This is a genomic window from Chitinimonas prasina (genome assembly GCF_030160395.1).
Taxonomy (GTDB): Bacteria; Pseudomonadota; Gammaproteobacteria; order Burkholderiales; family Chitinimonadaceae; genus Chitinimonas; species Chitinimonas prasina.
On record NZ_BSOG01000004.1, the window covers coordinates 286,365 to 341,784 of the forward strand.

General features: G+C 60.4%; 59 protein-coding genes and 1 tRNA gene (2 of these 60 only partly in view). 30 read left to right on the forward strand and 30 right to left on the reverse strand.

Going from position 1 to position 55,420, the window contains the following annotated elements:
• Window positions 1–912 carry the 3' portion of an SPOR domain-containing protein gene (locus tag QQK16_RS16440; RefSeq protein ID WP_284197558.1) on the forward strand. It extends 75 nt beyond the left edge of the window, so 912 of the gene's 987 nt are visible here — the last part of the coding sequence; its start codon lies beyond the left edge, outside the window; the stop codon is at window positions 910–912.
• 50 nt (window positions 913–962) lie between these two features.
• Here the strand turns inward: QQK16_RS16440 and tilS are convergent, their stop codons facing one another.
• From tilS to fliW, 3 genes are all read right to left on the reverse strand, one after another.
• Window positions 963–2,336, reverse strand: a complete 1,374-nt coding sequence (gene tilS / locus QQK16_RS16445) for a tRNA lysidine(34) synthetase TilS (protein ID WP_284197559.1) — start codon at window positions 2,334–2,336, stop codon at window positions 963–965.
• Window positions 2,305–3,273 (reverse strand): acetyl-CoA carboxylase carboxyltransferase subunit alpha, encoded by a 969-nt coding sequence (locus tag QQK16_RS16450; RefSeq protein ID WP_284197560.1) that lies wholly within the window; start codon window positions 3,271–3,273, stop codon window positions 2,305–2,307. Before QQK16_RS16450 ends, tilS begins: the two co-directional genes overlap by 32 nt.
• 192 nt (window positions 3,274–3,465) lie before the next feature.
• Complete coding sequence (gene fliW / locus QQK16_RS16455; RefSeq protein WP_284197561.1) at window positions 3,466–3,894, reverse strand: flagellar assembly protein FliW; 429 nt, start codon at window positions 3,892–3,894, stop codon at window positions 3,466–3,468.
• Window positions 3,895–4,062: 168 nt separating this feature from the next.
• Here fliW and flgM point away from each other — a divergent pair, with 168 nt between their 5' ends.
• From flgM to QQK16_RS16475, 4 genes are all read left to right on the forward strand, one after another.
• The gene (flgM, locus tag QQK16_RS16460) at window positions 4,063–4,368 is read left to right on the forward strand and encodes a flagellar biosynthesis anti-sigma factor FlgM (protein ID WP_284197562.1); all 306 of its coding nucleotides are present in this window, start codon (window positions 4,063–4,065) and stop codon (window positions 4,366–4,368) included.
• Window positions 4,369–4,460: 92 nt separating this feature from the next.
• The gene (locus tag QQK16_RS16465) at window positions 4,461–4,943 is read left to right on the forward strand and encodes a flagella synthesis protein FlgN (protein ID WP_284197563.1); all 483 of its coding nucleotides are present in this window, start codon (window positions 4,461–4,463) and stop codon (window positions 4,941–4,943) included.
• 156 nt (window positions 4,944–5,099) lie between these two features.
• On the forward strand, window positions 5,100–5,420 hold the full coding sequence (gene sugE / locus QQK16_RS16470; protein ID WP_284197564.1) for a quaternary ammonium compound efflux SMR transporter SugE: 321 nt from the start codon (window positions 5,100–5,102) through the stop codon (window positions 5,418–5,420).
• Between the two features lie 106 nt (window positions 5,421–5,526).
• Entirely contained in the window at window positions 5,527–6,270 is a 744-nt protein-coding gene (locus tag QQK16_RS16475) for a substrate-binding periplasmic protein (RefSeq protein ID WP_284197565.1), read from the forward strand.
• A gap of 221 nt (window positions 6,271–6,491) precedes the next feature.
• On the opposite strand, the gene QQK16_RS16480 is transcribed toward QQK16_RS16475, so the two are convergent.
• Window positions 6,492–7,589, reverse strand: a complete 1,098-nt coding sequence (locus tag QQK16_RS16480) for an extracellular solute-binding protein (protein WP_284197566.1) — start codon at window positions 7,587–7,589, stop codon at window positions 6,492–6,494.
• 277 nt (window positions 7,590–7,866) lie between these two features.
• Here QQK16_RS16480 and QQK16_RS16485 point away from each other — a divergent pair, with 277 nt between their 5' ends.
• The 3 genes from QQK16_RS16485 to QQK16_RS16495 all read left to right on the forward strand — a co-directional run bounded on the left by QQK16_RS16485 (window position 7,867) and on the right by QQK16_RS16495 (window position 10,621).
• Window positions 7,867–8,661, forward strand: coding sequence for a thymidylate synthase (locus QQK16_RS16485; RefSeq protein ID WP_284197567.1), 795 nt, complete (start codon window positions 7,867–7,869; stop codon window positions 8,659–8,661).
• 85 nt (window positions 8,662–8,746) lie between these two features.
• Window positions 8,747–9,226, forward strand: coding sequence for a dihydrofolate reductase (locus QQK16_RS16490; RefSeq protein ID WP_284197568.1), 480 nt, complete (start codon window positions 8,747–8,749; stop codon window positions 9,224–9,226).
• Window positions 9,227–9,355: 129 nt separating this feature from the next.
• Entirely contained in the window at window positions 9,356–10,621 is a 1,266-nt protein-coding gene (locus QQK16_RS16495) for a diguanylate cyclase domain-containing protein (protein ID WP_284197569.1), read from the forward strand.
• A gap of 46 nt (window positions 10,622–10,667) precedes the next feature.
• Here the strand turns inward: QQK16_RS16495 and QQK16_RS16500 are convergent, their stop codons facing one another.
• On the reverse strand, window positions 10,668–11,204 hold the full coding sequence (locus QQK16_RS16500) for a dihydrofolate reductase family protein (protein ID WP_284197570.1): 537 nt from the start codon (window positions 11,202–11,204) through the stop codon (window positions 10,668–10,670).
• A gap of 187 nt (window positions 11,205–11,391) precedes the next feature.
• On the opposite strand from QQK16_RS16500, the gene QQK16_RS16505 reads away from it, so the two are divergent.
• The 3 genes from QQK16_RS16505 to QQK16_RS16515 all read left to right on the forward strand — a co-directional run bounded on the left by QQK16_RS16505 (window position 11,392) and on the right by QQK16_RS16515 (window position 13,132).
• On the forward strand, window positions 11,392–12,306 hold the full coding sequence (locus QQK16_RS16505) for a polysaccharide deacetylase family protein (RefSeq protein ID WP_284197571.1): 915 nt from the start codon (window positions 11,392–11,394) through the stop codon (window positions 12,304–12,306).
• Between the two features lie 180 nt (window positions 12,307–12,486).
• Entirely contained in the window at window positions 12,487–12,918 is a 432-nt protein-coding gene (locus tag QQK16_RS16510) for a hypothetical protein (protein ID WP_284197572.1), read from the forward strand.
• 137 nt (window positions 12,919–13,055) lie between these two features.
• Window positions 13,056–13,132, forward strand: a tRNA-Ile gene (locus QQK16_RS16515).
• Window positions 13,133–13,206: 74 nt separating this feature from the next.
• On the opposite strand, the gene QQK16_RS16520 is transcribed toward QQK16_RS16515, so the two are convergent.
• On the reverse strand, window positions 13,207–13,767 hold the full coding sequence (locus QQK16_RS16520) for a GNAT family N-acetyltransferase (RefSeq protein ID WP_284197573.1): 561 nt from the start codon (window positions 13,765–13,767) through the stop codon (window positions 13,207–13,209).
• A gap of 40 nt (window positions 13,768–13,807) precedes the next feature.
• On the opposite strand from QQK16_RS16520, the gene QQK16_RS16525 reads away from it, so the two are divergent.
• Together QQK16_RS16525 and QQK16_RS16530 are read left to right on the forward strand one after the other, a co-directional pair.
• Window positions 13,808–14,425, forward strand: a complete 618-nt coding sequence (locus QQK16_RS16525; RefSeq protein WP_284197574.1) for a hypothetical protein — start codon at window positions 13,808–13,810, stop codon at window positions 14,423–14,425.
• Window positions 14,426–14,574: 149 nt separating this feature from the next.
• A complete protein-coding gene (locus QQK16_RS16530; protein WP_284197575.1) occupies window positions 14,575–14,919 on the forward strand; it encodes a zinc ribbon domain-containing protein YjdM in 345 nt (114 codons plus the stop codon).
• 94 nt (window positions 14,920–15,013) lie between these two features.
• Here the strand turns inward: QQK16_RS16530 and QQK16_RS16535 are convergent, their stop codons facing one another.
• Genes QQK16_RS16535 through QQK16_RS16545 form a run of 3 tightly spaced genes read right to left on the reverse strand, consistent with a single transcriptional unit; the run spans window position 15,014 to window position 18,669 of the window.
• On the reverse strand, window positions 15,014–16,636 hold the full coding sequence (locus tag QQK16_RS16535) for a GMC family oxidoreductase (protein ID WP_284197576.1): 1,623 nt from the start codon (window positions 16,634–16,636) through the stop codon (window positions 15,014–15,016).
• Window positions 16,629–17,183, reverse strand: coding sequence for a hypothetical protein (locus QQK16_RS16540; protein ID WP_284197577.1), 555 nt, complete (start codon window positions 17,181–17,183; stop codon window positions 16,629–16,631). Before QQK16_RS16540 ends, QQK16_RS16535 begins: the two co-directional genes overlap by 8 nt.
• Window positions 17,184–17,241: 58 nt before the next feature.
• Window positions 17,242–18,669, reverse strand: a complete 1,428-nt coding sequence (locus QQK16_RS16545; RefSeq protein ID WP_284197578.1) for a coniferyl aldehyde dehydrogenase — start codon at window positions 18,667–18,669, stop codon at window positions 17,242–17,244.
• Between the two features lie 455 nt (window positions 18,670–19,124).
• On the opposite strand from QQK16_RS16545, the gene QQK16_RS16550 reads away from it, so the two are divergent.
• Window positions 19,125–20,309: a hypothetical protein gene (locus tag QQK16_RS16550; RefSeq protein ID WP_284197579.1), complete on the forward strand. Its 1,185-nt coding sequence runs from the start codon at window positions 19,125–19,127 to the stop codon at window positions 20,307–20,309.
• Here the strand turns inward: QQK16_RS16550 and QQK16_RS16555 are convergent.
• Window positions 20,295–22,190, reverse strand: a complete 1,896-nt coding sequence (locus QQK16_RS16555) for a sensor histidine kinase (RefSeq protein WP_284197580.1) — start codon at window positions 22,188–22,190, stop codon at window positions 20,295–20,297. The genes QQK16_RS16550 and QQK16_RS16555 overlap by 15 nt on opposite strands.
• A 55-nt stretch (window positions 22,191–22,245) precedes the next feature.
• Between QQK16_RS16555 and QQK16_RS16560 the strand changes: the two genes are divergently transcribed.
• Both QQK16_RS16560 and QQK16_RS16565 read left to right on the forward strand, forming a co-directional pair.
• Window positions 22,246–22,845: a response regulator gene (locus QQK16_RS16560; RefSeq protein ID WP_284197581.1), complete on the forward strand. Its 600-nt coding sequence runs from the start codon at window positions 22,246–22,248 to the stop codon at window positions 22,843–22,845.
• 76 nt (window positions 22,846–22,921) lie between these two features.
• The gene (locus QQK16_RS16565) at window positions 22,922–24,103 is read left to right on the forward strand and encodes a vWA domain-containing protein (protein ID WP_284197582.1); all 1,182 of its coding nucleotides are present in this window, start codon (window positions 22,922–22,924) and stop codon (window positions 24,101–24,103) included.
• An 8-nt stretch (window positions 24,104–24,111) separates the two neighbouring features.
• Here the strand turns inward: QQK16_RS16565 and QQK16_RS16570 are convergent, their stop codons facing one another.
• Window positions 24,112–24,891 carry an AraC family transcriptional regulator gene (locus QQK16_RS16570; protein ID WP_284197583.1) on the reverse strand — a complete coding sequence of 260 codons (780 nt, stop codon included), beginning with the start codon at window positions 24,889–24,891 and terminating at the stop codon, window positions 24,112–24,114.
• 145 nt (window positions 24,892–25,036) lie between these two features.
• Window positions 25,037–26,500, reverse strand: a complete 1,464-nt coding sequence (locus QQK16_RS16575; RefSeq protein WP_284197584.1) for a S41 family peptidase — start codon at window positions 26,498–26,500, stop codon at window positions 25,037–25,039.
• A 157-nt stretch (window positions 26,501–26,657) separates the two neighbouring features.
• On the opposite strand from QQK16_RS16575, the gene QQK16_RS16580 reads away from it, so the two are divergent.
• The 14 genes from QQK16_RS16580 (at window position 26,658) to QQK16_RS16645 (ending at window position 38,295) form a co-directional block, all read left to right on the forward strand.
• Window positions 26,658–27,344: a response regulator transcription factor gene (locus QQK16_RS16580; protein WP_284197585.1), complete on the forward strand. Its 687-nt coding sequence runs from the start codon at window positions 26,658–26,660 to the stop codon at window positions 27,342–27,344.
• A complete protein-coding gene (locus tag QQK16_RS16585; RefSeq protein ID WP_284197586.1) occupies window positions 27,344–28,627 on the forward strand; it encodes an ATP-binding protein in 1,284 nt (427 codons plus the stop codon). The genes QQK16_RS16580 and QQK16_RS16585 overlap by 1 nt, the downstream gene beginning before the upstream one ends.
• A gap of 199 nt (window positions 28,628–28,826) precedes the next feature.
• Window positions 28,827–28,994 carry a hemin uptake protein HemP gene (gene hemP, locus QQK16_RS16590; RefSeq protein ID WP_284197587.1) on the forward strand — a complete coding sequence of 56 codons (168 nt, stop codon included), beginning with the start codon at window positions 28,827–28,829 and terminating at the stop codon, window positions 28,992–28,994.
• A 166-nt stretch (window positions 28,995–29,160) separates the two neighbouring features.
• Window positions 29,161–31,374, forward strand: coding sequence for a TonB-dependent hemoglobin/transferrin/lactoferrin family receptor (locus tag QQK16_RS16595; RefSeq protein ID WP_284197588.1), 2,214 nt, complete (start codon window positions 29,161–29,163; stop codon window positions 31,372–31,374).
• Between the two features lie 132 nt (window positions 31,375–31,506).
• Entirely contained in the window at window positions 31,507–32,532 is a 1,026-nt protein-coding gene (locus QQK16_RS16600) for a hemin-degrading factor (protein ID WP_284197589.1), read from the forward strand.
• The gene (locus QQK16_RS16605) at window positions 32,522–33,325 is read left to right on the forward strand and encodes a heme/hemin ABC transporter substrate-binding protein (RefSeq protein ID WP_284197590.1); all 804 of its coding nucleotides are present in this window, start codon (window positions 32,522–32,524) and stop codon (window positions 33,323–33,325) included. Before QQK16_RS16600 ends, QQK16_RS16605 begins: the two co-directional genes overlap by 11 nt.
• 8 nt (window positions 33,326–33,333) lie before the next feature.
• Window positions 33,334–33,699, forward strand: a complete 366-nt coding sequence (locus tag QQK16_RS16610; protein ID WP_284197591.1) for a glyoxalase — start codon at window positions 33,334–33,336, stop codon at window positions 33,697–33,699.
• Between the two features lie 2 nt (window positions 33,700–33,701).
• Entirely contained in the window at window positions 33,702–34,703 is a 1,002-nt protein-coding gene (locus QQK16_RS16615; protein WP_284197592.1) for a FecCD family ABC transporter permease, read from the forward strand.
• The gene (locus QQK16_RS16620; RefSeq protein ID WP_284197593.1) at window positions 34,700–35,515 is read left to right on the forward strand and encodes an ABC transporter ATP-binding protein; all 816 of its coding nucleotides are present in this window, start codon (window positions 34,700–34,702) and stop codon (window positions 35,513–35,515) included. Before QQK16_RS16615 ends, QQK16_RS16620 begins: the two co-directional genes overlap by 4 nt.
• Before the next feature lie 146 nt (window positions 35,516–35,661).
• Window positions 35,662–36,390: a VC0807 family protein gene (locus tag QQK16_RS16625; RefSeq protein ID WP_284197594.1), complete on the forward strand. Its 729-nt coding sequence runs from the start codon at window positions 35,662–35,664 to the stop codon at window positions 36,388–36,390.
• A 51-nt stretch (window positions 36,391–36,441) separates the two neighbouring features.
• Window positions 36,442–36,744, forward strand: a complete 303-nt coding sequence (locus QQK16_RS16630; RefSeq protein WP_284197595.1) for a YciI family protein — start codon at window positions 36,442–36,444, stop codon at window positions 36,742–36,744.
• Complete coding sequence (locus tag QQK16_RS16635; RefSeq protein ID WP_284197596.1) at window positions 36,741–37,010, forward strand: BolA family protein; 270 nt, start codon at window positions 36,741–36,743, stop codon at window positions 37,008–37,010. The genes QQK16_RS16630 and QQK16_RS16635 overlap by 4 nt, the downstream gene beginning before the upstream one ends.
• A gap of 87 nt (window positions 37,011–37,097) precedes the next feature.
• Window positions 37,098–37,883 carry a peptidylprolyl isomerase gene (locus QQK16_RS16640; protein WP_284197597.1) on the forward strand — a complete coding sequence of 262 codons (786 nt, stop codon included), beginning with the start codon at window positions 37,098–37,100 and terminating at the stop codon, window positions 37,881–37,883.
• A gap of 73 nt (window positions 37,884–37,956) precedes the next feature.
• Window positions 37,957–38,295, forward strand: coding sequence for a P-II family nitrogen regulator (locus QQK16_RS16645; protein WP_284197598.1), 339 nt, complete (start codon window positions 37,957–37,959; stop codon window positions 38,293–38,295).
• Window positions 38,296–38,399: 104 nt separating this feature from the next.
• On the opposite strand, the gene QQK16_RS16650 is transcribed toward QQK16_RS16645, so the two are convergent.
• The 18 genes from QQK16_RS16650 to QQK16_RS16735 all read right to left on the reverse strand — a co-directional run.
• A complete protein-coding gene (locus QQK16_RS16650; protein ID WP_284197599.1) occupies window positions 38,400–38,996 on the reverse strand; it encodes a hypothetical protein in 597 nt (198 codons plus the stop codon).
• A gap of 476 nt (window positions 38,997–39,472) precedes the next feature.
• Entirely contained in the window at window positions 39,473–40,261 is a 789-nt protein-coding gene (gene fliR / locus QQK16_RS16655) for a flagellar biosynthetic protein FliR (protein ID WP_284197600.1), read from the reverse strand.
• Between the two features lie 90 nt (window positions 40,262–40,351).
• The gene (fliQ, locus tag QQK16_RS16660) at window positions 40,352–40,621 is read right to left on the reverse strand and encodes a flagellar biosynthesis protein FliQ (protein ID WP_284197601.1); all 270 of its coding nucleotides are present in this window, start codon (window positions 40,619–40,621) and stop codon (window positions 40,352–40,354) included.
• A gap of 64 nt (window positions 40,622–40,685) precedes the next feature.
• A complete protein-coding gene (gene fliP, locus QQK16_RS16665) occupies window positions 40,686–41,423 on the reverse strand; it encodes a flagellar type III secretion system pore protein FliP (RefSeq protein WP_284197602.1) in 738 nt (245 codons plus the stop codon).
• Window positions 41,420–41,878: a flagellar biosynthetic protein FliO gene (fliO, locus tag QQK16_RS16670; protein WP_284197603.1), complete on the reverse strand. Its 459-nt coding sequence runs from the start codon at window positions 41,876–41,878 to the stop codon at window positions 41,420–41,422. Before fliO ends, fliP begins: the two co-directional genes overlap by 4 nt.
• Window positions 41,879–41,888: 10 nt before the next feature.
• Window positions 41,889–42,332, reverse strand: a complete 444-nt coding sequence (fliN, locus tag QQK16_RS16675; protein WP_284197604.1) for a flagellar motor switch protein FliN — start codon at window positions 42,330–42,332, stop codon at window positions 41,889–41,891.
• Window positions 42,325–43,341 (reverse strand): flagellar motor switch protein FliM, encoded by a 1,017-nt coding sequence (fliM, locus tag QQK16_RS16680; protein WP_284197605.1) that lies wholly within the window; start codon window positions 43,339–43,341, stop codon window positions 42,325–42,327. Before fliM ends, fliN begins: the two co-directional genes overlap by 8 nt.
• 30 nt (window positions 43,342–43,371) lie before the next feature.
• Window positions 43,372–43,947, reverse strand: coding sequence for a flagellar basal body-associated FliL family protein (locus QQK16_RS16685; protein WP_284197606.1), 576 nt, complete (start codon window positions 43,945–43,947; stop codon window positions 43,372–43,374).
• Window positions 43,948–44,133: 186 nt separating this feature from the next.
• Window positions 44,134–45,378: a flagellar hook-length control protein FliK gene (locus tag QQK16_RS16690; RefSeq protein WP_284197607.1), complete on the reverse strand. Its 1,245-nt coding sequence runs from the start codon at window positions 45,376–45,378 to the stop codon at window positions 44,134–44,136.
• A gap of 78 nt (window positions 45,379–45,456) precedes the next feature.
• Window positions 45,457–45,909, reverse strand: a complete 453-nt coding sequence (gene fliJ / locus QQK16_RS16695; RefSeq protein ID WP_284197608.1) for a flagellar export protein FliJ — start codon at window positions 45,907–45,909, stop codon at window positions 45,457–45,459.
• A gap of 66 nt (window positions 45,910–45,975) precedes the next feature.
• A complete protein-coding gene (fliI, locus tag QQK16_RS16700; protein ID WP_284197609.1) occupies window positions 45,976–47,412 on the reverse strand; it encodes a flagellar protein export ATPase FliI in 1,437 nt (478 codons plus the stop codon).
• The gene (locus tag QQK16_RS16705) at window positions 47,402–48,217 is read right to left on the reverse strand and encodes a flagellar assembly protein FliH (protein ID WP_284197610.1); all 816 of its coding nucleotides are present in this window, start codon (window positions 48,215–48,217) and stop codon (window positions 47,402–47,404) included. The genes fliI and QQK16_RS16705 overlap by 11 nt, the downstream gene beginning before the upstream one ends.
• A gap of 154 nt (window positions 48,218–48,371) precedes the next feature.
• Complete coding sequence (fliG, locus tag QQK16_RS16710) at window positions 48,372–49,373, reverse strand: flagellar motor switch protein FliG (protein ID WP_284197611.1); 1,002 nt, start codon at window positions 49,371–49,373, stop codon at window positions 48,372–48,374.
• Window positions 49,374–49,479: 106 nt separating this feature from the next.
• Window positions 49,480–51,204 (reverse strand): flagellar basal-body MS-ring/collar protein FliF, encoded by a 1,725-nt coding sequence (gene fliF / locus QQK16_RS16715; RefSeq protein ID WP_284197612.1) that lies wholly within the window; start codon window positions 51,202–51,204, stop codon window positions 49,480–49,482.
• Window positions 51,205–51,217: 13 nt separating this feature from the next.
• Window positions 51,218–51,541 (reverse strand): flagellar hook-basal body complex protein FliE, encoded by a 324-nt coding sequence (fliE, locus tag QQK16_RS16720; protein ID WP_284197613.1) that lies wholly within the window; start codon window positions 51,539–51,541, stop codon window positions 51,218–51,220.
• A gap of 80 nt (window positions 51,542–51,621) precedes the next feature.
• On the reverse strand, window positions 51,622–52,989 hold the full coding sequence (locus QQK16_RS16725) for a sigma-54-dependent transcriptional regulator (RefSeq protein ID WP_284197614.1): 1,368 nt from the start codon (window positions 52,987–52,989) through the stop codon (window positions 51,622–51,624).
• A gap of 38 nt (window positions 52,990–53,027) precedes the next feature.
• A complete protein-coding gene (locus QQK16_RS16730; protein WP_308447063.1) occupies window positions 53,028–53,744 on the reverse strand; it encodes a chemotaxis protein CheB in 717 nt (238 codons plus the stop codon).
• Window positions 53,741–55,420: the 3' portion of a fused response regulator/phosphatase gene (locus tag QQK16_RS16735; protein WP_284197615.1), read on the reverse strand. Its footprint extends 9 nt past the window's final position; the window shows 1,680 of its 1,689 coding nt (coding positions 10–1,689); its start codon lies off the right edge, out of view; it ends in the stop codon at window positions 53,741–53,743. The genes QQK16_RS16730 and QQK16_RS16735 overlap by 4 nt, the downstream gene beginning before the upstream one ends.

Sequence of the window (55,420 nt, forward strand, 5' to 3'; positions counted from 1 at the left end):
ATCCGACAACGCCTGATGCAGCGCCTGGCCATCGCCATCTGCCTCATCATCGGCGTCGCCATTGCCATCACCCTGCTGAATCGCCTGGAAACACCCCCCAATATCGAGGTGGATGGCCCGAGCATCAATCCGCTACAGGCAGAACCCGGCGTGCAGCCAGCCGCGGCCGAACCCGCACCGGCACCGGCACCGGCACCAGCACCAGCACCAGCCCCTGCCGAGGTTACCCCAGCACCCGCCAGCGAACCCCCGACCACCCAGGCGCCGGCAGAGGTCACGCCAGAGGCACCTCCCGCTAATGCCCCTCAGACCCCCTCTCCCAATGCCCCCAACGCCACCGCACCGGTCAGCGGCAGCACGCCCGCAGGCAGCCTGGCCAGCAAACCACAAACACCCCCGCCCGACGCGCAGCCCGATGCCGACATGGTAGCCATCAATCCCACGCGCAAACCCGCTACGCAGCCGCAGGCCGTGCCTGCCACCATCGCGACCGCACCTGCCACTACCCCGACGTCACCCGCCACCACCAGCAAGCCAGCCGCAAGCCACAGCAAACCCAGCGCGCCAGCGCCCACGCCTGTATCTGTCGCCCCCGCTGCCAAGCCTGCAGCCGTTGTATTGGCGCCAGCACCACGCACCCCCGCCCCACCTACGCCAGAACAGACCATAGTCGCCCTGGCGGCCGGCGTCATGCCCGCTGGCAGCCGCGGCTTTACCGTACAGGCAGGGGTATTCCAGAGCGGCGAGAATGCCGACAAGCTGCTGTCTCGGCTTAGCGCAGCAGGCATACCCGCCAGACTGGAGACTCGCATACAAGTCGGCCCATTCAAGAACAAGGATGAGGCCGAACTGATGATGCGCCGGCTGCGTGAACTAGGCGTGACGCCCATACTGCAGACCCCCACACCCTGAGCACCCGCCCGTCGCCCAATAAAAAACCGCTACACGAGGTAGCGGTTTTTTCATTTGTCACCGAGCAGATCAGGCCAATCCAGCGGCCGCCAATCGGGCCAGGCGCCTTCACCGTCACTCTGGCAATCGGCAGCCACCGCAATACCCGCCACCGCCACCAGCTTGTCACCCTGCCACAACATGGGCCAACGCCGCCGCAACCAGGGCGGCACACCTGCCTCCTGCAAAAGCAACTTGACCGGCCGGTTGGGGCCACCACGACGTGGGCGCACCATCTCCCCACCCTGCCTGGGCCGCACTTCTAGGCCCACGCAGCTGGCCTCGCACAGCCCACGCGGCGCCCGCGACCAATGCAGCTCTCCACACCAATCCGGCAGCAGCACCAAGCCCTCAGCCGGCACAGCATGGGGAGTCAACACCTCCACCCAACGCGCGACACATATCTCCGCGCGATAGCGATGCACTTCCAGACCCGCCAGGCGCAGGCAGGGATTGGCATCCTCCTTGGCCGTCAGCATTTGCTCCAGCACCAGAAGCAATTGCCGCTCGTCCGGGCGCAAACCATGGCGCGCCAGAAACCAGCGCAGCAGATTACGCTGCCGCGGCCCACTCAAGGCCAGCAACCGCCCCACCGGCAAACGCTCGGACACACCGCCAGCATCCTCTTCGGCCAGCACATCCAACAGGCTGGCCGCTTCGGCAAAATGCCGCGCCGCCCGCGCCATGGCAGCCGGAGCGCTCGGAAAACGCCCAAGCAATACCGGCATCACCTCCCGCCGCAGATAATTACGGTCGTAATCGCTGACCGCATTGCTCTCGTCTTCCACCCAGGCCAAGCCCACGGCGCGCGCATAGGCCAGCAGCACGCTACGCGGCTCGTCCAGCAGAGGCCGCCAGATACGCCCGGTCTCACCCAGGGGCCGCATGACCGGCATACCAGCCGCCCCATGCACACCCGCCCCCCGCGCCAGACGGTACAGCACCGTCTCCGCCTGATCATCGCGGTGGTGCGCCAACAGCACCATGTCCACACCAAGGCCCGCATAGGCCGCATAACGGGCCGCACGTGCACGCGCCTCCAGGCCGTCGCCGACAGCCTGGTTCAGATCAACACGGATATGGGAAAAATCGACCGCCAGCGCAGCACAGCGCTGATCACAATGGTGCAACCAATCGTCGGCATTGGGGCTAATGCCATGGTGCACATGGAGCGCCTGCAGGGTCAGCGGCGCCTGTAGGCGTGCATCATCACGCAACCGCACCAGCAAGTGCAGCAGCACCGCCGAATCCAGCCCACCCGAATAACCCAGCGCCAAGCGCATGCCCTCAGGCCGCTTCGCCGTCGGTAGCGCCAGATAACGCTGCAGCAGACGCTCGTAGAGCGCCTCCGCCTCAGCCTGCGGCGACTTCCTTGAATTTGCCATAGCTCATCAGCCGCTCGAAACGGTTCTCCAGCAACTTGTCTACCGGCTTGTCCTGCAGCGACTTCAAGGCATCCTGCAGCGACTTGCGCAAGGTCAGCATCATGGCCTGCGGGTCGCGATGGGCACCACCCAGGGGCTCTGCCACCACCTTGTCGATCAGGCCCAGTGTCTTGAGCCGGTTGGCGGTAATACCCAGCGTCTCGGCCGCCTCGCTGGCTTTCTCGGCACTCTTCCACAGGATGGACGCACAACCCTCAGGCGAGATCACCGAGTAAGTGGCGTATTGCAGCATCTGCACCACGTCACCCACAGCAATGGCCAGCGCACCACCCGAGCCCCCCTCGCCGATCACCGTGACAATCACCGGCACACGCAGCTTGCTCATCTCGAACAGATTACGGCCTATGGCCTCGGACTGCCCGCGCTCTTCGGCACCTATGCCCGGATAGGCACCCGGGGTGTCGACGAAGGTAATCACCGGCAGGCCAAACTTCTCAGCCAAGCGCATCAGGCGCAGGGCCTTGCGATACCCCTCGGGCCGGGGCATGCCGAAGTTGCGCAGTATCTTTTCCTTGGTGTCGCGGCCCTTCTGCTGGCCGATCACCATCACCGATTGACCATTCAGCCGCGCCAGGCCACCAACAATGGCGGCATCATCCGCATAGGCACGATCGCCATGCAGCTCTTCGAAATCGGTAAAGATTTCGCGGAGGTAATCCAGCGTATAGGGGCGCTGCGGATGACGGGAAACCTGAGATATCTGCCAGGGCGAGAGCTTGGCGTAGATATTCTTGGTGAGCTCCTGGCTCTTCTTCTGCAGATGGTCAATCTCAACCGAGATATCCACCGCAGAATCATCCTGCACAAAGCGCAGCTCTTCGATCTTGCTTTCGAGTTCGGCGATAGGCTGTTCGAAATCGAGGAAAGTGGTTTTCATGCCTGGGGTCTGTTCACGTCGCGCTGGGCGAGCATGCTCCGCTAGGGCCGACTAAGTTCGGCGAAATCGCGCCATTATGGCGAAACGCGGCAACCCCGCAAGATTGACATGCAATTGATTCGAGCAACCATCCGGCAAACACCACTACCCACAACGGTTGCGAACGTCCGCGAAAACGCCGTAAAAGCCAGTCTACTCGTTGGTAAACACGATCTCAGCGCGTACGCCACTCTTCTGCACAGCCAGCCTGGAGGCCACATTGAGCACGATGGGCGACTGCGTATTGGCTTTTATTTCACCCACCTCACCGTCACGGCTCAGCGTCAGGAGCAACACCAACTCATCGGCCGGCGCCGATTTGCCTGCGTGTTGTATCAGCGTCCGTTCTTCGTCCGTTAGCGTCAACTGGTAGTGAAACCCCAGCAGGCTGGCATCCATCACGCTGAACACCACCTCAGCATCATCCAGGCACTGCAGCCACATCACCTTGGGCTCTGGCACGTCCTCATGCAGCAACTTGAAGCGTTTACACCCCTCAAAGCCAGGCAGGCCCTGTGGAAAGGTGATCAAGGTGTCCTCATCAATTTCGATGGCACCGAAGCGCGGGGTAATTATTTGCATTCGTCGGCTCCCAAGCCTTCAGATTGCTAGGAATCTAGCCGAAATAACACTTAGCCGCCATGTTCTGAAAAATTTGTTCATAATCCCGCTAAAGTTTCTCAAAGACCTGCCGATAAGCGCATTAACCACAGACAGGACTTGGCCAAAGTAGCCAACGAGAGGAATACCATGAAGATCGACAACTCGGGCAAGCCGCTAGGCTCGGTGCTATCGCGCTCCGAAGCGCGTACCAGCACCAAGGCCGAGAGCGGAGAAAGCGCCAGCGCCGAGCCTGGCCGCGATAGCGTTGAGATCAACGCCTTCAGCGCACGCCTGGCCTCGCTGGAGTCCAACCTTGCCACCCAGCCCGTCATCGACGAGAGCAAGGTGGCCGAGATACGCCAGGCCATTGCCGAAGGCCGTTTCACCGTGCACGCCGATGCCATTGCCGACAAGCTGATGGCCAGTGTCAAGGAACTGCTGGGCAAGAACTGACGCAGGCAGCACAACACGGCATACTAGCTAGCGCCAGCTGACCGGCAACCGGTGGCTGGCGCTACTGCTTTTAACGGCCACGGAAACCGCCCATGTCCACATCGCCCCTGTTGAGTGCCATGCAAGCCGAGTTGAGCGAGCTGCAGCAGTTCGTCGCCCTGCTTGAACGCGAACAGCACGCACTCATACACAACACCCTGGCGGACCTCGAAGATATCGCCAAGCAAAAAGCTGGTCACGCCCAGGCACTGGAAGGCCAGGCCAAGGAACGCAAGCGCCTGTTCCAGGTCAACGGAGTCGAGCTATCCCCCGATCCGCCTCACCCGCTGGTGCGTGCGGCCTACCTGCCAGCCGAACACCTGCCCCATCTGGCCGAATGCTGGTTGCAGCTGATACAAGCCGCCCGCCACGCCAGCGCGCTCAACCAGACCAATGGCAAGCTGATTGATACCCGCCAGCAGCAGAACCAGCAGTTGATGGCCCTGCTTCAAAGCAGCCAGGATTCCACCCTGTCTTACGATGCCTATGGTCAGCCCCGGCTGTCCCGGCCTGGCGGCTCGCTGGGCAAGGCCTGATGCCATGCCGGGAAATATAATCCCATTCAGATTCATGCACTTGCGATAATATACGGGCTCGCCAGCATGGCGTCAGCGCTTCATCGCAGCCCCAGGGACGACCCTGGCGGCCTCCAGCCAACCGGGGACGGCCCCAATCCATAGGGAGCCGCCATCATGGCCTGGATTCTTCTTATCATCGCCGGCCTGCTGGAAATCGGCTGGGCCATAGGCCTCAAGTACACCGAAGGCTTTACCCGGCTGTGGCCCAGTGTCGCCACCCTAGGCGCCATGGTCGCAAGTGTCGCCCTGCTGGGGCTTGCCGTCCGTACACTTCCCCTGGGTACCGCTTACGCAGTCTGGACCGGCATCGGGGCCGTCGGCACCGTCTTGCTGGGCATCGTGCTGTTTGGCGAAGCCGCCACCATCGCTCGGCTGGCCTGTGTCGCCATGATCGTGGCCGGCATTGTCGGACTCAAGCTTTTCAGCCCGACCTGAACCACAACCGCATTTGGGGGACTGCCCCTCCGCATATCCAGCGTTTTATATTCTTGCCTGCACAGCGGCTATGCTGAAAAGCGTTCCCGGTAAAACGAGACCTTACATGCCAGACCTCCGCCTGCCATTACTCGCCCTGCTGTCGCTCCCGCTATACGCGGCAGAACCGCTGCTGGTGGTTCGTGGAGAGGGCAACTACCCACCCTATGAGATGGTGGTGAATGGCCAGCTCACTGGGGCACATATCGAGCTGATCGAAGCCGCCGCACACACAGCCGGCTATCAACTCACCATACGGAGCGTTGCCTGGGCGCGGGCGCTGGAAATGACCAAGCGCGGGCTGGCCTCCGCCGTCAGTTTTGCCTCAAGAACACCCGAGCGGGAGAGCTGGCTGCTGTTCGACGAAGGTAATGTGCTCTCTACCTTGCGCTATGGTTTCTTCAGCCTGAAGCAGCCGAACAGCCCGACCTGGAACGGTTCGTTCACATCGCTGCATCCTTACAAGATCGGTGTAGCCAGGGCCTATGCCTATCCCACCGAGTTCAGCAGCCAGCCTGGCCTGCAGAAATACCAACAGGATGGCGGCTACGAGGCGCTGCTGCGGACTTTGCACAACAAGCGTGTCGACCTGATCGTGGGCGGTGTACTGGAAATCAATACCAGCGCCAGGCAGTTAGGCTACGCCGACTCTATCCAGCTATTGAGCCCCACCTTTGGCGCAACGGCCTCCTACCTGGCATTCGGCCGCCAGGGCAGCAACCCCCGGCATGCCGAGCGTATGGCCGCGGCCTTCAGCAAGCTCAAGCTCGATGGCAGCTACCAGCGCATCCTGGCCAAATACGGCTTGTGAGGGCCTGTTTTGGGCTCAAGTCCAGGGTGGGGAGATGGGCTTGAGCAGACGCCAAAACCTGCAGGTGCTCCCTAATTTGCCCCACTCTCGCCGCAGCTCGCCATGATTTTCAATGCGCTTCAATGCGCTTTTGCTTATCTGCGGTTGAAGCACACAACAGCTAATAACAAAACGGCCGGGTTTCCCCGGCCGTTACAGCGACTACCCAGTTTGCGAAAGCCTTACTTGGCGGTCTTGAACTGGTTGAAGGCCTTGGTCAGCGCCATGGTGGTGGGCTGATCCAGCGAGGCCGCAGCCTGCAGAGTCTTCAGCGAAGCATCGGGCAGATAGATCTTGGCATCGCTGGTCAGCTTCTTGTTCACCAGCGCAGTGGCCTTGGTGTTGGGGTTAGCGTAGTTCACGGTATTCGAGATACCTGCCACCACCTTGGGATCCAGCATATTGTTGATCCACTTGTAGGCGTTTTCCACGTTCTTGCTGTCCTTGGGGATAGCCATCACGTCCACCCACAGCACGGTGCCCTTGGCCGGAACCACGTATTCGATAGGCTGCGGCTTCTTGGCCTCAATGGCGCGATCCTTGGCAATGTAGACATCACCGTTGAAGCCCATGGCTACGCAAACGTCGCCATTGGCCAGCAGGTCGATGGGCGAGTCATTGAACACGCGCACATCCTTGCGCACCGCCTTCAGGGTAGTCAGCGCCGTCGCCAAGTTAGCCTTGGAGAAATCATTGGCATTCTTGCCATTGAAGATATTGACCATGCCAAACAGGTACTTGGGCTGGCTCACGAACGAGATACCGCAGCCCTTGAGCTTGCTGGTGTACTTGGGATCGAACACCAGCTGCCACATATCGGCCGGCATAGGTTCGGCACCCAGGGCCTTTTTCACCTTCTCGGCATTGATGCCGAAGGCGATGGTACCCCACATATAAGGCACCACAAACTTGTTGCCGGGGTCAACCGACTCCACCTTCTTCAGGAACTCGGGGTTCAGGTTGCCCAGGTTAGGCAGCTTGCTCTTGTCCAGCGGCAGGTAGACACCAGCCTGTATCTGCTTGGCTGCGAAGTCAGCAGAAGGGTAGACCACGTCATAGCCCGACTTGCCGGTCAGCAGCTTGGCCTGCAGGGTCTCGTTGCTGTCGTACATGTCGTACTTCACCTTCACGCCGGCCGCCTTCTCGAAGTTGGCAACCGTGTCTTCGGCGATATAGTCGTTCCAGTTGTACACGTTCACCGTGCCGGCAGCCTGGGCGGCAATAGCGGTAGCGGCAAAGGCAGCGCCGATCAGGGTCGGCTTGAGGCGGAATTGGGCCATGAGTTTCAGTACTCCAGAGGAGGAATGGTTCAAAACGATCACGAACAGGATCACGCAACGGCGGCACACCCGCCACCCCCGCAAAGCTTGCCACAGCGGGGTTTATCGGCGCGTATTAGACCATGCACAACCGATGCTAAGCGAATAATTTTCGGTGTTTCCACCCCATGCTGCGGCCCCCGCCACAAGCCGGCCAAACCGACCACCGCCCGGCACCCGGGCAGCGCAAACCGGCGATGACTTGGTAAGATGTCGGCCTTGTTTTCAGGAAGCCCCCATGCGCACGTATCTCAACCTGCTCCAGCACGTACTCGACCACGGCACCGTCAAGACCGACCGCACCGGTACCGGCACCCAGTCCGTCTTTGGCCACCAGATGCGTTTCGACCTCAGCCAGGGCTTCCCGCTGGTCACCACCAAGAAGGTCCACCTCAAGTCCATCATTCACGAACTGCTGTGGTTCCTGAAGGGCGATGCCAATATCGCCTACCTCAAGGAGAACGGCGTTTCCATCTGGGATGAGTGGGCCGATGAGAACGGCAACCTGGGTCCGGTGTATGGCGTGCAATGGCGCAGCTGGCCCACAGCAGATGGCGGCCATATCGACCAGATCAGCCAGTTGATACAACAGATCAAGACCACACCTGATTCCCGCCGGCTGATCGTCTCGGCCTGGAATGTGGGCGAAATCCATAATATGGCATTACCACCCTGCCATGCCTTCTTCCAGTTCTATGTCGCCGACGGCAAGCTCAGCTGCCAGCTGTATCAGCGCTCGGCCGACCTGTTCCTGGGCGTACCGTTCAATATCGCCTCCTATGCCTTGCTGGTACTCATGGTGGCGCAGGTCTGCGGGCTGGAACCGGGCGACTTTATCTGGACCGGCGGCGACTGCCATATCTACGCCAACCATATGGAACAGGTAAAGCTGCAACTGAGCCGCGAACCGCTGCCCTTGCCACGCATGAAGCTCAACCCCGAGGTCACCGACCTGTTCGCCTTCAAGTATGAGGATTTCACCCTGGAGGGTTACGAATCCCATGCTGCCATCAAGGCACCGGTGGCCGTCTAAGCCCCCGACGAAGCACCACGACTAGACTGCGGCGACCTGCTGGTTGCCGCTTGGCTTTACTACCACCCGACCAGACGGCCACCCCATGCTCTCGCTTATCGCCGCCCTCGCACAAAACCACACCGTAGGCATCAACAACACCCTGCCCTGGCATCTGCCCGACGACCTCAAGTACTTCAAGGCCACCACCAGCGGCCACCCCATCATCATGGGCCGCAAGACATACGATTCCATCGGCCGGCCGCTGCCCAATCGCCACAATATCGTGGTGACGCGTGATCCGATCTGGCGGGCCGATGGGGTGACGGTGGTACACAGCATGGAGGACGCCATGAAAGCGGCAGGCGAAGCGAACGAGGTGTTCCTGATCGGTGGCGCCACCCTGTATGCGCTGGCCCTACCCTATGCTGACCGGCTGTACCTGACGGAAATTGAAGCCGAGATCGAGGGTGATGCCTTCTTCCCGGAGTGGCCGCGCAACAAGTTCACAGAAATCTCTCGCGAGTCCAAACAAGGGCCGGATTTTGCCTATAGTTTCGTGGTCTACCAGCGCAACGCAACCTGAGCGCCAGCGCCCCGCCAGGGGTACGCCCGCCACGGTCTGCTTGCCTTTACCGACGCAAGGCTAGTTTCAGGCACACCTGCCATCGCGGTGTGACTGTAAACACCCCCAGCGCCGGCCATAGCGGAACCGATGACCAGCGACACGCCCTCTCTGCTTGCCGATATGGCCCGCTACTCGCCCCAGCCCATGCTTGCGGTGGAGGCTGACAGCGGCAATATCGTGGAACTCAATCAACTGGCCCGCGACACCCTGGGCCTGGGTAGCGATGCGCCTGCCCTGCGTGACTTGTTCGACAACCCCAGCCTGGCCCGCCAGTTCCTGCTGATTGCCCGCAACAACGGCTTTATCCGGCAGTTCGAGGCCCGCATGCGGCTGTCGGGCGGGCAGCGTGTCTGGATGATACTGGCCGCCAGGCTGATGGAACTGGCTGGCCGTAACGTCCTGATCGTCAGCCTCACCGATATCCACGAACGCCGGTTGGTTGAAGAAGCCCTGCGCGAAAGCGAAACCCGCCATCGGCGGGTGCTGGAGACCGCCAACGAAGGCTATGCCCTGTTCGACGCCCGCACCGGTGAGCTGCTGGACGTCAACCCAGCCCTGTGCGAGCTGCTGCTCTACCCACGAGACGAGTTGCTGCGCATGCAGCCCGAGGATGTAGTGACCGAAGACAGCATGGCCACCCTGCAGTCTCAGCGCGAGCGCTGGAGCGGCTCGCCCAACCGCAAGATAGAGCTGGGCATGCGCCGTGCCAGCGGCGAACGGATTACGGTAGAAGTCAGCCTCGCCGCCATCTCGGACCAGGATGGCCGGGTAACGTCAGTCTTTGCCATGATTAGTGACATCACCGCCCGCAAGCTCAGCGAAGAGCGGGTGCTCTACCTAGCCTTTTACGACACCCTCACCGCCCTGCCCAACCGCTTCCTGTTTACCGAGCATATGGAACAAGCCCTGCGCCAGCGCGCCCGCAACAAGCGGCAACTGGCACTGATGTTTATCGACCTGGATGATTTCAAGCAGGTCAACGACACCCTGGGCCATGATGCCGGTGATGAAATGCTCAAGATCGTGGCCAAACGACTGCTCAGCTGCGTGCGCAACACCGATACCGTCTCACGCCAGGGCGGCGACGAATTCATGGTACTGCTGGCCAATCTGGTAGAGGCCCACGACGCCGTCACCGTGGCGGAGAAAATGCTGGCCACCCTGGCCGAGCCCATCGAACTGGAAGGCGGCAATCGCCTGATCCGGGCCAGCATAGGCATAGCACTCTGCCCGGAACATGGCGAAACCCTGGCCAAACTGAGACGCCACGCCGACATTGCCATGTACCAGGCAAAATTCGGCGGCAAGCACCGCTATGCCATCTACGACGCTGAATCCGCGTCGGCAAACTAGCCGTGGTGCGAAACTCGGCCCACAAGCCAAGGCATTGCCCGCAGCACTACCCAATATGGGCAGGCGATTTCCGCGCCCGTTCATAGCTCACCTGTACCAGGCCGGTATCAAAGGTCTGCACCGAGGTCAGCGTCAACCGCCGGCTCGATTCCGTGCTGGGGAACAAAGGAATGCCTCCACCCAGTATCAACGGGTGGATGGAGACAATGAACTCATCGATCAGATCCCGTTCCAGGCAGGTTTTGATCAAGGCTGCACCGCCCACCAGCCATAGCTTGCCGCCCGCCTCCAGCTTGAGCCTCGCCACGTAGTCTCCCACCGGCTCGCTTACCGCCTCCACGCCCTCGCCCATCCACGACAAAGGCCTGCTGGAAAACACCCAGGCACGCTTGCCTGGGTAGGGGTAGTCGCCAACGCTCAGCGCCTGGTCATAGGTACGCCTGCCCAGCAGAATGCCATCCACCGAATCATAGAAAGCCTGGTAGCCATAGTCCTGGTCGGTAAACAGCCAATCCACCCCACCATCCGGGCGGGCAATATAGCCATCCAGGCTGGAGGCAATGAACAACACGAGCTTGCGCATGGCAGCCTCCTGTTTTGTCGAAATCTGCATTGATTCTAGTTGTGGCCGCCGCCGCGAGTACGGACAATACGGCCCGCGCCGAAGAACAACGACAGGGTGCTGCCAGCAATCGTAGTCCACGGCCAATGCAGTCGGGAATACCAGATTGCTCGAGCGCACCCGCATAGCAACAGGGAGTTACGCAGCCATGCTGCTCGCGCTAAAGATAGAGGTAGACAGCCTTGCCGCCGCCCGGGACATCACCCCCCGGCTGGTAACGCTATTGCAGAGCCTGGACGCCAATGCCAGTTTCTTCTTCAACCTGGGGCCAGACCGCAGCGGTCAGGCAGATGGCCCACTGTTCCAGGTAGGCGAAACCCGCAAGCAGATACGCCGTAACCGCGCTCTGGGCGGCCCTCGCGGCGCCAGCAGGCTCTATGGTCGCTGGCTACCCGCGCCGCAACTGCATAAGGCCGTGGCCAGCGCCATACAGGCCATACAACAAGCCGGCTATGAAACCGGCCTGCGCGGCTGGGACAGGGTCAACTGGATCAAGCGCATCGCCACGGCCGACGAAGCCTGGGTACGCAATGAACTGACCGCCGCCTTGCACGCCTACGAGCACCTGCTGGGCCAGCCAGCCCAAGCCATCGCCCTGCCAGGCTGGCGCACTGGCCGCCATGCCTTGCGGTTGCAGCAGCAGTTGGGCCTGCATTACGGCAGCGACTGCCGTGGTAGCAGCCCTTTTTTGCCGGTAGTGGATGGCGAACCGATCAGGGTGCCCCAGCTCCCCACCACTCTACCCACCTTGGCCGAGCTGACAGGCGCCAACGAAATGGACGACCTGGCGACGGTAGACCAGTTGCTGGCGCTGACGGCGAGCCCGACACCAGCAGGTCACGTGTTCACCCTCAATGCCGATGCCGATGGTGGCAAACGTTTGCCGCTCTTGCAACGCCTGCTTGCCGCCTGGCGCGAGCAAGGCCAGCAATTTGCCTCGCTGGCACAGCTGCACGCCACGCTGGACATCAACAAACTGCCCTGGCACAGCCTGGAACAACGCAGTTGGCCTGGCTATAGCGGCATGCTGGCCGTGCAGGGGCCGGCTTTCCCACGCGGATAGCGCTTGCGCCAACGAGGTGTGGGGGCACAGGAGAGCCTGCCGGCTCGGCTTGCCCTGGCGCCAGCTAGGCCTGTCACCAGCGATGCATGCCTTGTGTCCAGAACCGCGCCATACCCCATAAGGGTAGCTGGCATCGCACTTGCTTAGTCTCCGATACGCCTCAACGCCGGAGCAGCCAGCATGACTACCGCCCTCGCCTACCACGAGCCCCTCGCCCAACTTCTTACCCATGCTCCCCAGCAGCCGCAGCGCCGCCTGCCCGGCCCCCTGCCGCTCGGCTTCCCCGAGGTGTTCCGGAGGCGACTCCTGCAACTGGCCAGCGACCCCAGCATCTCCGACGCCGTATTCCAGCGCCTCTACTTCGACCTTATCCTCTGCCCCCAACTGCATGCCAGTCTGCGCCGCATGCACCCGCAGGGCGTAGGCGCCAGCGATCAGCCGGCCAGCGCAACCATCTTCCTGGAACCCGATTTCTCCTGGCAGCGCCACATAGACGACCGCCTGAGCCAACGCTGGCGCGAATGCCTGCTGCGCCATAGCGACGGCAGCGGGCTGGACGAATCACTGGCACTGCTGTCGAGCTTCCGGGTACTGGCCGAGCACCTGTACTGATAAGGCATGCCACCCCGGCAGCGCATACACACTCCCACACCCACGAAAGTTTGTGTTAATCTGCGCGCCCGTCTCGCAACGAGGGCGCCCAGGCCATAGGCCAACAGCCGCTCACGTCGCCCAGACACCCGGTTTCCGGGCCTGTAGCTCAGTTGGTTAGAGCAGAGGACTCATAATCCTTTGGTCCACGGTTCAAGTCCGTGCGGGCCCACCAGCAATAAACAAAGGCCTGTGTCGCAAGACACAGGCCTTTGTCATGCCTACTGCACCTCATCCGCAAGCGCTGCATCAAACTGTTGCGGCAGCGCGCTCCTCCCCGATCGCAAGCCTGCCATCCGGCCCATGGCATTCAAAATGCAGCAAGTCATGCCAGACGCCATTCAGCAGCATGCTGCGGCGCGCCCGCCCGAACTCGGTAAACCCGTTGCGTTCCAGTACCTTGACGGAACCCAGATTGTCCGGCCGCACAATCGCCTCTATGCGGTACAGCCCCAGCCGATGGAAGGCCTCCTCCAGCACTAGCGCAACCGCCTGCGAGGCATAGCCCCGGCCGCCGTGATCCTGCCCTATCCGGTAGCCTAGCGAGGCCTTGTTGTAATAGGGACGTGCCACGCCGGTAAGGTTAACCCGGCCAACCAGGGTATCCCCCACACGGATCAGATACTGATAGGCGCGATCCTGGCTGCGCTCCTGCGCCGCAGTCTCTATGGCGCGGCGAACCTGCTCAAGGTCATAGTAAGCTGGGTCGCGTGCATTGATCTGTCCTTCAAAATAGGCGCGGTTGGCCAGCTCGAAGTCCAGCAGCGATTCAGCATCGGCCAATGTGGGTGGGGCTAGGTGTAAGACCATCGTCTCATTCGTTTTCGTTGGATGCCATGCAGATACTACAATGCGCCAGTTGCCGATTAATCACTTTAAGAAATACCAAACATTTAACATGCGCCATCTTCTTATTGCCGTCGCCCTATTCGTCGTAGCCATACCCGCTTCTGCCGAGATTTTTGAAGCCGCTATTGGCGTGCAATTTCCAGACGAAGTGGCAGGATTGCCCTTTGCAGGGCGCAAGACATTTCCCAATACAGCGCTGGGCGTCAATCTGGCCTATCAGCGCCCAGGGCCAGTACGTGGCTCTATCTACATCTACAACGGCGGCCTCACCACCATACCAAGCGGAACAGACTCTCCCCTGGTAAGGAAACATTTCGATCAGGTCATCGCAGAGCTCTCGCTATTGGTCGCACACAAGCAAGTAAGTGCAGTCAACTTTCACCCCAACGGCGCCCAGCTAACCGCCTATGAAGGCTGTGGTCCCCAGTTCTGGCGGCAAGAATATGAATTGGTAATGCCCGATGTAACCACCATGGTTTCGTATACCTATCTGACCGCCATGAAGAATAACTTTGTCAAGCTACGGGTGAGCCACCCCCGTGGCGATGCGGATGGTAAGCGTGACACTGATCGGTTTGTGGCCGAGATACGCAAGGTACTCGGGGTATGCAAGCCTTAGAGCCGGTTGAAAGTCTTAGCGCTTTCACGCTGGCGCGGACGGGCAGACTCGCCACTCAGGGCCATATGCGGGTAGTAGCGGCGCCATGACCTACCTATCTATCGGTTATAATACCGCGCTTGCATATCACCTTCTGTGAAAGTCTCCCCATGTCCAACCTACCCGCCTGTCCGCTCTGCACCCTGGAGAATACCTACCCGGATGGTGACAACTATGTCTGTGCCGATTGCGGTCACGAATGGGCCCAGCAGACAGCGGCCCAGGCAGACGATGGGGACGGCGCAGTCATCAAGGACGCCAATGGCAATGTGCTGCAGGATGGCGATGCTGTGGTGCTGATCAAGGACCTCAAGGTCAAGGGTTCCTCCATCACGCTCAAGCAGGGTAGCAAGGTCAAGAGCATCCGCCTGGTCAGCGGTGGCGATCACGAGGTGGATTGCCGCATGGATGCAGGCAACTTCATGCTCAAGGCCTGCTTCCTCAAGAAGGCCTGAGCCTGACCACCCTACGGCAAAGCCCGGCCCCGCACTGCGGGCCGGGCTTTATCCTGAGTGATGCCCTGTACACGGGCATCGCGCTATAGCGAACTCAAACAGGCCAGGCGATGTCCTTGCCTGTCAGCGTCTTGGCCAGGCTGCTGGCATTGCGCGCCGCAAGGCCATAGATGGAGAGCTGCGGGTTGGCGCCGATGGACGTCGGGAACACCGAGCCATCCATCACATAGAGGTTGTCCAGGTTGAAGAAGCGCCCATAGCCGTCCACCACACCTTGCTCCGCCTTGCTGGCCATGGCGGCCCCACCCATGACATGGGCCGATACCACCTTGGCTCGCAGTACTTCCAGCGGCAGCGACTGAATGGCCGCCTTGGCCTCTGCCCAGCTGGAGTACCCGCCGCCCGGCACATCTTCGTGTATGGGCATGACGCGAGTTGCGCCAGCGGCAAATTGCAGTTCGGCCATAGTCAGGTACGAGTGCCGCATGCCACGCCAGACGTAGTCGCTGATGGGGTAGTCCAGCAACGGTGTGCCATCGGCCTTCAGGCTCACGCTACCGCCACGGCTGTTTTCGTGGAAGCCATCGCGCATCAATGCCAGCACCACCTGCAGCCGGTCGAAATGCTGCATTAGCTGACGATGCTTTTCACCAAAGCCACTCATGGTGATGGCGGTCAGCACCGGGTGCAGCGGCGGAACCTCCAGCTTGTAGCCCATGGGGCCATCGGGCGGGAAAGCATCGATAAAGTGATCGGAATAAATGCTTTGCGGCGCACCCTGCCAGCCTTCTACCTTGAAGGGCATCAAGGCACCCGAGACATTGACCGGATGCAGAAAGGTACGCTTGCCGATAAGGCCATACGGGTCAGACAAATCGGAACGCAGCATCAGCGCCGGCGTATTGATGGCGCCACCGGCCAGCAGCACCGTCTTGGCCTTGATGGTGACCTTGATGCCAACCGGTTCCAGGCCGCTATGGTTCATCGCCATGCCTTCCACGCCTACCGCCTTGCCCCCCTCCTGCAGCACCCGCTCGGCCCGCAGATGGGTCAGCAGGGTAGCGCCACGATCCAGCGCTGTCGGCACGGTGGTAATCAGCATGCTCTGCTTGGCATTGGCCGGGCAGCCCATGCCGCAATAGCCCAGATTGAGGCAAGCCTTCACATTGCGGCGTATCTTGGACCAATGGATGCCGGCACGGTCGGCTCCGCTCATCAGCACCTGGTTGTTGACGTTGGGTTCCACGTTCCAGTCGATCACGCTCAGCCGCTTTTCGGCTTTGCCAAACCAGCCGGCCATGTTCTCCACCGTCATGTCGTCTAGGCCATAATGATCACGCCAGAACGCCAGGGTGGTGGGCGGCGTGCGGAAGCTCGACGTCCAGTTCACCGTGGTAGAGCCACCCACAGTACGCCCTTGCAAGATGGTGATGCCTTTGTCCTTGGTCTGCCTCCCGGCAGATTCCTGGTACAGCGTGGGGTAGGCTTCGGCTTCCTTCAGGTTGAAATGCTTGGAGGCATAGCGCAGCTCTCCTTCTTCCAGCATCACCACCTTAAGCCCGGCCAGGCTCAATATCTCGGCCGCCACCCCGCCGCCCGCCCCGGTTCCGACGATTACCACGTCGGCCTCCAGCGTCTGGTCGCGCATAAAGGTGGCCGCGTCGCGCACATCCCATTTACCGGATGCCAGTCCCTCGGCAATAACGTCTTTAGGCATTCCAGTAACCTTCCATGAATTTCGGGGGGCCGTCGTAACCTATGCCCACCCAGGCCTGCGGGTTGCCATACCACGCAGCAAAAACGATCTGATGCAAGGCTTGGTAGCCACTGCGTAGCAGCAAGAACGAAGAAAAGCGCCAACGGTTGAGGAAATGGGCGATGTCCTCGTCGCTGGCCGTCTCCCACGATGCCCCTACTCCCACCACCCAGCGGCGGGTCACGCGGCTGTTCAGCAAGGCCAGCAGCTCCTTGACCTCGGCCTGTACGCCCATCGGCAAGCCCGCGATGGCGGTATCGCAGCCCAGCACAGCTTGGTAGAGCGCGGTTTCGTATTCGGCCTCATCGCGCGGCAATGCCCCCTTGAGCATGACCCGTGCAATCGCGGCCAGTGCCGTACGGCTTTCTGCATCCAGCACCTTGAACCTGGCCTTCGCCGGTACGGCATAGAGGCTGTCCGGCGTGATCGGCCCGTAAGCCAGCCGGGCAAGGCCCAGCAGGGCTGCACCGGCGACACCGGTTTTCAGCAATTGGCGGCGGCTAAGCATGTTTCCCTCTTTTTGTTCTACCCATGGCCAGGCAGCGCCCGGCCCAGGCACGACTCCATCAACGCAGCATGAACTTCAGCAGGCGTTCCACTCTGGGCCCATAGGGCGGGCGCAAGAGCCAGGCACCGTTGAAACGGCTCTGCGCAAATATCGGCTTCATCTTGGAGAAGGTCTCGAATCCTTCGTGGCCGTGGTAGTGGCCCATGCCAGAGGGGCCGACACCGCCAAACGGTAAATCGTCCTGGCCCACGTGCATCACGGTTTCATTGACACCCACCCCGCCCGAGATGGTGTTGCTGATCACCTGGCTGATACGCTGGTTGTCGTAATCGAAGTAATACAGCGCCAGCGGCCGGGGATGCGTGTTGACATAGTCTATGGCCTCATCCAGCGTCTTGTAGGTCAGCACCGGCAGGATGGGGCCGAATATCTCGTCCTGCAGCAGCGTCATCTGTTCGGTAGTATCGAAAACCAGGGTAGGCGCCAGCTTGCCGGTAGCCGGGTCCACCTCGGCCAGCGGCACCACCCGTGCGCCCTTCTCGGCGGCATCTTTCAGGTAGCCCTGCAAGCGGTTCAGGTGGCGGCCGTTCACCACGGCGGTGTAGTCGGGATTGCGGCCGGCATCGGGATACCACTTGCCCACCACCTCTCTCGCCGCAGCCAGGAATGCCTCCTGCTTGCCCTCGGGCAGCAGCACATAGTCCGGCGCCACGCAGGTCTGGCCGGCATTCAGGCATTTGCCATACATCACGCGCTCGGCAGCAGTCTGGATGGGGAACGACTCATGCACGATGGTCGGCGATTTGCCACCCAGTTCCAGCGTGACCGGCGTCAGGTTGTCGGCAGCGGCACGCATCACATGCTTGCCCACGCTGGTCGATCCGGTAAACAGCATATGGTCCCAGGCATAGCCCGAGAACACCTGCGCCACCTCGGCACCGCCATTGATGACAGCCACCTCGTTCTCGTCGAAGTACTGGCCTATCAAACGGCGGAAGGTCTCGCCCAGGCGAGGTGTGAATTCCGAAATCTTGACCACGGCGCGGTTGCCGGCAGCCAGGGCTGCGGTCAGTGGGCCTACGGCCAGGAACAAGGGGTAGTTCCACGGTACGATGATGCCCACAACGCCCAAGGGCTGGGGCACGACCCGATTGCTGGCCGGCTTGAACCAAATCGACACACCACGGCGTCGGGGCTTCATCCAGCGCCCTAGCTTGGCCAAGGCATGGTCCACCCCCCCTAGACTGGGGAATATCTCCAGCAGACGGGTCTCATGGGCCGAGCGGTGGCCGAAATCAGCCGAAATGGCAGCGGCGATTTCGTCGCCGTGCGCCTGCAGCACATGGCGCAGCCGGTTCAGGCGATCCCGCCGCAGCGCTTCTGGCGGATAAGGCATGGCGGCATAGGCCTCGCGCTGGGCTTGGTAGACCTGGCGCAGGTGGGCCAACTCGGCCTGGGTTTCATGGGGTTCGAATTGAGCTTGCATATTGTTGTCTCCTCATCGGAGGCCCGGAGTAATACGGAGCCCCCACTTCAGCGCTTTGCCCGGCAATACCGGACGCTAATCCTCTGCATCAAGTCCACGCTGTATCGCTGATACCTCCAGCCCTCGTCGCATCAAGCGCGCCGATGGGTGGCAGCTCTACCGTCAATGCCGGCCAGCAGACCAAGCGCCTTTGCTACGCTCGGCAGCAATTTTAGAGCAAACGCTTGATCAGCCGTTCCCCCTTCATCAGCAGGCGGGCGAAAAGCCGACAATAGGCACTGCAGCCCGCGCCAGTGCTCACCAGTGCCGTATCGCTGCTGCAACAGCCACGACCCTCAGCCGGGCAGATTACGCAATTTTGCGTATTCAAGCCGCGCAGCCCGCTCCCTATAGTTCGTCCCATACCGCAGGCGCCATGGGTGCCGTGCACTCAACTCAATCAAGAGGACGAAATCATGCTGAGCGATCTCTGGCGCGTCATGGTGGCTTTATGCGATTACCGCGCCTGGTGGCGCAAACTCACCGGTCGCCCCCTGGTCGACGTGGTGTTCATCACCCATCTACGAGACGAAGCCGAGCGTGAACGGTTCTTCGGCCATCGTGTGCCCGTACTGGGCCACGCCAACGGCCCTCGCATCTACCAGAACGGCGTGGCGGGGCGCGTGCGCGGCATCTACAGCACGGCAGCCGAGATGCTGACCAAGGAAGGCCGCCGGTTAGCACGGGCACAATGTATCTCCGCCTGCGAGTGGGCAGAATACAATGGCGCCAAGGTAGTTTTGCTGGCGGCATCCACCAAACGTCTGTTTGGCCGGGATGGCGCGATACTGAAAGAGCGCTTCCCCAATCTGCTGTTTACCATCGGCGACAACGGCACAGCGCAGATGCTGTGGGTGGATGTGGAGCGGGCCTTACGCAATGCCAAACTGGACCAGCGCAATGCCCGTATTCTGCTGATAGACCCTTACGGCCCCCAAGGCGCCTGCATGGCCCGACGGCTGCTGCAAGCCGGTTACCGCGTGGTGGCCTGGTGCAGCAACGACACCACGCTGGCCGACATTCATGCCGAGACCGGCATGGAAATCACCTCACGTATAGAAGATGCCGGGCAGGTAGACGCCGTGGTCAGCTGCACCCACAGTGTCTCGGCCAGACTGGGTGTCTATGATATTACCCGCCTGCGCCACAGCCACCGCAAGTTGCTGGTCATCGATGCGGCGGAGCCCGCCAGCCTGGATATCGATGCCTATGCCATCTGCCTTGAAGAAGTGGTACGCCAGGATGCCGGCAAGGCCTACTCCAGCCAATTGCACTATGTCCTGGGCGGCTGGTCCCGGCGCCTGCTGATGTTGAGCCGTGGCGTGGTGTTCGGCGGCTACGCCGAAGCCCTGGCCCTGTACCAAGCCATCCATCAACTGGGGCAACACGAGCTGGCACAGATGGATTGGTTTGAGTTGGATTGCCCCCGCATCATCCAGATAGGCACCGTGCTCACCTATGCCGGCTTCGCGCCACCAACACCCGCTTGCTTCGGCAAGCGGGTAGACGATTTCGACCTGGCCTACGCCAACCGGCCCATGACCGCCTTCACACCCATGAGCGGCAACACCCTGCCCATGATGGCATCAGTAAGGAATTAGCACGCCAAATACACTACCCCGACCACGTACCGACCGTATGCTCAGCTGGTATCCCGACTGCTCACACAGGGCCTGCACGATATGCAGGCCCAAGCCGTGCCCCTGGCGTTCGGCCGCCAAGGTACCAGTCTGCTCAAACGGTGCCAGCAATTGCTTCTGCAAGCTGGTATCAAAACCCGGCCCTGTATCGAGCACCTGTATCTCCAGCCCCAGGGGGCGGCGTCGTACCCCAAGCAAGATCTCGCCTCGCTCGGTGTAGCGCACGGCATTGCCGACCAGATTATCCAGTATGCGTGTCAGCACCAGGCCAGAACCGGCAATGGTGGCGCTGCTGGGGAAGTAGCGCAGGTACAGTCCCTTGCGCTCGGCCGCATGCTGGTGGCGGGTGTGCGCCTGCACCAGCAGGTCTTCCAGGTTCAATCCTTGCTGCCGGCTGGCGAAACCCGCCTTGGATTCTGCCATCAGCGACTGCAGCAGCGATTCGGTGTAGTCGAGCGCCTTGTCGATATGCTGGGTAGCAGCCTCATTACCCGCCTGCGCGCGCAATGCTGCCAAGGCAAAGCGGATCGATGACAGCGGTTGCGAGAGATCATGCCCCGCCGCCGCCAGTTGCAGCTGCTGTTGCTGGGCAGCCTGTAGCGCCAGGTGCTTGTCGGCCTCGGCACGGGCCAGTTGCTCCGCCTCCTCCAGCCTGTGCCGCAGCGCAGCCTCATGCCTTTGGCTCAGGCTATGCAACTGCTGCCCCAGCGCCAGGGCAAACAGTACTGCCTCCAGCAGATAGCCCAATTTGGGGTAAACGAAGACGTTTACCCCCGGCCAACTCCATACCCCAGATACACCAAAGCTGAACAGGACGTTCATGAACACGGCCAAGCTGATGGCGCCAGCCAGGAAATGCCCCGCTGCCGGTAGTTGCCTGCGCCATACCTGCACGCCCACCCAGACCGGCAAGGGCATGAACAGCAATGAGACCAGCAGCAGGGGCCACGCCAGGTCTGCCCCCAGGAAGGCGCCCAACCCCAAGAGCAGCAGCACTGCATAGGCCTGATAGCCACGGTACAGTGTGGGGAAGCTCAGGTTGAGCTTGAACAGGCTGGTGGTGAACAGGATATGCGTGAGATGTACCGCCACCACCAGCACGGCAGGTGCGTACTGATTCCATTGCCCAGCCCCTGGCCAGAGCAACGCAAAGTTGTAACCCTCGATCTGTAGCAGGAACAGCACCACAAACAGCAGCATCAGGGCGTAGTAGCGATACGCCTCCCGCCGCAAGGCACGGTACTGCAGCAATGCAAACCCCAGCAATGCGAGCAGCACGCCCACCAGCACACCATTGAAAAGATTGCCCAAGCCCAGAGTCTGGGCGAACTCGGCTGGCTCCTGCAATGCCAGTTGCAAGGGAGTATCGCCATGGATGCGATAATGCAGATACAGCGTTGCCGCTTCACCGGCCGCCAGGCTGACCGGCACCGCCAGCATGCGCGAGGGCACACTGCGATCGCTAAATCGACTATCAGGCCGCAAGCTGACCAGTTGCTCCGTCTGCCCTCGGCTGATCTGATATGCCTCCAACCGCTGGATGTCGGGCACACCCAGGTTCAGCAACCATCGCCTCGGCTGGCTGCTGTTATTGTGCAGTGCCAGCCGAAGCCAGCGTCCACCTGGGCTGAGATCGGGCTTGCGCTCGATCAGCGGGCTAAACCGTGCTCCAGGCGACATGGCTTCCGCCAGCGTCGCCGCCGGTACCTCGCCCACGTAGAATACCGTCTGCCGCCGCAATTGCTCGGCAGTGGGCAGTGGGTGCAAGGGCAAGGGTGTGGCACCCAGCGCCACCTGGCAGGTCATCAACATCAGCAGGCAGCAATAGAGGAGTCGGGGCATGAAGCATCACGTTAGCGGGAACAAGGCCAACCCTGGCCGGCAAGGAGACTGAGCAATGCGGCTTATTCTAGCGGACGACCATGTCATTTTCCGCGATGGCCTCAAGCTCCTGCTGTCACAAACAGCCGATTTTCAGGTGGTGGCCGAAGCCGGCGAGGCCAGCGTACTCAACGAGCTGGTTAGGCAGCATCAGCCCGACCTTCTGGTGATGGACTATCACATGCCCGGCAATGATGCTGGTGCAGTCCTGGCCTATCTGAAACAGCGCTACCCCGCGCTCAGGATAGTCATGCTGACAGCCGCCCAATCAGGCACCTTGTTCAAGCAACTGGTGGACGCCGGTGCCGATGGCGTACTACTGAAGGAAGGCTCCGCCGAGGAACTGCTCACCGCCCTGCGCCGCATCGCCCGGGGTGAGCAGGTGCTGGCTGCCCTGGTGCGCGAGAAAATGCAGGCCGCCGATATCCAGCTGACGGCACGCGAGTTCCAGGTATTGGAGATGCTCTGCAGCGGCCACTCCAGCACCCGTATCGCCGAACGCTTCTCGCTATCGTCCCGCACGGTCGACAAGCACCGCGAAAACATCATGCGCAAGCTGGAGGTCAACAGCACCACCCAGTTGCTCAACAAAGTGACGGAACTGAAATTGCTCTGACCCCCAGGTCAGTAAAGATGGCGCTCCTGCCCCATAGGCGCGAAAATACCGCGCTACCACTTGGCTTCACACATTCATGCTGATCGATTTCTTCTACCAACTGCGCGACGCCAAGCTACCCGTCTCGGTCAAGGAATTCCTGACTTTGCTCGAGGCGCTGGACGCCCGCGTGGTCAACGGCAGTCTGGAAGACTTCTACTTTGTCTCCCGCGCCACCCTGATCAAGGACGAGAAGTATTTCGACCGCTATGACCAGGTATTCGGCCGCTACTTCCAGGGGGTAGAAACCCTGCTGGAAAAGCTGGAAACCGATATTCCGGAAGACTGGCTCACCAAATTGCTGGAGAAACAGCTGAGCGAGGAGGAAAAGAACCAGCTCAAAGGCATGGGTTGGGACAAGCTGATGGAAACACTGAAGCAGCGCCTGGCCGAGCAGAAAGAGCGCCATCAAGGCGGCAACAAGTGGATAGGCACGGGCGGCACCAGCCCCTTCGGCGCCTATGGCTACAACCCGGAAGGCATACGTATAGGCCAGGATGGCTCACGCCATCGGCGCGCAGTCAAGGTATGGGATGAGCGGGAATTCAAGGATTTTGACGACAGTCAGGAGTTGGGCACCCGCAATTTCAAGGTGGCCCTGCGTCGCCTGCGCCAGTTCGCCCGCGATGCCGAGGCCAATATACTGGACATAGACGCCACCGTGCGCGCCACCTCCGACAATGCCGGTTGGCTCAAGCTGCAGTTCCGCCACGAGCGGCACAATGCCGTCAAGGTACTGCTGTTTCTGGATGTAGGCGGCTCCATGGACGACCACATCCAGGTATGCGAAACGCTCTTCTCGGCCGCCCGCGCCGAATTCAAGCACCTGGAGCAGGTTTACTTCCACAACTTCATCTACGAATCGGTCTGGCGTGACAACAAGCGCCGCCACAGCGAGCACCAAGCCACCTTCGACCTGCTGCACACCTATCCCGCCGATTACAAACTGATCTTCGTGGGCGATGCCACCATGAGCCCCTACGAGATCGAGTATCCAGGCGGCTCGGTGGAGCACATGAACGAAGAACCCGGGCGGGTCTGGCTGCAGCGCCTGCTGGATCGCTATCCTTCTGCCGTCTGGCTCAACCCGGTAGACGAGCGCTACTGGGAGTTCACAGAAAGCGTACGTATGACTCAAAAGCTGATGGGAGGGCGCATGTACCCGCTCACCCCCGCAGGGCTGGAAACAGCCATGCGCAAACTGCAGTCCGGCAGTTAAGTACCTGATCAAAGGCCTTGCATCGCAGCACTGCTGTCGGCCTCCCGCCGCCACTGCCCGGGCGGCATACCAAAGCGCTGGCTGAATCGGCGGGTAAATGCAGGCTGGTCTCCATAGCCCAAGCGCTGGCCAATCTCCGCCAGCGGCAGTCCCTGCCGGGCAAGCAGGCCAACCGCCGCATCCAGCTTCAGCCGGTTATGGTACTGGTGCGGCGTATCGCCAAACGCTTCGCAGAACAGGTCGTGAAAACGCCGAACGCCCCAGCCAAAATGGGCCGCCAGTTCAGCAGTGGCAATCGGATGCTCCAATCGCCGACGCAGATAGGCATCGATCTGTGCTACCGGAAAGCCACAGCCCTCTCCGACATCCCCGCCCAGGCTCTGCGATACGGCACCAGCCAAGCCAACTGCCAATTGCCAGTCGTACTGACGCTGCCGTAGTGCGGGACCGTGCGGCAGCTTGTCCAGCCAGCCCCGCAAAGCCGGTGTGATGGCAAAGGCGCGGGGCCGCCTGAATAGCGCAGCAGGCACCGCCACCGAGGCCACTGGCATATCCACCACCAACTGGCAGTTATCGCCCTGGCCAGCAAACTCATGCCGGCAATCCGCTGGCACGATCACTCCATGCAGCACGCTGGCCAGAAACTGCCGTCCGTGCATTTCCAGCGCAGCGCTGCCACGCAAGCCCAGCAGCAACTGGCAGTAATCATGCCTATGTCCATCTGCCTCCTGGGCATAAACACGCCGCTCCACCAGCGGGTCGATTGCATTGGTTAGCAGCGGTTGCAAGTCCTTCATCCCCATGGTTGCACAGCAGTACGCCAAAGCTGAGCGTAGCCACTCCATCGCAGCAGTGTAAGTGGGTTCCCCAAGCCTGGGTAGACCAAGGGCCAAGCAGTAGCCTGGCCCAGGTAATGTGCAGCCGGCCGGTTGGTCAGGATGACGACAGCAGATGACTCAGAGCGCGCTCCAGTCCAGCATCGGTCGATGTTCGCATGCTATCGGGGTGGAATGGGACTGCAATGTCGACCGGCACACCTTTACCTTCCAGCCACTCCCCATTGGGCGTCAGGTAAAACTCATTGGACAGCGAAAAAAAGATGTCGCTCGTTAGCCGCTTGCTGAGCGTGTTTGAAAAAGCACCGCCGCTGGCCTCGCCTATCAACGTGGTGTTAGGCCTGTTGCGCAGGGTCATCGCCAGCACTTCGGCGGCACTGAAGGTACTGTTGCTGGTCAACACCGCCACCGGCCCACCATACTGCTTCAGCCCACCCGGCTCGATATACACCCGCTGCAGGGGCGTCCGCCCATCTCCCAGTCGCGCCTGCTTGGAATAGGCATGCCACCGCTCAAGGGCAAAGCGGCTGGCGATAACCAATGCGTTGTCGTCATGGCCTCCCTGATTGAAACGCAGGTCAAGCACCACACCGCGAGCCTGCAGGCTATCGGCAACAAACTCATCCATGGCGGCCTTCAGCACCTGCAAATCATCACCCAGTTCTTCGGTACCTCCGAAGCCGAAGGTGCTACGTACCTGCAAATACGCAATATTGTTGGGGGCGGTAAACCACATCAGCTGATTGTTGCCGCGCAACTTGATCTGCTCTGGCTGCACGGCATAGGCAAGGCTGGTGGCCATCATGTCGGCGGTGCCCTCTTCCACATAGGCAAGGGCGGCAGCCTGCTGTGCCTCATTCAGGGGAAGGGACAATCCCTGTGCGCGCAGATACTCATCCAGCAGCACTTCGGTAAACTGCGGCTTACGGGTGTGGGTAATGCTGCGCGCCCCCATGAAAAGACTGACATGCCCATCCTGCAGCGGCTCGATCAATTCTCCCAGCAACTCGAACAGTTGCTCGTCCGTGGTCTGCGCATGAACCTGCGCCCGCAAACGTAGGTACTGACCCGCCCAGTCAACCCGGCTCAGCTTGAAATCGTGGTAGTACTCATTGAATGTATGCCAAGCCAGATCGAAGTCGCGTACCGGATCGCGCGCGTAACCCGGCTGCCCTGCCACCGGCCAGCGCAACTTGCCGCAGCTTTCCGGCAGCGCCGGTAAGCGCTGCCCAAGCAGGCCCGGGCTCTGTTGCTGATCAGTCTCAACGCGCTCCAGCGCCATGCCATCAGCCGACAAGCGATGCTGTTGCTGCAGATCGGCCAGCGTCACTCCGTCTCGGGTTTGATTGATCAGGCAACCCTGGCTGGTCACGTCATACAGCGTCACCCGGTAACCATGGGCCTCGCGGGCAATCTGCTGAATATAGCCATAGCCTGGGTATTGCCATGTACCTTCGAGGCTGCGGGCAGGCTGGGGACGTTCGGTCGGCGAAGTGGCATTGTCATTGCAGGCAGACATACCCACCAGCAGAGCCAGGACGACAAGATTTCGGTGCAACATCGGTTCGCTCCATCAGTGCAGGACAGGGTGCAAATGATGGCGCTAGCTGAAGGTGCAGGTTTTGCGATGCTGTAAGCAGTTGTGAACGCGCTGTCACATCTGTAGGCGGCATCAGGGTTAGTATCCGCCCGAACATGAGATTCAGGAGTTCGACGGGATGGCCCGTATTCTTTATGTCGAAGACGACATCAAGCTGTCAGCCTTGATTCGCGACTACCTGTCGCTGCATGGCTTCGAGGTGTATTGCCTGCACCGTGGCGATCAAGTATTGCCCTGGCTAGCCCGACAGCAGGCGGACTTGCTGCTGCTGGATCTCATGCTGCCAGGTCTGGATGGATTAGAGGTCTGCCGCCAATTGCGGGCACAGCAAACGCTGCCCATCCTGATGCTGACGGCGCGTGGCAACGACATCGACCATGTCCTCGGCCTGGAACTGGGTGCTGACGACTACATCATCAAGCCGGTCGAACCCAGAGTACTGGTGGCCCGGATCAAGGCAGTGCTGCGCCGCCAGACTGGCGCTGGCAGCGAAGTGCTTCGCCTGGGACAGCTGAATCTGGATCGAGTCGCGCGCCGTGCCACGCTGGGTCAACTGGAGTTGGAACTGACCAGCAGCGAGTTTGAATTGCTGTATTTGCTGACCAGCAAGGCCGGCACGGTCCTGAGCCGTGATGACATCATCAACCACCTGCGCGGCATAGATTTCGACGGCCATGATCGATCGGCCGATGTACTGGTGTCGCGCCTGCGCAGAAAACTCGGTGACGATCCGCGTGAACCACGCTGCATCAAGACGGTGTGGAATCGTGGTTATCTCTTGCTGCCGCCGGAGGAACAGCGCTGATGTGGAAATTGTTCTTTCGCCAGCTATTGCTCATCCTGTTGCTGGTACCCGCAGCGTTGGCCGGCATGCATTGGATAGCCCTGAAGATGGTTTCAGAACGGGAGCAGAACTACGCCCAGGCCATCTACCTGGGGCCGATGCGCATGATGGAGGCCAACCTGCTGGCGGGCGCTCACGATAAAGCAACCCTGCTCAGCAACCTGCGGCAGATGCAGACCCTCCTGGGCGAGGTCCAGCTGAGCCTGCGTCCCTTGGCCGAGTTTGGTGTGGAGCAGCAGCACATATTGCGGCAAGGCCGCGTGATCTATCTGAGCGAATCCGGACGGGACAGGGTCTTTTACCGTCTGCAGGGGCGGGAGCAGGTATTGGTCATCCATATACCGCCAGAGCCACAACTGGCCGACGCCATCCTGGCGGTCTACCTGGTAGTGGTGCTGGTCATGGCGCTGGCCTTATACCTGGTCCAGATCCGCCCCTTCTGGCGAGACCTGCAGCACTTGCGATCCGTGGCGGCCAAGCTGGGAACCGGAGACTTGCAGGCGCGTGCGGAGACACTGTCAGCCGCATCCGGCATGGGGCCGCTGGCAGTGCGGATGAATGAGATGGCCGATCGCATCGAGCAGTTGGTGGCGGCCCAACAGGATTTGCTGAACGCAGTAGCGCATGAATTACGAACACCATTGGCCCGCGCCCATTTTGCGCTAAGCATGCTGACCATCGACACCGAGGAGCGACAACAGCGCCTGTACCGTGGCCTGCGCGATGATCTGGACGAGATGGGGCATTTGACCAGCGAACTGCTGGGCTATGGCCGGCTGGATGCCCGTAGTGGACCACTGGCACTGGAAAGCGTGACAGCGGACAGGCTGGTGGTACGGGCCAGCCAGTCGCGATTGCTGCGACATAAGGTAGTGCTTGAGCTGGAGCCCCTGCCGCTCAAGGTCGAGCCGGCCTTGATGGTGCACGCCTTGGGCAATCTACTGGACAATGCCGACCGCCATGCGCGCAGCCAGTTGCGCATCTCCACCCACAGCGCAGCAGGCGAAATCTGGATTGCTGTTGAGGATGATGGTGAAGGGATCGCCCAGGCGGACAGGCTGCGGATTTTCGAGCCTTTTGTAAGGATTGATGCCAGCCGTAACCGGGATACCGGGGGAGCAGGACTGGGTCTGGCCCTGGTCAAGCGCATCGCAGAGCGGCATGGCGGACGCGTATGGGTAGAAGCTGCTGCACCAGGCCCAGGCGCACGGTTCGTGTTGGCTTTACCGTCGGCAGGCCATTGATCCAGCCTACGGATTCGCAGCCTTGCTGGCGACGTGCGCGGCGAGAAAACCTTTCTTTGAACCTGTTCACGAGCTTTTCGGTGGGGAAAAAAATCGTGAACAGGCTCCTGGTGCTGCAAGCAAGCTGAGATTTCTAGTAGCGCCTCACGGTGTACATTTCCCTTGCAATTATTAAATGATAACCATTATCATTCAATGCATGAACTCAAGCACCCTGACCCTAGGCAAGACAGCCAGCCAGACGCCCAGGCTACGCCTTGAACTGCGTAGCCTGATGCAAGGGCGGCAAGAGATAGAGATCAGCCATCAAGGCGAGGTCTATCGCCTGCGACTGACCCGCAACGGCAAACTGATACTGACCAAGTAGCTATCGAAGTACAAGGCCGCATGCCCCTTCCCAGGAGCAACCGCGGCAAGCCGGACCGAATACGCTTCACCCTCTCCATGACGATGTAGCCAGCCCGCCAGCTCACGCCGGCCAGCCAGCCAATTTCCCGCTCCCGCCGCTTGATGGCGGCGGGGCGATTTTTTGGATGCTGAACCTGATGACTGGCAAGACCCTCACACGCCTGACACCCCTTGCAGCCTTGCTGGCGGCCCTGCCGCTGACACCCGTGCTGGCCGACAACGCTGCAGACATTGCTGCTGCCGATACCTTGCCGACCGTTTCCGTCACCGCCACACGGCTCGCCAAGGACGCCGATAGCGTCGCCCCCAACACCACCGTCCTGTCCACCCAAGGTGATGGCGCCGGTACTGCCCGTAACCTGCAAACCCTGCTCGGCGACGAACCGGGTGTCGATGTCAGCCGTGATCCTGTCCGGCGTGGGCTGGGTTCAATCGCCATACGCGGCCTGGACGGCAACCGCGTATTGCTGCAGATCGATGGTATCTCCCTGCCCGCACTGTATGCAGGCGGCGGTGCTGCCATCTCTGGCCGCGACATGGTGGAGATCGACACCCTTAGTGCCATCGAGGTCGTGAAAGGCCCCTACTCCGGCCTGTATGGCGCCGATGCCATTGCTGGCGTGGTGGCCTACCGCAGCCTGGAGGTGGAAGACCTGCTACAGGCAGGCGATACCGTAGGTGGCCAACTGCGTGCTGGATACTATGGCGCAGACAGCAGCAACAAGCTGGGGGCTTCGGCGGGCTTGCGCAGCGGGCAATTCAGCGCGCTGTTCAGCTATACCCGCCGGGCGGGTGAGAACACCGAAAGCATGGGTACGGATGGCAGCGCCTCCGACAGGCGCACTGTCGCCAACCCGCTGGATTGGGACAGCCAGGCCTTGCTGGCCAAGCTGGCGTGGTCACCCGCAACCGATCAAAGCCTGAGCCTGACCCACGATATCTTCCGGCGTGACCAGACTGGCGACTTTCTCAGCAATCGTAGCGCAGCCTTGCTGTCCCAGACCGCCAGCGATGAATCGCGCCGCGACCGCACCAGCCTTGCCTATGACTACAGCCGTAGCGGCAGCGGCCTGGTGGGCGCCCACTTCCAGCTCTACACCCAATCGGGCGAGAGCCGCGAAAACGGCCTGGAGCAGTTGCCAGGCAATATCAGGCGCACCAACCAGTCCGGCTTCGAGCAGGAAGGCTGGGGCCTGAACGCCCAGCTTACCCACAGACTGGATCAAGGCAGGCTGCTGCACAGCGTGGTATGGGGCTACGAGTACAACACCACCGAGACCAGCCGGCCACGCTACCGCCTGCAAACCAATGCCAACGGCTCCAGCACCACGGTAGTGGGGGGCGAGCAGTTCCCGCAGAAGACCTTCCCTGACAACAACAGCAAGCGCCTGGGCCTGTTTGCGCAGGACGAGATCACCTTTGCCAGCGGCATGACCCTGACACCCTCGCTACGTTACGACCATTACACCCTCACCCCCAAGCCCGATGCCCTGTTCGCCGCCGCCAATCTGCGCGGCCTGAACGTGGCCGAATACAAGGACAGCGCCATTTCGCCCCGTCTGGCACTCAGCCTGCCGCTGGCAACAGGCTGGACCGGCTTTGCCCAGTTGGGCACCGGTTTTCGTACCCCCAACTTCGACGATGCCATGCTGGTATTCAGCAATGCCGCCCATGGCTACGAGGTACTCCCCAATCCCGCCCTGAAGTCCGAGAAAAGCCGTAGCCTGGAACTGGGCAGCCGCTACCGCTCCAGCCAGCTGGAGTTGGCCGCAACCTACTTCCAGAGCCGTTACAGCGACTTCATCGAGAACGTGCTGGTATCGCCACGCGACACCAACGGCAATGGCATCAACCTGGAGTACCAGGCACGCAATATCACCCGGATGCGCATCCAGGGGGTGGAATTGAAAGCCTTGTGGCGCATGACAGATGCCTGGCATGTGCGCGGTGCTCTGGCCTACGCCCGTGGCGACAAAACCAGCGAGGCAAAGCCTTACGACGGGGTGGAACCCTTGAACGGCCAATTGGCGCTCCACTACCAAGCTAGCCGCTGGCAAACCGCACTGTCACTGCGCGGTGCAGAAAGCAAGGACAGGCTCAGCAGCAACACCCTGTTCGCCGCACCCGGCTATGGTGTGCTGGACCTGAGCGCCAGTATGGAACTGGGGCCGGATGCCACCCTCAGCGCTGGCTTGTACAACCTGGCCGACAAAAAGTACTGGCTCTGGAGTGATGTCAAAGGCCTGGTCGTCAGTGGCCGAGGCAGTGTGGCAGCGGTACTGGACCGCTACACCCAGCCCGGCCGCAACGGCGCCATCAGCTTCGAATACCGTTTCTAAGAGCCTGTTCACGATTTTCTACCGTGTACCACGGCCAGGCCCGCCTCAGCGGCCACGCAGCGGGGCGCACCGTCCGGGAAGCCGGTGCGCCCCAAAGCGTCTTTCCATCGTCAGCATTCCCGGAGAGTCAACATGAATGCATCCACCCTGTGGCAGAACTATCTGCACCTGAAAGCCAGTGAACCCAAGCTGCGCGCCCGAGATGCAGCCGCCCGGCTAGGCGTAACCGAGGCCGAACTGGTCGCAGCCGATCCACTGTCCATCACCTTGTTCCCCAAGTGGGCCGACATCCTGGGCGAGCTGGAAAGCCTGGGTGTGGTCATGACGCTGACCCGCAACGAGGCGGCGGTACACGAGAAAACCGGCATCTATGCCAACGTCAGTATCCAAGGCGAGATCGGCCTAGCGCTCAATCCGGAGATCGACCTGCGTTTCTTCCTGCAAAGCTGGCGTTACGGCTTTGCCCTGCGTGGCGAACGACCCTCGCTACAGTTTTTTGATCGGCATGGCGATGCCGTGCATAAGGTGTTCCTGACAACAGAATCCAACCAGGCCGCCTATGACGAGCTGGTATCCCGCTATGCCAGCTGCCACGCCACGGTAGAGCCCGATCGCCGGCATGAGCCCGCAGCGGAACAACCTGACACAGCCGTGGATACCACGGCCTTCCGCCAGGGCTGGCTTAATCTGGCCGACACCCACGAATTCTTCCCGCTGATGCGACGTTTCAACCTGACCCGCCCCCAAGCATTGCGCCTGGCACCGGTCGGCTATGTACGGGCGGTATCACTGGAATCCGTCTCATTATTGCTGCATGCCGCTGCGGAGCAAGACCTGCCCATCATGGTCTTTGCCGGCAACCAGGGCTGCCTGCAGATACACACCGGGCCAGTGAAGAAGGTAGTCGCCATGGGTCCCTGGCTCAATGTGCTGGATCCAGGCTTCAATCTGCATCTGCGCATGGACCTGTTCGACACGGCCTTCGTAGTGCGCAAGCCTACCCGTGACGGCGAAGTCACCTCGCTGGAATGCTATGACAGCGATGGTCAATTGATCGTGCAGTACTTTGGCGAACGCAAGCCAGGGCGGCCCGAATTGCCCGGCTGGGCCAAGCTGGTGCACGGTCTGCCTGACAGGGAGGCGCGCCATGTTCACTAAGCGAACACTGACACGCAGCCTGTTGTTAGGCAGCCTGCTGCTGGGCAGCACCGCCCAGGCGGCAGAGCGGCTGGTCATACTGACCAGTGATATCGCGGAGATCGTCGTGGCCCTGGGCCATGCGCCCGATGTGGTGGGCCGCGACCGCTCCTCCCGCCAAACAGCCCTGGCCCACGCCACCGACATCGGCCTGTCACGCGGGCTGGCCGTGGAGCCGGTAGCCCGGCTCAAGCCCAGCCTGGTGCTGGGTAGCCCCATGGCCATGCCCGATGGCATCTGGCAGCAGTTGAGCAGCCTAGGCATCAAGGCAGTCAAGCTCGGCACGCGCGAAGATGGTAGCGACTACGCCAACACCATACGGCGGGTAGGCGGCCTGATCGGTGCCGACGCCGCCGCCAGCAAACTCGCCAACGATTGGCAGCACGCCATGCGCCCAGCCCCCTCCATCGGCCGTCGCGTGTTGATCACCTATGAGGGCAAGACGGTTGCCGGCAGCGATACGCCAGCCGATGCGCTGATACGGGCAGCCGGTGGCATCAACGCTGCGGCTGGCGTCAGTGGCTACAAGCCGCTGGATCCGGAAGCCATCGCCAAGCTGGCACCGGAGTTGATCCTGGTGGCAGACCATAACCGGGCGGTCTATGGCGGGCTGGAGAGCTTCAAGCGGCGGCCCGATATCGCGGCGACACCTGCGGGCCAGCACGGCCGCGTCTATGAAGTGCCGGTACAGGATTTCTTTGTCGTCAACCTCAGCAGTCCTGCCGCCGTGCAGAAACTGCGCACCCTGCTTTAGGCCTCCCCATGCTTGATGCACTGGAACTCAAACCCTTCGTGCCCTCCAGGGATTTCGACCTCAGTTGCCGGTTCTATCGCGATCTTGGTTTTGAGGAACGGCTGGTTGGCGATGAACTCGCCGAGTTCAGCCTGGGTTCGCAGGCCTTTCTGCTGCAGGACTTCTATCGCAAGGACTGGGCACAGAACTGCGTGCTGCATCTGCTGGTGAGCGATGCCCGTGCATGGTGGCGCCATATCAAGCAACTGGAGCTGTTTGACCGCTACCCCGGTACACGTGGGGCACCGCCAGAGGACAAGCCCTGGCACATGTGCCAGTTCTCCCTGGTCGATCCTTGTGGTGTCCTGTGGCACATCGCCCACCCAACGCGCTGACTATGCCCACCACCCGCGCCTATTGGTTACGCCGACCCGGCCGTCCGGCCCGATTACCTGCAACAAGCAGGCTGCACTACCTGGCCTGGCCCGTGCTGGCCACATGCCTGCTGTTCTTCGCCGTCGGCTATGCCGGCGACGGCTGGGCCTGGCCCGATATCAGCGATCCGCTGGTCAGCGGCCTGCGCTTGCCACGCATCGCCGCCGCCCTGATCGTGGGTGCCGCCATGGCAGCCAGCGGCGCCGCGCTGCAGGCGCTATTCCGTAACCCATTGGCCGACCCCGGCCTAATCGGCACCGCCAGCGGGGCGGCCCTGGCCGCCGTTGCCGTCATGGCGCTGCACCTGACCATCCCACTGCCCATTGCCGCCTTTGGCGGCGCCCTGCTGGCCACCTGGCTGCTGCTGGTACTGGTCAAACTGGTTGGCGGCGGCAATATCAGCCTGCTGCTGATGGGCCTGATGCTGGGTAGCTTTGCTGCTGCGGCCACCAGCCTGCTGCTGTTCCTGTCCGATGACCTGGCCCTGCGTAGTGCGCTGAGTTGGCTGTCCGGCCAGTTGGGCACTACCGTGGGCGCACCGCTGTTTTGGGCCAGCCCTGTGGCCCTGGCTGGCATCGCCCTGCTGCTGGCTTTGGGGCGTGATCTCGATTGCCTGTTGCTGGGCGATGAAGAAGCCACAAGCCTGGGTGTCAACGTGGAGCGGGTACGTCTGCTTACCGCCATCGGCGCCGCCATGGCTGCCGGAGCAGCAGTCTCCATCGCTGGCATCATCGGCTTCATCGGCATGATGATCCCCAATGCCTGCGCTCTCTGGCTGGGCGGAGGAAGGCGCCAGCTGATTTTGGTCTCAGCCCTCAGTGGCGCCGGCTTCCTGCTGCTGATGGATACCCTGGCGCGAGGTATCGCTTATCCCATCAATCTGCCGGTTGGCCTGCTCATCGGCTTTATCGGACCTGTGTGTTTCGTCTGGCTGCTCCGTCACCGAACCGGGAGTCACGCATGAACGCCCCCCTGCCTGTCCAGTTCCGCCCCGCCGCCTTTGCCGATGGCCTGCTCCAGTTCAGCCAGTTGGGCTATCGCCAGGGCAACCACAGCTTGCTACAGGATATAACCGGGCATATCCCTGCCGGTAGCTTCACCGCTCTGCTCGGCCCCAACGGCGCCGGCAAGAGCACCCTGCTGCGGCTGCTGGCTGGCCTGCTGCCTCCTACCCAGGGCGATGTAAGGCTGGCCGGCCTGCCCTTGCACAAGATGGACACACCGAGCCGCGCGCGCCAACTAGGCTGGCTGGGGCAGTTCCCCAGCCATGACCTGCCGCTGACCATAGAACAATATGTGCTGCTTGGCCGCCGCCCTGCCTTGGGCAGCTTCGGCCGCCCCAATCCGGACGATCTGGGGCGGGTGGGTACAGCCTTGGCAGCATATGACATCAGCCACCTGGCGCAGCGCCGCTGGGACGGCCTGTCTGGTGGAGAACGGCAACGTGCCGGCCTGGCCCGGCTACAGGCACAGGATGCGCCGATCTGGCTGCTGGACGAACCAACCAACCACCTGGATCTCAAGCACCAGGCGCAGCTGTTCCGCCGCCTGCGCAACGAAGCCACCCACGGCCGCACCGTGATCGCCGTGCTGCATGATATTGCCCAGGCAGCCCGCTGGGCAGATCAGGTACTGCTGCTGGGCGGCGGCCGCCTGCTGGCCCAGGGGCAGCCAAGCGAAGCACTCTGCCCCAGCAATCTTCGCCTGGCCTACGACTGCCCCTTGCAGCTGTGGCAGAGCGCCAACGGCCATTGGCATGCCTCAGTAGAAGGCTGAACCCCGCCGAGCGGAGAAGCGGCACGCCAGGCTCGCCACTACATCGGCCCCATCCGACCACTTATCCCAACGGTATGTGCAAGTCAGATCAAAGCGCATATAGTTGCAGCTTTATCCTGTACAGCCGCACCGTCGGAGATTCAAACTTGGCCCACTCGCCGATAGACTCGGTCCCCCCTACCGCAGCACCCGCACCAAACAAGCCCAGCCTGATGGGTAACCTGTTGATGAACATCATCATTCCAACCGTCATCATGACGCAGTTGAATGACGAGAATCGCCTGGGTCCTGTCTGGAGCATGCTGATCGCCCTGATGTTTCCACTGGGTTACGGCATCCGTGAATACCTGACCAGCCGCAAGACCAACTTCATTTCCATCCTGGGCCTGATCTCCATCATGCTCACCGGTGGCATGGCATTGCTGAAGCTGCCGCCCGAATACATCGCCATCAAGGAAGCCGCCATCCCCACCCTGCTGGGCTTGTTGACGGTCATTTCCATCAAGACGCCTTATCCGCTGGTACGCACCTTCCTCTACAACGAGCAGGTTCTGCAGGTAGACAAGATTTCGGCAGCCCTCAAGCAATACGGCAATGAGCGCCGGTTTGATCAGGTACTGACCAACAGTTCCTGGCTGATCGCCTCGTCCTTCCTGCTATCAGGCGTTCTCAACTACGTTCTAGCCAAATGGATAGTCGTCAGCCAGCCCGGCACCCCAGCCTTTACTGCAGAACTGGGCCGCATGACCCTGTTGAGCTACCCAGTCATCGTGCTACCCAGCACCCTCGTGCTGGCGGCCACGCTGTATTACCTGATCAGCAATATCGAGAAGCTGACCCATATGGCCATGGCCGATATCATGCAGGCCACTTGAAACGGGGTGTCGCAACCCCATCTACGGCAAATTGAACCCAGAGGACGCACCATGTTCTATGCCATTACCGGCCGGGATGTCGCTGACTCACTGGCGCAGCGGCTTGCCAACCGGCCTGCGCATCTGGCACGCCTGAACCAGCTGCAGGCGGAAGGCCGCTTGCTGCTGGCCGGGCCTTTCCCTGCCATCGACTCCCCCGACCCTGGCCCAGCCGGCTTCAGTGGCAGCCTGATCGTAGCGGAGTTCGCCGATCTTGCCGCCGCCCAAGCCTGGGCAGATGCCGATCCCTACCTGGTGGCCGGTGTTTATGAAAACGTGGATGTACGACCTTTTAAAAGGGTGCTACCTGCATGAACATTCCAGACCAAATCCGTGAGAAACTCGCGGTTTTGAATCCGCAGCTGCTGGATTTGCGTGATGACAGCGCAAAACATGCAGGTCATGCTGGCGCGGCATCGGGTGGCGGGCACTATCGCCTGCAGATTGTGTCCGAGCGCTTTGTCGGCCTGACATCGGTGGCACGCCACCGTTTGGTTTACGAAACACTGGGTGAGATGATGCGGCGCGAGATCCATGCGCTCGCCATCGAAGCCCGGACCCCGGGCGAAGCCGCGAGCTGAACCTTACCCGGTTCTGCAGGTGCATCAGCACCCGCGAACCTTGAATCTGCAACTTACCCCCTCAAAGAGCCAAGAAGGACGTATTCGATGCAAACCAAGATTTTCGCCCCCGCACTGATCGCCGCGCTGCTGGCCGGTGCCACCATCGCTGCTGACAAGCCGGTGGCCGTGGTCAATGGCGTCGCCATCCCGCAGAGCCAGATGGACTACATCCTCAAAGAAGTCGCTACTCGCGGCATGAAGGACAGCCCTGAGCTGCGCGCCAAGATCCGTGAAGATCTGATCACCAAGGAAGTGATTGCCCAGGAGGCCAATAAGCAAGGCCTGGCCAAGAACCCTGACGTGCTCTTCGAAATCGGCATGGCATCGCAGAACGTCCTGCTGAAGGCCTACGTTCAGAACTACCAGAAGAACAACGTTATCTCTGAAGCCACTCTGAAGGCCAAGTATGACGAAGAAAAGGCCAAGATGGCCAGCCAGAAGGAATACAACGTTCGTCACATCCTGGTGAAGACCGAGAAGGAAGCCAACGACGTTATCGCCGCGCTGAAGAAGGGCAAGAAGTTTGAAGATCTGGCCAAGGAAAAGTCGCAGGACCCAGGCAGCAAGGACAAGGGCGGCCTGTATGAGCGCGTGCAACCTGGCGCCATGGTGAAGGAATTCGACGAAGCCATGCAGAAGCTGGCCAAGGGTCAGATCACCCAGACCCCGGTTAAGACCCAGTTTGGCTACCATGTCATGAAGCTGGACGACGTCCGTGCAGCCCAAGGCCCGTCCTTCGATGAAGTGAAGGGCGCCATCCAGCAGCAACTGCAAGGCCAGGCGCTGGACAAGCTGATCGCTGATCTGCGCGCCAAGGCAAAGGTCGAGTAATTCTCGCCCAGCCAGTTCCACCAAAGGGCCTTCTGGGGCCCTTTGTCGTTTTTATCAGGAGGAAAACATGGACATGAAGAAGATCGAAGCCGTCATCAAGCCATTCAAGCTCGATGAAGTGCGAGAAGCCCTGGCCGAAGTCGGCGTGACCGGCCTGACCGTCACCGAGGTCAAAGGCTTTGGCCGCCAAAAAGGCCATACCGAACTGTATCGGGGTGCCGAGTACGTGGTCGATTTCCTGCCCAAGGTAAAGATCGAAGTGGTCATCACCAGCGACAAGGTCGAGTCCGCCATCGATGCCATCGTCAAAGCCGCCCGCACCGGCAAGATCGGTGACGGCAAGATATTTGTCAGCCCTGTGGAGCAGGTTGTGCGCATACGCACCGGCGAAACCGGTGCCGATGCGGTGTAGTGAATGGATAACAGGCCCGCACAAGCGGGCCTGAACTTACTCTGTTACGCCCATGCCTTGTGCAACCAGGATAGGCGGGTAGGCAAGCGATGAACTACCAAGGCTCAATGCCGGCCGTCGTCCCAAGAGCAAAGCCGGGTTGTAGTCGCATAAGCCCACGATCCCACCTGGCCATTGGCGGTCAGTCTGACCCTGAATGTTGCAGTGCCTCGTCCAGAGCGGAATTCAAACTGCGTTCCTGACGGTACAAATTGCCCTGTGCTGAATGGATCCAATTCAATCTCAGCTGTGGCCGGTGATGGCGATGCGCCAGAAGCATCGCTCCAGACTATCCAGCCATTGTGCAGCTTGGAGTGGCATTCACGATCTTGTACGGAGACAGTCGGGAAAGGTTGCTTAGGCACCATGGTGCAGGTTTCACCATTAGGCCGGCGTTCCACATGGGAAAAAGGAACTTGTGCATGACAGAATTGGCTTCTATCCGGGGTATAAAGCGTCACCCAAGCGCTCATGGTTTTTTCTTGATAGCCAAACAGGGTGCCATTACTAGGGAAGCTACCGTACATGCACGATACCGTGCCAGCATACCAGAAAATATCCAGCGTACTCGGTGCGCACTTCTTGACATAGTCGTCCCCGGGTGCCGCCAGTGCGCTGCAGCCTAACAAAGCCATGGCCACCGTACCCAAAAGCTTATTCATTGAATCTCTCCTTCATATTTCCGTTTGGCTATTTGTTGTAATAGCGGCTAAAAGAACCCAGCGTAGCGGTTCTGGCCAGGCGTGCGTGCGCAAGCGCGCGCAGCTGGCAGTACGTGGGTACTGCAAGCTCGCACAACAACGCCAGAAGGGTTTTGTTAGCCACTCTAAGTACCATCAGCCCATCACAAGGTCGGCTATGGCGCAACGAATTCTATTATCAACAATAACAAGCAGAAAGCATTGCATGCCGGCATATCAGAACGTTGTAGTTTCCCAACGCATATAATACAGCTGCACTCAAACCCCCTTAACTCATCAACCATACCGCACGAATAAAATCCTTCCCGGGTATTTAAATGAACACGGAATAAAACCCAGTTAGGGTATTATTCATATTAGCAAGGATCGATTGTGATTACTGATGAATTGCCAGGTGAACACTACAAGCAGATTGAAATTGCAAGGCCGCCCCGGCACTAGCCGCCGCCAAACACCTTGGCCAATCGGTAAGCCAGCCTCGTCGCCTCTTCCATCAGTCTGTGTATATGCGGCGGAAACTGCGGCAGCGAGAAATACAACGCCGCTACGCCTATTCCCAAAGTCAGCGGAAAACCCACTGCAAACACATTGAACTGAGGCGCGGCACGCGACATGACGCCGATAGAGAGATTGGTGATCAACAGCGCCGCCAGCACCGGTAAGGACAACAACAGGCCAAGCGTGAAAATCTGACCACCTGCATCAACCAGCAGCTTTAACCCAACGAGCTTCATGGGTTGGTCCGAGATAGGCAACAACACAAAGCTACGGGCTATGGTTTCTATCACCAGCAAGTGGCCATTCATGGCCAGGAACACCAGGATGGTCAGCAGGCTGGCGAACTGCGCCACCACCACGGTATTGGTGCCGTGCTGCGGATCATAGAAACTGGCAAAGCCCAAGCCCATCTGCAAGCCCGCAAGGTGGCCGGCCATTTCGATGGACGAGAAAACCAGCCGCATAGTGAAGCCTATGGCCAGCCCGATCAGCAGCTGCTGGGCTATCACCAGTACCCCCAAGGCCGATACCGGCTCGATAGCTGGCATGGGTGGCAAGGAGGGGGCAATCAGAATGGCCAGCAGCATGGACAAGCCCACTCGTACCCTAACCGGTATGCTACGGCTGGAGTAGAACGGGTCCATGGCAAAAATGGCCAAGATGCGGAAGAAAGGCCACAGCAACATCCCCAGCCATGCCTGTATCTGGGCGTCGGTCAGAGTGATCATAGCGACCGCCTGCCACCTTGGCGCGACCCGCAGCCAGATTGCATATCAGGCCGCTGTGGCGGCTTAGGCGTGGAAAGCAACACGGCGAGACTAACCAATCATGGTGGGTATGGCCTGATACAGCCGTATGGTGTAGTCCATCAGGATGGACAGCATCCATGGCCCTGCCAGAACCGCCACCATGAAGGTGATCAGCAGCTTGGGAATGAACGATAGCGTGGCTTCGTTGATCTGGGTGGCAGCCTGGAACACGCTGATGATCAGGCCAACCACCAGCCCGGCCAGCAGCATGGGGCCGCCTATCAGTATCATGACCTCGAAGGCACGCTGGATGATAGTAATGACCATTTCCGGTGACATGGCGATGCCTCCTCGGCTTGTTTGATCTCAGTATGACCTGGTGAATGCCGGAACCTGCGGCTCGCTAGGTATAGAAGCTTTGCACCAGGGAGCCTATCAGCAGCGTCCAGCCATCCACCAGCACAAACAGAATGATCTTGAACGGCAGGGAAATGGTCACCGGGCTCACCATCATCATACCCATGGCCATCAACACGCTGGCCACCACCATGTCGATGATCAGAAAGGGGATGAATACCAAGAAGGCGATCTGAAAGGCCGTCTTCAACTCGCTGGTCACAAAAGCGGGCACCAGCACCTTCAGGCTGATGTCCTCCGGCCCCTGGGGCTTGGCACTTTGAGACAGCTCGATAAACAGCGCCAGATCCTTCTGCCTGGTCTGCTTGATCATGAACTGCTTGAGCGGCACGCTAGCGCGCTCCACCGCCGTATTGAAATCGATTTGCTGCTGCGAGAATGGCTGGTACGCCTCCACCCAGATTTTGTCGAGCACCGGCGACATCACGAACACCGTGAGAAACAGCGACAAGCCGATGATCACCTGGTTGGGGGGTGCCTGCATGGTGCCCAGTGCCTGCCGCAGCATGGATAGCACGATGACGATGCGGGTAAACGCCGTCATCATCAACAGGATGGCCGGCAGGAAGGTCAAGCTGGTCAGGAACAGCAGGGTCTGCAGGGTCAGCGTGTAGCTCTGCCCTGCCCCGCTAGGCTGGCTGGTCAGCAAGGGCAGGCCGGGGTCGGCCGCTACGGCGGGTAGCGCCAGGGCAATCAGACCGAGCAGGTAGATGCGTGGCCTCATTGCGTTCCCTCTCCCGATCGGCGGGCCTTGATCACACTGGCCAACTTCTCGGCAAAAGGCACCGGCACCGCCACCTGTGGCAGATCATCGGGCCTGGGCAGGGTATGCAGGGTTGATACCTTGTTCGGGGTGACCCCAAGCACCAGCCAGGTATCGCGCAGCTCCACCACCACCACCCGCTCCTTGGCCCCGACCATGACACCGCCGACCACGCGCAATTGGGCCTGCCCGCCTAAATGGCCAGGCGTCATCCGTCGCATCAGCCAGGCGGAGCCAAAGATGGCCCCAATCACCAGCAGCAGCGAAAAGAAAACCTGTACCAGGCTGAGCAGGGATGGGCCTGCCGGGCTGCTCAATACCGGCATGGCAGCAGCCGCCTTGGCAGGCTCCGCAGCCAGCACACAAACAGAAACCGCCGCAGAAAGTGCGGCGGCCGATAGAGCGATCAGGCGCATGGGCAAGGGTTTACTTGTGCAGGCGGCGGATACGTTCCGCCGGCGTAATGATATCGGTCAGGCGGATACCGAACTTGTCGTTCACCACCACCACTTCGCCCTGGGCGATCAGCGTGCCATTCACCAGCACATCCATGGGTTCGCCTGCCAATCCGTCCAGTTCTACAACCGACCCCTGTGCCAGTTGCAGCAGGCTGCGGATGGCAATCTTGGTACGCCCCAGCTCCACCGTCATGGCCACAGGGATGTCCATGATCATCTCGATACCGGAGGGGCCAGTAGGCTTTTCCGGTTGCTGATCAAAACTCTTAAAAATATCTGCCGGTGACGCGGTCGGCATGGCTACTGCGGGCGTTGAGACGGCTGCCTCCATGGCAGCGGCTTCGGCGGTCTGCTGTTCTGCCAGTGCGGCAGCCCAGTCATCCAGACCCTGTTCGTCCATTTCGTTACTCATTGTTCAACTCCTCAGGCTGCTCCTCATCGAGCATCAGGTTCTCCGCCGAGGTGAGTATCTTCTCCACCTTGAGGGCATATTGCCCGTGCAGCGTACCATAGTGCCCTTCCAGCAGCGGCACCCCGTCCACCTCGGCAATGATGGTTTCCGGTATATCAATACCGATCACGTCGCCCGCCTTGAGGTCCAGGATATCTCCCAGCGTAATCTTGGCGCTGCCCAGGTTGCAGATCAGTTGCACTTCCGAATTCTGCACTTCGCGCGATAGTAGCTTGACCCAACGGTTATCCGACTCCATGCGGTCTGCCTGCATGGAGCTGTACAACATGTCGCGCAAGGGCTCGATCATCGAATACGGGAAGCAGACATGGAAATCACCGCCGCCCGAACCGAGTTCGATTTTGAAGGTAAAGGCCACCACCACTTCGGTAGGTGTGGCGATATTGGCGAACTGGGTATTCATTTCCGAGCGCACGTAGGTGAACTCGGTCTTGAATACGGGCTCCCAGGACTTGCGGTACTCATCCATCACCACTTCCAGCAAACGCTGGATGATGCGTTGCTCGGTGGGGGTGAAATCCCGTCCCTCCACCCGCACGTGGTAGCGGCCATCCGAACCGAACATATTGTCCACCACCAGAAACACCAGGTCGGGATCAAAGATGAACAGGCCGGTGCCGCGCAGCGGCTTCATATGGATCAGGTTAAGGTTGGTCGGCACCACCAGATTGCGGATGAATTCGCTGTATTTCTGCACGCGCACCGGCCCGACCGAGATTTCGGCCGAGCGACGCATGAAGTTGAACAGGCCGATGCGCAGGTTACGGGCAAAGCGCTCGTTGATCACTTCCAGGGTCGGCATCCGACCACGAACGATACGTTCCTGACGGCCAATGTCGTAGGCGCGTATGGCCGAGGAATCCAGTCCCTCGTCCGCGTCTTCGTCTTCACCCGTCACCCCACGTAAGAGGGCGTCTACCTCTTCCTGGGAAAGTATGTCGTCGGCCATGATACGGACCCCACTACTGCTTGCGTTGCCTTACTGGATGATAAAGGTCTTGAATTCAACGCTCATCACGCCGTCCTCATCGTCCTTTGCCCCCAGCACCTTGTTGACGGTCTGCTTGATTTCTTCCATCAACTTCACCTTGGATTCCAAGGTCGAAATATCTTCCTGCTTCTTCGAACTCAGCAGCAGATTGACTTGGCTGCTGATACGCGGCATGTAGCTTTTCACCACATCCGCCTGCTTCTCGTCCAGCACCTGAGCGTGTATCTCGGTCTGCAGCACTACGCCGTTCGCCAGGTTCACCGTAAAGGTATCCAGCTTGGTAAAGACCGGCGGCGCATCGCTCTCTGCCTTCTTCTTTTCCTTCTTCTTGTTGCTCTTGCCCTCGGTCTCGCCTGCATCAGCCGATTGCTCGGTAGCGGCTACTGGTTCGCCAAAACTCTGGTTGGCCGAGATCGTCAGGAACAACCAGGTTGCAAAAGCCCCGCCCACCACGATCACCAATATCAACAAGGCAATCACGACATAAAGAATGACGTTTTTCTTACCCTTGGGCGCGCTGTCCCCAGCGTCTGCCTGCGGTGCAGGTTTCTTGGCTTCTGCCATAAGAATTATCCTTTAGGAGTGCGTATTGTTCTAAACAAAGCGGGTGCATACATCTTGCTCACCTAGCCTGTTTATAAAGCAAACCCGCCACAGGAACAAGCATTGGCGCGGGTTACACGCAATCACGGACAATTCCCCTACACGCACCCTCACTACGCAGCCAGCGCTCCAGCCGGCCCACACTGTTCAGACAAACAGGTTCACGTTGCCAGGGAGACCTGGCGGCAGCTTCACCCGCCAGGTATTCGCGGGTGCCTGTGCCTCTTCGGTCTGGGCGGAGAAACTACGGCTACCGTGGCGGCCATTCCTGTCATCTTGCCCCTGCCCACCCTGCCCAGCCTGTGATTCCACATGGGCCTGATTCAACTGGATGCCACTCTCGGCCAACATTTCGCTCAGTCTGGGCATGGAGGCCTGCAAGGCCTCACGCACCGGCGCCTGGGCTGCGAAGAAAGTCAGGGTGGCCTGGTCCTGATTCAGCGTCAGTTTGACCTCCATCGGGCCCAGGTGGGGAGGGTTCAGATGCATCTCCACCTCCTGCTGCTGATTGCTCACCATCATGACGACCTTGTTACCCACGGCGCGATCCCAGCCCTCGCTACCCACGGGCTGGTGGATGGCATAAGCGGAACCACGCGTCGATTCTGTCGTATGGCTACGTGGCAACTCCATCCGAATCGCCGCCGTGCCAGATTGCTGGCGCAGGGTCGCCGCATCTGTCGATGCCAACTTCTGATCCAGCACCGCCTGAAATCCGCTTGCTACCTGATCCAGTAAAACTGTCTCAGCATCAGCCTGCGGCAAGTCCTGCCGCAGGCCGGCAAGTTTGTCCGTAGCCTCGCCCAGCAGTTGCTGGGAAAAGCGCTTGTCCGATTTATCATTCGCAGCTTCACGGCCATCGAGCAAGGCTTGGGCAAGGCCTGCATGCTGCAATAGCGGATCACCCTTTACCTCGGCCTCAGCTTGCAAGGCAGCCAGACCACGATCCACGTAAACCTGCAATTGCGCCACCATGCCGGCAGCCGCCGCTTGCTCGGCACTCCCCTCGGCCACCTTGTCGTGCTCAGGCGCATCCGACTGCTCCTTACCCGCTTCACGGGTCGCCGACCGTTCGCTCGAAGGTGTCGTCTGCTCGGGGGCTTCTGCCGTCTTGCTCGGCTCGGCAGCGTTTTCCGGCTGCTTGGCGGGTTCCACGGGCTTGGCCACAGCCACCGGCTTGACCGCCTCCAGAGGCTTTGCCTGGTGCTGTACCGGCTTGCTTACCTGGGCGTCGCGCGCCAGTTGCTCGTTCTGGCGGCTCTGCATCTGCCGGTTGAGCGATTGCTCAAACAGGTTGTTGCCCACCGATTCCTCGGCCCGCAACTTACCCGGCACCGTCACGGAGGCAGCAAGCTGGGCAATGATATTGTTGGTCTGGCTGGCGGTAGGCATGGTGCAGTCCTTGTCCTGAGTCTCTCCCCCTGACGGGGTCAGTAAGCCTTCAGCAAAAACAATGCCACCTACCTGAAATCAATGCCCCGATGCATCGCGCCGACGCTGTAGTATCGAAGCCCACTCATCGGTCAGTTTCTGATCCTGCTTGGCTTCACGCTGCGTCTCGCGGCTCTGGTGCCTGTCCTGCAGGGTCTCATACGCCTTGACCTCACGCTCACAGGCCTGCCAGGCCTGCTTGCGTGCCTCCAGCTGCGCCTCGCAACGCGCTTCTTCAGCCAGTTGTTGCTCAACCGCAGTATCCAGTTTGGCCAGGAACAACTGAAAATCGTTCCATTGATGGATACGCATGCCTCGCGATGCCGTATCTGTCAGGCGCGTGCGGTACTCTTCACGATACTGCTCAATCTGTGCCCGCCGTGCACGCGCCTGCTCCAGCCGCTGCAGTGCCGCGCTGATGGCGCGCGCCGCGTCCTCACGCTTGTCGATGGCGAGTTCCAACAGGAATGCAAACTGAAAAGCCTTGGCCACGACGGCAACCCGAAGTTAGCACCACCAACCGGACCCAAGGCAGCGGTTTGTTGGTGATACATAAGTTTATTCGCCAAACAGGGCTGCCAATCTCATCCTGGCCCCGGCATAGCCCTCACGCTCGAAAATGCCCTGCTGCAAGAAGGCCTCCATGGCTGGCATCCTGGCTATCGCCTCATCCAGCAAGGGATCAGATCCTCGCACATAGGCGCCTACATTGATCAGGTCGCGGCTCCGCTGATAGCGCGAATACAGCTGCTTGAAGCGCCTGACCAGATTGTATTCCTCTGGCTCTATGATGTCGGTCATCACACGGCTGATGGATTGCTCCATATCGATAGCTGGATAATGGCCTGCATCGGCCAGGTGCCGACTTAGCACAATATGTCCATCCAGGATGGCACGTGCACTGTCGGCGATCGGATCCTGTTGATCGTCGCCTTCGCTCAGAACAGTATAGAAGGCGGTGATTGACCCTCCGCCCTCCTGTCCATTGCCCGCCCGCTCAACCAACGCAGGCAATTTGGCAAAGACCGAAGGAGGATAGCCCTTGGTGGCCGGCGGCTCGCCGACAGCCAGGGCAATCTCACGCTGCGCCATGGCATAGCGGGTCAATGAATCCATGATCAGCAACACATTGGCACCCTGATCGCGAAAATACTCGGCAATCGCCGTTGCGTAGGCTGCACCATGCAGGCGCAGCAAAGGGGGGGTATCGGCGGGTGCAGCCACCACTACCGAGCGCCGCAGGCCTTCCTCACCGAGGATATTCTCGATGAAGTCCTTTACCTCGCGGCCACGCTCACCAATCAGGCCTACCACCACCACGTCAGCCGTGGTGTAGCGGGCCATCATGCCCAGCAGCACACTCTTGCCCACACCCGAACCGGCAAACAGGCCCAGGCGCTGTCCCCTGCCCACAGTCAGCATGGCATTGATGGCGCGCACCCCGACATCCAGCACATCATGCACCGGCACACGATCCAGGGGATTGAAGGGACGTGAGAACAGCGGCACATGGGCTTCAACCTGCAAATGCCCCAGCTTGTCCAGAGGCCTACCCAGGCCATCCAGCACCCGCCCTAGCAGATGTGGACCAACAGCCGCCTGGCGCCCCCGGTCTTCCAGCCTGCGTCGCGGTGCATGGGTCAGATTGAAGTAAGGCACCCGATTGGCCAGGTCTTCGTAAGCCACTACCCAGGCGCCCGGCTCCAGGCCATAGACTTCCGCCACAGGCATCAGGAACAGCTTGTCGCCGTTAAACCCCACCACTTCGGCTTCTATGCTGTGACCAGCTGGCAGAATGATATGGCAGCTTGCACCCACCGGTAGCTTGATGCCCACAGCCTCCAGTACCAGGCCGGCCACACGGGTCAATCGCCCCTTGGGTAGCCAGGGCTTGGTCGCAGCCACGGTATCGCAGCATTGCTCGGCATAACGCTGCCAGCGTGCCAGCACGGGTGGCGCCGGTGCTGCAGGCGCAACATCATCCTCAGTGCTCATCGTCAGCTACCCAGGGGTCGCTACGCCCCAGGCCCTCGACAATGCGCCGCCACCGGCTAGGTAGCGACAAGTCAAGCTCAACACTGGTATTGCTGATGCGGCAACCACCCCGCGCCATCTCGGCAACCGGCTCCAACCGCCATTGCAGGGTAGCCAGCTCCCCTGCCAGCAAGGTCTGTAGCAAAGCCAAGTCATCCGGGTGCAATTCCAGCTTCAGCGGTCCTTGCAGCTCCGGCAGGCTGTTGATGGCCTCGCGTATGACTGCTAACAGCGACTCGGGCGATTGACTCAGCTGCTGCCGCACCATCTGGCGTGCAGCTGCAAGGGCAATATCCAGTATGGGCCGGGCCAGTGCATCCTCGTAGTCCGCCACGGCTGTTGCCAATTGCGACACCAACAGCTTGAACTGTAATACTTCCGCCTCGGCCTCCTGCCGCCCCACCTGCAAGCCTGCTGCATACCCCTCAGCATGGCCCGCTTCGCGCCCTGCCACCTCTCCCTCGGCAAACCCGGCCTGCCTGCCCTGAGCGTGGCCATCGGCATAGGCTTCCTGCTGTGCCGCCAGCTTGAGCTGATCCAGCTCCACTTCAGCAATCATGGGCACCATGCTGATTTCGGCCTCAGCCGCCACCGCGCTCTCCTCCACAGCCTGCTCAGCCACGGATTCCTGCTCGACTGGTACTGCCTCAGGCACATACACATGCGGCCTTTGTACCGACGTGCCGCTGAGCTGGGTCATATGCCAGGGTTCCAGCGGGGGCACATCCTCGCGCCTTATGATCTTCTTCTCACCCCAGGCCTTCATTGCATCACCTCAGCGCCCATACTTTGTTAAGAGCTGCCAACAAAACCCCTATGGCCTTGTTGCGCACGCTTGCCGTACCCCCGACTGCCGCGCGCGCCTGGCCAGAACCGCTACGCTGGTTTTTGTTAGCCGCTCTAAAGCCGCTCACGCGGTATTACTCGACAAACCCTTCACCGCCGCCCTTGGCAATCGCAATCTGGCCTTCATCGGCCAGGCGGCGCACCACCTTGAGTATTTCGCGCTGCTCGGCCTCTACCTCGGACACCTTGACCGCGCCCTTGGCCTCGAAATCGTCGCGCAGCATTTCGGCCGCGCGCTGCGACATGTTCTTGAATATCTTGGTACGCAGTATCTCGCTGGTTCCCTTCATGGCGGTGATCAGGGAATCGGACGATATTTCGCGCAACAGCAGCTGTATGCCGCGATCGTCGATATCGATCAGATTCTCGAAGGTGAACATCTTGTCCTGGATACGCTGCGCCAATTCCGGATCGTATTCCCGTATGGCATTGATAGCCGAGGCTTCGACCACGCCCCCCATGAAGTTGAGGATCTCGGCCGCCATGCCTTCGCCGCCCATGGCCGACTTCTTGACGCGATCAGCACCAGACAGCAGCTGGGTCAGCACATCATTGAGTTCACGCAAGGCGGTAGGTTGCACCCCTTCAAGGGTAGCAATACGCAGCAGCACATCATTGCGCAGGCGCTCAACAAACTGGTTCAGCACCTCGGACACCTGATCCGGCTCCAGATGCACCAGGATGGTGGCAATGATCTGTGGGTGCTCGTTCTTGATCAATTCGGCCACGGCGACCGAATCCATCCACTTCAGCGACTCGATACCGGTATTGTCCCCCCCCTGCAGGATGCGATCGAGCAGGTTGGCCGCCTTGTCCGACCCCAGCGCCTTGGTCAACACCGAGCGTATGTATTCGTCAGCCGCACCGAAGTTGGCGCGATTCATGGTGGAGCCCAGAAAGTCGCCAACCACCTCTTCCACCTGTTCGCGGGTGACGTTATCCATGCTGGCCATGGCCAGGCCTATCTTCTGTACTTCTTTGGGGCCCAGGTACTTGAAGACTTCTACGGCAGCCTCCTCGCCCAGGCTCATCAGCAAGATGGCACTGCGGCGGATGGCTTCATCATTAGCGGCCATGCTGGCTCCAGAAAACGGTGCGATAGGCACCCTGATTCACATCGACGCCTGCAAGTCCCGGCGGCCGGCGACATCCACCAGCCCATCCGAACCAACAGACCAAGGCTTAACCGGTTTTTTGATCAGAAGGATCGGCAGTGAGCCATTCGCGGATGATGGTAGCCACCATGCGCGGGTCTTCCTTGGCCATTTCCTTGGCGCGCTGTAGCAGCTCGCTGAATGCCGCCAACTGCGCACCCGCCTCGGCTTCGGCCACCACCTCAGCCTCCACCTCAGACTGCGCCAATTCCTCTGCCGTCAGGGCCACGCCACCTTCCTCGCCCCCCATGGCACCCTTGTCCTGGCGTGGGCGTATCACATCGCGCAGGATGGGGCGCACCACACCAAACAGGAGGTAAGCCACCACCAGGGCGATCAGGATGACCTTGAGGATATCGGCAGTATTGGCGATCAGGTATTCGGTCAGCTTCTCGAAGAAGGACTTGCCCGCCACATCCAGTATGCGGTCTGCAAAGGCAGCATTGACCACCTTCACTGAATCGCCCCGGTCCCGGTTGTAGCCTATGGCTTCCTGCACCAGGTTGGTCACCTGGTTGATCTCGGGCTGTGTCAGTGGTTGCGACTTCACGCCGCCATCCTTCTGCTGCACCCGCTTGAAGTTCACCACCACTGCGGCATTGACACGCTTGAGCACGCCCACCTGCTGGCGAACATGGGCAACGGTCTTGTCCACCTCGTAGTTGCGCGTCATCTCCTTGTGCGAGGTGGAGGACGGCGCATTGTTGACCGTCACGCCCGGCGGATTGGGCAAGGTGATGGGCGCACTGGCTGCACCGGGCGGCTGGTTTGATAAGGCACCCGGCACGCCTGAAGGCTGGCTGGCATTGGCACCCGCACCTTCGCTGGACTGCTCGCTGCGTATGGCCGAGGCATTGGGCGGTGAATTGGGCTTGAACGTCTCCGATGCCTGCTCCACTTCGGAGAAGTCCATCTGAACCGTCACTTCGGCCTTGACGTTATCCTTGCCAACGATGGGTTCCAGTATTTTCTGGATACGCTCGGACAGCAGCGACTCCTGCTGCGCCACCAAAGCCATCTGCCGCTGGTTGAGCGAACCATTGCCACCATTGAGCAGGTCGGGCATGTTCGACAGCAGGCTGCCATCCTGATCCACCACCGTGACATTCTTGATAGGCAGATCAGGTACGCTGCTGGACACCAGATGGATGATGCCGGCAATCTGCGCCCCATCCAGGGCACGGCCCGGATGCAGGGTCAGCAGTACCGAAGCGGTAGGTTTCTGCTGCTCACGCAGAAATACGGTCTGCTTGGGCATGGCCAGATGGATGCGTGCCGAAGCGACGGCTGAGAGCGATTCAATCGACCGTGCCAGCTCGCCTTCAACCGCACGCTGGTAATTGACCTGCTCGCCGAACTGGCTGATGCCGAATTTCTGGTTATCCAGCAACTCGAAACCCACAGTGCCGCCCTTGGGCAAACCCTGTGACGCCAGTTGCAGCCGCGCCGCGTGCACCATTTCGGCCGGCACCGAGATCACGCCGCCGGGTTCAAGCTTGTAGGGGATATTCTGCTGTTGCAGTATCTGAACGATCTGGCCGCCATCCTTATCGGAAATATTGGCGAACAGTATCTTGTAGCCGGGGTCGCGCGCCCACAGCACACCAATGACCAGCGCCGCCACCACGGCTGCAATGACGGCTATCGTGAGTATCTTGCGCGTATTGGGGAGTTGATTGAACTGCTGGATGAGGTTGGGACGCTCACCCTGCTGTACATCTCGATTGTCGACGGCTACGACCGCGTCATCCATATATCAGGCGATATCACACCTGCATGTTCATAACTTCCTGGTATGCGGACACCAGCTTGTTACGAACCTGCACCATAGTCTGGAAAGACAGGCTCGCCTTCTGCAGCGAGACCATCACGTCTTGCAGGTTGGCGTTGGGGTCGCCCATTTCGAACGCCTGCTGCTTGGCCTGCGAATCGAGTTGCATCTGATTGACCTGGTCCAGCGACGACTTCAGCACAGACGCGAAATCACCACCTTCCGGCAAGGCCTCTGCAGCGGACGAAGACTGCCCGGCCGCCTTGGCGGACATGGCCTTTAATTCGCCCAGCAGGTTGTCTATCCCTTGCACGCTCATGATGCACCTCGAAACTGCGTGAAATTGTATGTGTCTCGCTTGAACAATAGCAAGCAATCCGCAGGCCAACAGGCCTTTTATTACTCTTCCTGCCAACCTTCTTCGCGATACTGCTGCAATTTGTAGCGCAGCGTACGTTCGCTCATGCCCAGCTTTTCTGCCGCCAGCTTGCGCACACCCCCGGCCTGCTTGAGTGTGTCGACTATGTGCTGCCGTTCCAGCGAACGCATATCGGTCACCACAGGCGCAGCAGGCGGCAAATCCGGCTGCGGCATATTTGCCACCGGCGCGGCAATTTTTGCCGTCACCGGCAATACTTGCCGGCGCAATTGCGGCAAAAACAGGTGTTCAGGTTCTATATCGTCACCGGGCGCCAAAATTAAAGCCCGCTGCATGACATTCTCCAACTCCCGGATATTGCCATCCCAGCTATGTGCTGTCAGGGCAGCCGCAGCGGCGGCACTGATTGCCGGCACCCGCCGCTTACCCGAGGCTGCATGTCTGGATAGCATGGCCCGTGCCAGGGGCACGATATCGTCGGGGCGCTCGCGCAGTGCCGGCAATGCCAGTGGAAAAACATTGAGCCGGTAGTACAAGTCCTCCCGAAACCGGGCGGCAGCCACTTCGGCCGGCATATCGCGGTTGGAAGTCGAGAGCACGCGGATATCAATGGCGATCGGTTTCTTGCCCCCTACCCGCTCCACCTCCCGCTCCTGCAGCACGCGCAACAGCTTGGCCTGCAGCTCCAGTGGCATTTCCGAGATTTCATCGAGCAACAAGGTACCGCCATCAGCCTGCTCGAACTTGCCGATATGCTGGTTGGCCGCGCCGGTAAACGCTCCTTTTTCGTGGCCAAACAGGGTGGACTCCAGCAACTGCTCGGGTATGGCCGCACAATTGATCGCCACAAACGGGCCGCCGGAACGGGCCGAGTGTCGATGTATATAGCGCGCCAGCACTTCCTTACCAGTACCACTCTCCCCGGTAATCATCACCGCCGCCTCTGACATGGCTACCCGCTGGGCCATATCCAGCAAGTGCAACATGCCCGGGTCTTCGGCAATCACCGCATCATCGTCCACCGCCGGCAGCATGTACTTGGCCACCGTCGCCAGCAGATCATCCGGCTCGAATGGCTTGGGCAGGTAGTGCGCCGCACCAGCATGGAGTGCCGCCACCGCCTTCTCGATCACACCATAGGCCGTCATCAGCACCACCGGTATATGGGGATAGGCCAGTTTTACCTGCTTGAGCAGCGTCTCGCCATCCATGGGCTGCATCTGGACATCCGACAACACCATGCCGACCTTGCGTTCAGCCAGCACCAGCAATCCGGCCTCGCCATCCTCTGCACTCAGCACTTGATAACCTGCCAGCTCCAGCGTATCGGTCAGCGCCTCGCGCAGGTCGTTGTCATCCTCGACGATCAGTATGGGCAGTGCGGGCATGGCTCTGTTTCTGCTTGTAAAGGGTTATGCGGCCGAGCTTACACGGCACCCGGCGCTTTGGGGAGCGGTGTACGCAGGCACGCCTGCAGGCGGCCAGGCAATTCGCCCAGGGGCACTACTTCGTCCACCCCACCCAGGGCGATGGCTTCCTTGGGCATGCCGAACACCACACAGCTGGCCTCGTCCTGGGCGAAATTGTAGGCACCGGCCCGTTTCATCTCCAGCATGCCTTGCGCACCGTCACGCCCCATGCCCGTCAGTATCACGCCCACAGCAAAGCGCCCCGCATGGTTGGCGGCAGAGCGGAACAGCACATCGACCGATGGCCGATGCCGATTGACCGGATGTGCCTTGGACAACTCACAGACATAGTGCCCGCCGGACAAACCCAGCATCAGGTGAGAATGCCCAGGCGCAATATAGACATGACCGGGCAAGACGACTTCGCCTTGCTCGGCCTCCTTGACGTGCAAGGTACACAGGCTGTCCAGTCGCGCCGCAAACGGGGCAGTAAACATCTCGGGCATATGCTGGGCCACCAGCACGGCAGGCATATTCTCGGGCAAAGGCTGCAGAAAATGCTTGAGGGCCTCGGTGCCGCCGGTAGAGGCGCCGACGATCACTACACGCTCAGCCGGGCCGCGTACCGGCTTATCGAACAAGGGCAGCACCACATCGGCACTATGGCTAGGCGGTATTTCCAGGCCGGCTTGGGCCTGCTCGGTGGAGCGCTTACCGTGATCGTGTGCGCTCATAAGGCTTGTCGCGTCAGGTAGCAGGCCTCAACCGTATTGCCGTTGCCGAAGAAGCGCAGCGAAGCGCACAGCGCATTCACCAGTGCAATGCCACGACCACTGGGCCGCAAGTTGTCCGGCGCCTCCTGCCAACTCCAATCAAAACCCGCCCCGCTATCCGCCACGCGTATCCTCAACATGGTGCGGCCACCCAGATCGTAGCCGGCCAGCTCTATCTCTACCCTGCCTTCGCGCAAAGCGACCAGACGGCGCGCGCGCTCGGCCAGGTAGACCTCCATGCCGTCAGTACCCTCCTTGATGTCGGACGACAATTCCAGCAGGCCATGATCCACCGCGTTGACAAACAACTCGGTGAGTATCAGGAAGATATCTGCATGGGCCTGAGTCAGCGGCTTGACCTGACTGATAAAGCCCATGATCAAGGGTACGGTATGCAGCGTCTTGAGTTCTTCGGCACCAAGGGACAACACATAACGCCAGCGAGCCTCGCCGGCAATCTGCGGTAATTCTCCCACCTCCACATGTTCGGGTAGCGGCAGAACAGCATCTGGATCCAGGTCGACAATGGCCAGTGACACATCATCATGGCAGCTGGCACCGCCAAGGAAGTCAGACAGCATATCGACTGTCCGGGTCAGCGCCTCAGCCGCAGGGCGGCCTCCGCAGGCCAGCCCCAAGCGTGTCACACCAAAGGCCTCACCGAATTCGTTGCGCGCCTCCAAGAGGCCATCGGAGCAAAGCACCAGATTGGCCCGTCGATTAAACTGGTAGCGCTCGGTTTCCAGCTCCAGCGCATCGATGGGCAGGATACCCAGCGGTAGATGACGCGAAGGCCAGCGCTTCAGCACCCCTCCCCTATCGTCATACAGCTGCAGCTCAGGGATGCCGCCATTCCATACTTCGATGGTGCGCTTGACGAAATCGACCGCCACGAACGCCACTGCCACGAATCGGCCCACCGGCAAGACCTGTCGCACCTTGCGGTGCATTTCCATCAGGATATCGGTCAGTGCAAAGCCGCGCTCGGTCATGGCATAGAAGGGCTGTGTCAACGGCAGCACATTCAACGCCGCCGTCAGCCCATGCCCTATGCCGTCAGCCAGCATCAGATGCAATACCTGACCAGGCGTACGTGCTGCTGCCACCAGGTCGCCCGACAGGCTCTCGGCTGGCGCAATCCAGCTATGCAATTGCGGATCGGACAAGCGTTCGCGATTGACCAGCTGTTCCATCAAATGCCGGGCAACCCGTTTTTCTTCTTCCGCACGGTCGAAATAGCCTGCCAGCTTCTCGGCTTGCTCACGCACCTTGCGATTCAGCTCTACGGTCCGCTCTATAGCCTTGATCTTGGCTTCCAGAATACGGAAATTGACGGGCTTGAGTAGGTAATCGTCGGCACCGATCTCCATGGCATCGGCCAGTTTGGTCACTTCTTCCACCGCCGTAATAAGCACGATGGGCACCCAGCGTGCCGACATACGCTGCTTGATCTGGCGCCCAGCCTCTGGACCATCCAGCCGTGGCATCAGCATGTCCATCAACACCATGTCGGGTTGCTCGGCCATGCATTGCTCAACCGCCTCGATGCCATCGTTGGCCAGGATCAATTGATGACCCAGCGACTCAACAAAGCGACCGATCAGCAGCCGGACAACTTCAGCGTCATCTGCCAGCAG

Bases quoted from the DNA above. Each gene is read 5' to 3' on its own strand.
- tilS (WP_284197559.1), bottom strand. From the start codon at position 2,336: ATGGCAAATTCAAGGAAGTCGCCGCAGGCTGAGGCGGAGGCGCTCTAC.
- QQK16_RS16450 (WP_284197560.1), bottom strand. From the start codon at position 3,273: ATGAAAACCACTTTCCTCGATTTCGAACAGCCTATCGCCGAACTCGAA.
- fliW (WP_284197561.1), bottom strand. From the start codon at position 3,894: ATGCAAATAATTACCCCGCGCTTCGGTGCCATCGAAATTGATGAGGAC.
- flgM (WP_284197562.1), top strand. From the start codon at position 4,063: ATGAAGATCGACAACTCGGGCAAGCCGCTAGGCTCGGTGCTATCGCGC.
- QQK16_RS16465 (WP_284197563.1), top strand. From the start codon at position 4,461: ATGTCCACATCGCCCCTGTTGAGTGCCATGCAAGCCGAGTTGAGCGAG.
- sugE (WP_284197564.1), top strand. From the start codon at position 5,100: ATGGCCTGGATTCTTCTTATCATCGCCGGCCTGCTGGAAATCGGCTGG.
- QQK16_RS16475 (WP_284197565.1), top strand. From the start codon at position 5,527: ATGCCAGACCTCCGCCTGCCATTACTCGCCCTGCTGTCGCTCCCGCTA.
- QQK16_RS16480 (WP_284197566.1), bottom strand. From the start codon at position 7,589: ATGGCCCAATTCCGCCTCAAGCCGACCCTGATCGGCGCTGCCTTTGCC.
- QQK16_RS16485 (WP_284197567.1), top strand. From the start codon at position 7,867: ATGCGCACGTATCTCAACCTGCTCCAGCACGTACTCGACCACGGCACC.
- QQK16_RS16490 (WP_284197568.1), top strand. From the start codon at position 8,747: ATGCTCTCGCTTATCGCCGCCCTCGCACAAAACCACACCGTAGGCATC.
- QQK16_RS16495 (WP_284197569.1), top strand. From the start codon at position 9,356: ATGACCAGCGACACGCCCTCTCTGCTTGCCGATATGGCCCGCTACTCG.
- QQK16_RS16500 (WP_284197570.1), bottom strand. From the start codon at position 11,204: ATGCGCAAGCTCGTGTTGTTCATTGCCTCCAGCCTGGATGGCTATATT.
- QQK16_RS16505 (WP_284197571.1), top strand. From the start codon at position 11,392: ATGCTGCTCGCGCTAAAGATAGAGGTAGACAGCCTTGCCGCCGCCCGG.
- QQK16_RS16510 (WP_284197572.1), top strand. From the start codon at position 12,487: ATGACTACCGCCCTCGCCTACCACGAGCCCCTCGCCCAACTTCTTACC.
- QQK16_RS16520 (WP_284197573.1), bottom strand. From the start codon at position 13,767: ATGGTCTTACACCTAGCCCCACCCACATTGGCCGATGCTGAATCGCTG.
- QQK16_RS16525 (WP_284197574.1), top strand. From the start codon at position 13,808: ATGCGCCAGTTGCCGATTAATCACTTTAAGAAATACCAAACATTTAAC.
- QQK16_RS16530 (WP_284197575.1), top strand. From the start codon at position 14,575: ATGTCCAACCTACCCGCCTGTCCGCTCTGCACCCTGGAGAATACCTAC.
- QQK16_RS16535 (WP_284197576.1), bottom strand. From the start codon at position 16,636: ATGCCTAAAGACGTTATTGCCGAGGGACTGGCATCCGGTAAATGGGAT.
- QQK16_RS16540 (WP_284197577.1), bottom strand. From the start codon at position 17,183: ATGCTTAGCCGCCGCCAATTGCTGAAAACCGGTGTCGCCGGTGCAGCC.
- QQK16_RS16545 (WP_284197578.1), bottom strand. From the start codon at position 18,669: ATGCAAGCTCAATTCGAACCCCATGAAACCCAGGCCGAGTTGGCCCAC.
- QQK16_RS16550 (WP_284197579.1), top strand. From the start codon at position 19,125: ATGCTGAGCGATCTCTGGCGCGTCATGGTGGCTTTATGCGATTACCGC.
- QQK16_RS16555 (WP_284197580.1), bottom strand. From the start codon at position 22,190: ATGCCCCGACTCCTCTATTGCTGCCTGCTGATGTTGATGACCTGCCAG.
- QQK16_RS16560 (WP_284197581.1), top strand. From the start codon at position 22,246: ATGCGGCTTATTCTAGCGGACGACCATGTCATTTTCCGCGATGGCCTC.
- QQK16_RS16565 (WP_284197582.1), top strand. From the start codon at position 22,922: ATGCTGATCGATTTCTTCTACCAACTGCGCGACGCCAAGCTACCCGTC.
- QQK16_RS16575 (WP_284197584.1), bottom strand. From the start codon at position 26,500: ATGTTGCACCGAAATCTTGTCGTCCTGGCTCTGCTGGTGGGTATGTCT.
- QQK16_RS16580 (WP_284197585.1), top strand. From the start codon at position 26,658: ATGGCCCGTATTCTTTATGTCGAAGACGACATCAAGCTGTCAGCCTTG.
- QQK16_RS16585 (WP_284197586.1), top strand. From the start codon at position 27,344: ATGTGGAAATTGTTCTTTCGCCAGCTATTGCTCATCCTGTTGCTGGTA.
- hemP (WP_284197587.1), top strand. From the start codon at position 28,827: ATGAACTCAAGCACCCTGACCCTAGGCAAGACAGCCAGCCAGACGCCC.
- QQK16_RS16595 (WP_284197588.1), top strand. From the start codon at position 29,161: ATGCTGAACCTGATGACTGGCAAGACCCTCACACGCCTGACACCCCTT.
- QQK16_RS16600 (WP_284197589.1), top strand. From the start codon at position 31,507: ATGAATGCATCCACCCTGTGGCAGAACTATCTGCACCTGAAAGCCAGT.
- QQK16_RS16605 (WP_284197590.1), top strand. From the start codon at position 32,522: ATGTTCACTAAGCGAACACTGACACGCAGCCTGTTGTTAGGCAGCCTG.
- QQK16_RS16610 (WP_284197591.1), top strand. From the start codon at position 33,334: ATGCTTGATGCACTGGAACTCAAACCCTTCGTGCCCTCCAGGGATTTC.
- QQK16_RS16615 (WP_284197592.1), top strand. From the start codon at position 33,702: ATGCCCACCACCCGCGCCTATTGGTTACGCCGACCCGGCCGTCCGGCC.
- QQK16_RS16620 (WP_284197593.1), top strand. From the start codon at position 34,700: ATGAACGCCCCCCTGCCTGTCCAGTTCCGCCCCGCCGCCTTTGCCGAT.
- QQK16_RS16630 (WP_284197595.1), top strand. From the start codon at position 36,442: ATGTTCTATGCCATTACCGGCCGGGATGTCGCTGACTCACTGGCGCAG.
- QQK16_RS16635 (WP_284197596.1), top strand. From the start codon at position 36,741: ATGAACATTCCAGACCAAATCCGTGAGAAACTCGCGGTTTTGAATCCG.
- QQK16_RS16640 (WP_284197597.1), top strand. From the start codon at position 37,098: ATGCAAACCAAGATTTTCGCCCCCGCACTGATCGCCGCGCTGCTGGCC.
- QQK16_RS16645 (WP_284197598.1), top strand. From the start codon at position 37,957: ATGAAGAAGATCGAAGCCGTCATCAAGCCATTCAAGCTCGATGAAGTG.
- QQK16_RS16650 (WP_284197599.1), bottom strand. From the start codon at position 38,996: ATGAATAAGCTTTTGGGTACGGTGGCCATGGCTTTGTTAGGCTGCAGC.
- fliR (WP_284197600.1), bottom strand. From the start codon at position 40,261: ATGATCACTCTGACCGACGCCCAGATACAGGCATGGCTGGGGATGTTG.
- fliQ (WP_284197601.1), bottom strand. From the start codon at position 40,621: ATGTCACCGGAAATGGTCATTACTATCATCCAGCGTGCCTTCGAGGTC.
- fliP (WP_284197602.1), bottom strand. From the start codon at position 41,423: ATGAGGCCACGCATCTACCTGCTCGGTCTGATTGCCCTGGCGCTACCC.
- fliO (WP_284197603.1), bottom strand. From the start codon at position 41,878: ATGCGCCTGATCGCTCTATCGGCCGCCGCACTTTCTGCGGCGGTTTCT.
- fliN (WP_284197604.1), bottom strand. From the start codon at position 42,332: ATGAGTAACGAAATGGACGAACAGGGTCTGGATGACTGGGCTGCCGCA.
- fliM (WP_284197605.1), bottom strand. From the start codon at position 43,341: ATGGCCGACGACATACTTTCCCAGGAAGAGGTAGACGCCCTCTTACGT.
- QQK16_RS16685 (WP_284197606.1), bottom strand. From the start codon at position 43,947: ATGGCAGAAGCCAAGAAACCTGCACCGCAGGCAGACGCTGGGGACAGC.
- QQK16_RS16690 (WP_284197607.1), bottom strand. From the start codon at position 45,378: ATGCCTACCGCCAGCCAGACCAACAATATCATTGCCCAGCTTGCTGCC.
- fliI (WP_284197609.1), bottom strand. From the start codon at position 47,412: ATGAGCACTGAGGATGATGTTGCGCCTGCAGCACCGGCGCCACCCGTG.
- QQK16_RS16705 (WP_284197610.1), bottom strand. From the start codon at position 48,217: ATGAAGGCCTGGGGTGAGAAGAAGATCATAAGGCGCGAGGATGTGCCC.
- fliG (WP_284197611.1), bottom strand. From the start codon at position 49,373: ATGGCCGCTAATGATGAAGCCATCCGCCGCAGTGCCATCTTGCTGATG.
- fliF (WP_284197612.1), bottom strand. From the start codon at position 51,204: ATGGATGACGCGGTCGTAGCCGTCGACAATCGAGATGTACAGCAGGGT.
- fliE (WP_284197613.1), bottom strand. From the start codon at position 51,541: ATGAGCGTGCAAGGGATAGACAACCTGCTGGGCGAATTAAAGGCCATG.
- QQK16_RS16725 (WP_284197614.1), bottom strand. From the start codon at position 52,989: ATGCCCGCACTGCCCATACTGATCGTCGAGGATGACAACGACCTGCGC.
- QQK16_RS16730 (WP_308447063.1), bottom strand. From the start codon at position 53,744: ATGAGCGCACACGATCACGGTAAGCGCTCCACCGAGCAGGCCCAAGCC.